This is a genomic window from bacterium (assembly GCA_014360495.1).
Taxonomy (GTDB): domain Bacteria; phylum Armatimonadota; class JACIXR01; order JACIXR01; family JACIXR01; genus JACIXR01.
Window position 1 is genome coordinate 1 of sequence record JACIXR010000007.1, and the last position, 57,671, is coordinate 57,671.

Annotated in this window: 39 protein-coding genes (1 of these 39 running past the window's edge); 22 read left to right on the forward strand and 17 right to left on the reverse strand. The window is 46.5% G+C overall.

Annotated features, from left to right (window positions below; translation table 11 throughout):
* Nucleotides 1-218 precede the first annotated feature (218 nt).
* Entirely contained in the window at nt 219-1,076 is an 858-nt protein-coding gene (locus H5T88_06925; protein ID MBC7330075.1) for a hypothetical protein, read from the reverse strand.
* A gap of 76 nt (nt 1,077-1,152) precedes the next feature.
* Entirely contained in the window at nt 1,153-3,009 is a 1,857-nt protein-coding gene (locus tag H5T88_06930) for a hypothetical protein (protein MBC7330076.1), read from the reverse strand.
* 45 nt (nt 3,010-3,054) lie between these two features.
* Here H5T88_06930 and nrdD point away from each other — a divergent pair, with 45 nt between their 5' ends.
* The 4 genes from nrdD (at nt 3,055) to H5T88_06950 (ending at nt 10,906) form a co-directional block, all read left to right on the forward strand.
* Nucleotides 3,055-5,145, forward strand: coding sequence for an anaerobic ribonucleoside-triphosphate reductase (gene nrdD / locus H5T88_06935; GenBank protein ID MBC7330077.1), 2,091 nt, complete (start codon nt 3,055-3,057; stop codon nt 5,143-5,145).
* 20 nt (nt 5,146-5,165) lie between these two features.
* Nucleotides 5,166-5,921 (forward strand): sugar phosphate isomerase/epimerase, encoded by a 756-nt coding sequence (locus H5T88_06940; GenBank protein MBC7330078.1) that lies wholly within the window; start codon nt 5,166-5,168, stop codon nt 5,919-5,921.
* A 70-nt stretch (nt 5,922-5,991) separates the two neighbouring features.
* Nucleotides 5,992-7,983, forward strand: a complete 1,992-nt coding sequence (locus H5T88_06945) for a hypothetical protein (GenBank protein MBC7330079.1) — start codon at nt 5,992-5,994, stop codon at nt 7,981-7,983.
* Entirely contained in the window at nt 7,967-10,906 is a 2,940-nt protein-coding gene (locus tag H5T88_06950) for a hypothetical protein (protein ID MBC7330080.1), read from the forward strand. The genes H5T88_06945 and H5T88_06950 overlap by 17 nt, the downstream gene beginning before the upstream one ends.
* 56 nt (nt 10,907-10,962) lie before the next feature.
* Here H5T88_06950 and H5T88_06955 read toward each other — a convergent pair whose 3' ends face one another.
* The 8 genes from H5T88_06955 to mutM are packed head-to-tail and all read right to left on the reverse strand — an operon-like array spanning nt 10,963 to nt 28,931.
* Complete coding sequence (locus H5T88_06955) at nt 10,963-14,820, reverse strand: hypothetical protein (protein MBC7330081.1); 3,858 nt, start codon at nt 14,818-14,820, stop codon at nt 10,963-10,965.
* A gap of 52 nt (nt 14,821-14,872) precedes the next feature.
* Nucleotides 14,873-16,147, reverse strand: a complete 1,275-nt coding sequence (locus H5T88_06960) for a hypothetical protein (GenBank protein ID MBC7330082.1) — start codon at nt 16,145-16,147, stop codon at nt 14,873-14,875.
* An 11-nt stretch (nt 16,148-16,158) separates the two neighbouring features.
* Nucleotides 16,159-21,831, reverse strand: a complete 5,673-nt coding sequence (locus H5T88_06965; GenBank protein MBC7330083.1) for a hypothetical protein — start codon at nt 21,829-21,831, stop codon at nt 16,159-16,161.
* A gap of 16 nt (nt 21,832-21,847) precedes the next feature.
* On the reverse strand, nt 21,848-24,325 hold the full coding sequence (locus H5T88_06970; GenBank protein MBC7330084.1) for a hypothetical protein: 2,478 nt from the start codon (nt 24,323-24,325) through the stop codon (nt 21,848-21,850).
* A 51-nt stretch (nt 24,326-24,376) separates the two neighbouring features.
* A complete protein-coding gene (locus H5T88_06975) occupies nt 24,377-26,170 on the reverse strand; it encodes a hypothetical protein (GenBank protein ID MBC7330085.1) in 1,794 nt (597 codons plus the stop codon).
* Between the two features lie 50 nt (nt 26,171-26,220).
* Entirely contained in the window at nt 26,221-26,871 is a 651-nt protein-coding gene (locus H5T88_06980; protein ID MBC7330086.1) for a dephospho-CoA kinase, read from the reverse strand.
* Nucleotides 26,864-28,165 carry a 30S ribosomal protein S1 gene (rpsA, locus tag H5T88_06985; protein ID MBC7330087.1) on the reverse strand — a complete coding sequence of 434 codons (1,302 nt, stop codon included), beginning with the start codon at nt 28,163-28,165 and terminating at the stop codon, nt 26,864-26,866. The genes H5T88_06980 and rpsA overlap by 8 nt, the downstream gene beginning before the upstream one ends.
* Complete coding sequence (mutM, locus tag H5T88_06990) at nt 28,134-28,931, reverse strand: DNA-formamidopyrimidine glycosylase (protein ID MBC7330088.1); 798 nt, start codon at nt 28,929-28,931, stop codon at nt 28,134-28,136. Before mutM ends, rpsA begins: the two co-directional genes overlap by 32 nt.
* A 186-nt stretch (nt 28,932-29,117) precedes the next feature.
* Between mutM and miaB the strand changes: the two genes are divergently transcribed.
* The 7 genes from miaB (at nt 29,118) to hisB (ending at nt 38,267) form a co-directional block, all read left to right on the forward strand.
* Nucleotides 29,118-30,431 (forward strand): tRNA (N6-isopentenyl adenosine(37)-C2)-methylthiotransferase MiaB, encoded by a 1,314-nt coding sequence (gene miaB, locus H5T88_06995; protein MBC7330089.1) that lies wholly within the window; start codon nt 29,118-29,120, stop codon nt 30,429-30,431.
* Nucleotides 30,412-32,991 carry a DNA mismatch repair protein MutS gene (mutS, locus tag H5T88_07000; GenBank protein ID MBC7330090.1) on the forward strand — a complete coding sequence of 860 codons (2,580 nt, stop codon included), beginning with the start codon at nt 30,412-30,414 and terminating at the stop codon, nt 32,989-32,991. Before miaB ends, mutS begins: the two co-directional genes overlap by 20 nt.
* Nucleotides 32,992-33,188: 197 nt before the next feature.
* Nucleotides 33,189-33,851, forward strand: a complete 663-nt coding sequence (locus tag H5T88_07005) for a helix-turn-helix domain-containing protein (protein ID MBC7330091.1) — start codon at nt 33,189-33,191, stop codon at nt 33,849-33,851.
* Nucleotides 33,852-33,854: 3 nt separating this feature from the next.
* A complete protein-coding gene (locus tag H5T88_07010) occupies nt 33,855-35,348 on the forward strand; it encodes a radical SAM protein (GenBank protein MBC7330092.1) in 1,494 nt (497 codons plus the stop codon).
* Nucleotides 35,349-35,368: 20 nt separating this feature from the next.
* Nucleotides 35,369-36,763: a radical SAM protein gene (locus H5T88_07015; GenBank protein ID MBC7330093.1), complete on the forward strand. Its 1,395-nt coding sequence runs from the start codon at nt 35,369-35,371 to the stop codon at nt 36,761-36,763.
* A complete protein-coding gene (locus tag H5T88_07020) occupies nt 36,709-37,692 on the forward strand; it encodes an HAD-IA family hydrolase (GenBank protein ID MBC7330094.1) in 984 nt (327 codons plus the stop codon). The genes H5T88_07015 and H5T88_07020 overlap by 55 nt, the downstream gene beginning before the upstream one ends.
* Nucleotides 37,689-38,267 (forward strand): imidazoleglycerol-phosphate dehydratase HisB, encoded by a 579-nt coding sequence (hisB, locus tag H5T88_07025; GenBank protein ID MBC7330095.1) that lies wholly within the window; start codon nt 37,689-37,691, stop codon nt 38,265-38,267. The genes H5T88_07020 and hisB overlap by 4 nt, the downstream gene beginning before the upstream one ends.
* Here hisB and H5T88_07030 read toward each other — a convergent pair.
* Nucleotides 38,251-40,155 carry a glycogen debranching enzyme family protein gene (locus H5T88_07030; protein ID MBC7330096.1) on the reverse strand — a complete coding sequence of 635 codons (1,905 nt, stop codon included), beginning with the start codon at nt 40,153-40,155 and terminating at the stop codon, nt 38,251-38,253. The two genes, hisB and H5T88_07030, sit on opposite strands and share 17 nt — an antisense overlap.
* Entirely contained in the window at nt 40,152-41,882 is a 1,731-nt protein-coding gene (locus H5T88_07035) for a GAF domain-containing protein (GenBank protein ID MBC7330097.1), read from the reverse strand. The genes H5T88_07030 and H5T88_07035 overlap by 4 nt, the downstream gene beginning before the upstream one ends.
* A gap of 142 nt (nt 41,883-42,024) precedes the next feature.
* On the opposite strand from H5T88_07035, the gene H5T88_07040 reads away from it, so the two are divergent.
* From H5T88_07040 to thiD, 4 genes are read left to right on the forward strand one after another with little or no spacing between them, the layout of a single operon-like run.
* Nucleotides 42,025-42,363: a hypothetical protein gene (locus H5T88_07040; protein ID MBC7330098.1), complete on the forward strand. Its 339-nt coding sequence runs from the start codon at nt 42,025-42,027 to the stop codon at nt 42,361-42,363.
* A 3-nt stretch (nt 42,364-42,366) separates the two neighbouring features.
* Entirely contained in the window at nt 42,367-43,233 is an 867-nt protein-coding gene (locus H5T88_07045) for a DUF89 family protein (GenBank protein ID MBC7330099.1), read from the forward strand.
* Nucleotides 43,221-44,006 carry a phosphoglycolate/pyridoxal phosphate family phosphatase gene (locus tag H5T88_07050; protein ID MBC7330100.1) on the forward strand — a complete coding sequence of 262 codons (786 nt, stop codon included), beginning with the start codon at nt 43,221-43,223 and terminating at the stop codon, nt 44,004-44,006. The genes H5T88_07045 and H5T88_07050 overlap by 13 nt, the downstream gene beginning before the upstream one ends.
* Nucleotides 44,003-44,770 carry a bifunctional hydroxymethylpyrimidine kinase/phosphomethylpyrimidine kinase gene (gene thiD / locus H5T88_07055; GenBank protein MBC7330101.1) on the forward strand — a complete coding sequence of 256 codons (768 nt, stop codon included), beginning with the start codon at nt 44,003-44,005 and terminating at the stop codon, nt 44,768-44,770. Before H5T88_07050 ends, thiD begins: the two co-directional genes overlap by 4 nt.
* Before the next feature lie 11 nt (nt 44,771-44,781).
* On the opposite strand, the gene H5T88_07060 is transcribed toward thiD, so the two are convergent.
* Genes H5T88_07060 through H5T88_07080 form a run of 5 tightly spaced genes read right to left on the reverse strand, consistent with a single transcriptional unit; the run spans nt 44,782 to nt 49,629 of the window.
* The gene (locus tag H5T88_07060; protein ID MBC7330102.1) at nt 44,782-45,480 is read right to left on the reverse strand and encodes a ComF family protein; all 699 of its coding nucleotides are present in this window, start codon (nt 45,478-45,480) and stop codon (nt 44,782-44,784) included.
* Nucleotides 45,477-46,220 (reverse strand): WecB/TagA/CpsF family glycosyltransferase, encoded by a 744-nt coding sequence (locus tag H5T88_07065; GenBank protein MBC7330103.1) that lies wholly within the window; start codon nt 46,218-46,220, stop codon nt 45,477-45,479. Before H5T88_07065 ends, H5T88_07060 begins: the two co-directional genes overlap by 4 nt.
* A complete protein-coding gene (locus H5T88_07070; GenBank protein MBC7330104.1) occupies nt 46,202-47,461 on the reverse strand; it encodes an adenosylhomocysteinase in 1,260 nt (419 codons plus the stop codon). The genes H5T88_07065 and H5T88_07070 overlap by 19 nt, the downstream gene beginning before the upstream one ends.
* Nucleotides 47,458-48,507 carry an NDP-sugar synthase gene (locus H5T88_07075; protein ID MBC7330105.1) on the reverse strand — a complete coding sequence of 350 codons (1,050 nt, stop codon included), beginning with the start codon at nt 48,505-48,507 and terminating at the stop codon, nt 47,458-47,460. The genes H5T88_07070 and H5T88_07075 overlap by 4 nt, the downstream gene beginning before the upstream one ends.
* Nucleotides 48,508-49,629 carry a DegT/DnrJ/EryC1/StrS family aminotransferase gene (locus tag H5T88_07080; GenBank protein MBC7330106.1) on the reverse strand — a complete coding sequence of 374 codons (1,122 nt, stop codon included), beginning with the start codon at nt 49,627-49,629 and terminating at the stop codon, nt 48,508-48,510. It lies immediately after the preceding gene.
* An 89-nt stretch (nt 49,630-49,718) separates the two neighbouring features.
* On the opposite strand from H5T88_07080, the gene H5T88_07085 reads away from it, so the two are divergent.
* The 7 genes from H5T88_07085 to H5T88_07115 form a co-directional block, all read left to right on the forward strand.
* Nucleotides 49,719-51,782 carry a hypothetical protein gene (locus tag H5T88_07085; GenBank protein MBC7330107.1) on the forward strand — a complete coding sequence of 688 codons (2,064 nt, stop codon included), beginning with the start codon at nt 49,719-49,721 and terminating at the stop codon, nt 51,780-51,782.
* 177 nt (nt 51,783-51,959) lie between these two features.
* The gene (locus H5T88_07090; protein MBC7330108.1) at nt 51,960-53,327 is read left to right on the forward strand and encodes a DUF2961 domain-containing protein; all 1,368 of its coding nucleotides are present in this window, start codon (nt 51,960-51,962) and stop codon (nt 53,325-53,327) included.
* Nucleotides 53,324-54,070, forward strand: a complete 747-nt coding sequence (locus H5T88_07095) for a 16S rRNA (uracil(1498)-N(3))-methyltransferase (protein MBC7330109.1) — start codon at nt 53,324-53,326, stop codon at nt 54,068-54,070. The genes H5T88_07090 and H5T88_07095 overlap by 4 nt, the downstream gene beginning before the upstream one ends.
* Nucleotides 54,071-54,090: 20 nt before the next feature.
* Nucleotides 54,091-54,876 carry a pyrroline-5-carboxylate reductase gene (gene proC, locus H5T88_07100; GenBank protein MBC7330110.1) on the forward strand — a complete coding sequence of 262 codons (786 nt, stop codon included), beginning with the start codon at nt 54,091-54,093 and terminating at the stop codon, nt 54,874-54,876.
* A gap of 3 nt (nt 54,877-54,879) precedes the next feature.
* Nucleotides 54,880-55,371 carry a DivIVA domain-containing protein gene (locus H5T88_07105; protein MBC7330111.1) on the forward strand — a complete coding sequence of 164 codons (492 nt, stop codon included), beginning with the start codon at nt 54,880-54,882 and terminating at the stop codon, nt 55,369-55,371.
* Complete coding sequence (locus H5T88_07110) at nt 55,323-56,642, forward strand: CPBP family intramembrane metalloprotease (protein MBC7330112.1); 1,320 nt, start codon at nt 55,323-55,325, stop codon at nt 56,640-56,642. The genes H5T88_07105 and H5T88_07110 overlap by 49 nt, the downstream gene beginning before the upstream one ends.
* Before the next feature lie 31 nt (nt 56,643-56,673).
* Nucleotides 56,674-57,671, forward strand: the 5' end (the start) of a protein-coding gene (locus H5T88_07115; protein MBC7330113.1) for a hypothetical protein. It continues 2,794 nt past the right edge of the window; only the first 998 of its 3,792 coding nucleotides appear in the window; its start codon is at nt 56,674-56,676; the stop codon falls past the right edge of the window.

Here is a 57,671-nt window from a genome sequence, read left to right on the forward strand (position 1 = left end):
GGCGGTGGTCAGTTTGGACCAGGCAGACAGTAGCGAGTTAATAAGAGGAGCATAATATGGGTGGGCAGATTGCCGATGTCGGCAATCTGCCCACCCAACTTTGATTTTAAAAATTAGGAAATGATAAAAAGCTTGGAAATAAGCCAGTTTCAAAAAGAAAAGACAGGGGAAAGGGTTTATCCTTCCCCCTGTCTTTTAATTCTTTATGATTTAAGTTTTTAGAAAGATGATGATAGGCTTATCAGATGAAGGTCGGCCCTTTCATGCCTGGCGATTAGCCAGCCATAATCTATTTTTATCATATTGTATTTTATCCCCAATCCAAGCGTAGCGTTTTTATGAAGCCAGCCAAACCTCACAGTTAGGTAGTCGTTGAGCTTCCTCTCTATTCCGCCTCTTATCTGCACTTTATCAGTGGGGAAATTCCCCTTTTCTCTTGTGATATTGAACAAGTCAATAGCTAATAGGGTTGCTTCATTGGGGCGTAGGGCAAATCCGATATTCATTGTGGGTTTAATTGGGAGCAAGGGGGAAGCACCGCCCGGGAGCTGGAGGGAAGGAGAAGTTACGTTGAGATATGATAGCCCGATAGTTAATTGGGGCGATACTTGGTTTATCAGACCGATATCAACCGCCCAGGCGTTATCACCGGTGCCAGCAATGTCCGCCCTTTTGCTTCTTATATTGCCGCCAAGATAGAAACCTTCCCCAAGCTTCTGGGACACGGTGTACACTATGTCGGTTTCTTCCTCCCGGGTATCGTCTCTTCTGCCATTCCAGTAGGAAAGAGCGCCAGCGAACTCGCTTGGACCTCTGCTCGGAGCGATAAAGGATAGCATATAAAGTTTCGCATCTTTCGCCTTTGCGGCAGTAGTGAAACTCGTCTGTGTCTCCGTAATAGCCCCAATAATAGCCGGGTTCCATATAGCGGCGCTTACATCATCAGTCACCGCTATTGAGGCACTGCCGATGCCGAGCAACCTGGCCGTACCGACATCAAAATAGACTGCCTGCTGGCTGTAGGCAATGCCAGCCATGAACAATACTACAAGCAACAAGAACATCAGCTTCTTCATAAATATCAGACCCCCTAATAAAAGTTTTTTAGAATTCTACATACATATTATTCAATGGTCAAGCAATTTTTTATTTTTAAAATCCACCTTGAGATATTTCCAAACCAAATTTTTTATCTCGTTTGGACCAATAAAGATATATCTCCCTTTCTCCAATGGACTTTGAAAGGATATATTGTAAATCTGAAAAGTCATAGGGACCAAGTTTATAAAAATAAGAACGAAGCTGAAGACCCCATTGATGAGAGAAAGAGTAAGATAAGTTTCCGTAGCTGAACTTGCTATTGTCTTCCAAACTGTTGTTTATGTAGAAATAACCTGACCATTTGCCTCTCCTGAAGAGTAGATTAAGCCCCAAATTCTCGCCTCCCTGACTTCCATACCTCGTAGCATTGAACTTTGAATAGGTAATGCTCAAGTTCCCCCACCCCTTGAGCTCCCTTCCTAAATAGGCGTTAAATGTATAAAGTCCCTTGTCCTCCTTCCCCCATTGATAACCTCCCTCCAGTGAAAGGTCCAACCTGTTTTTCCCAATCATAATTGAAGGAGAAAGCCATTGGACAAAGAGCTCCTTTCCCAACCAATCCCACTTATATACCCTCCCTACTATTCCAAGCGAAGACATCCCCAATTTCAACGGACGTATCCTAAGTGATATATCCTGCCCTTCTTTCTCGTAAATCCCGTATTTCCTTTGATAGATGTTGTAGATTAAGTTAGCGGAAGACCATTCTTTCCTTATGGAAACTCTGCTATACCTATCTCCTCTTGCGAGGTAATCAAGATAGAGGTTAGTAAAGAGCTTATCGGGGAAGATGTGCTGATGAGACCAGGTAGCTCCCCAATCTCCTCCCTCCCCCTGCTCAAAAACAATTCCTCCCCTTGCATTATTTAGTTCATATTGCTGGTCAAGCGCCAAATTCCATCCTTGCCGCCTCGTGTATACATCTATACCACTTGCATTCGCATACCGGAGATGAAGAGCACCTGTATAATTCTCTTTTAGGGCAAAATAAAAGGGAAAATCAAGAGCTATACCGCTCGTTCCCCAACTCAACATCTGCTGAGTATAATCACCATAAGTGGAAAACCTTATTAACTGATATGGGAGGGAAAAAACTTTACTGCCTCCTATGAAGGTAGAAGTTCCCTTTAGGTAGACCTTCTCCCCGGGAAATATCTCCGCCTCCTTTGCGAGAATCACGACGCGAGAATCGGCTGGGTCGTAGAAGTCAAAGGCATAGGAAGGAATATATCCTTCAAAAGGTTCCTCCACAAGGTTTATACCTTTTATCTTGACAGCCCTTACTTCTCCTTCTGCGATGAGCATAATTCCCTCATTGGAGGTGAAATCCCAAAACAGCCTATCTCCTTCAATCTTCTTATGCCCGTTGCTCACGCATATTTCCCCCAGCGCTTTTAAAGTAGCTGAAGTAGCATCTACCTGAAAGCTATCGCCCGTGAAGATAAGCCCCTTGTAGTAAACATTTACATTTCCCGTAGCGTCCAAGACTCCTCCATCGGCGCACCAAGCAAGATAATTTCCCGAGACTTTTACCACTCTTCCCTTTCGCTCATATGTTAGTTCTTTCTCGGAAACGAAGGTAACTTTAGCTTGAACAGTTGAGCCCAGACAGGAGATGGTGATTGTAGCGGTTCCTTCCTTTGTGCTCGTTATCTCTGCCCTTGCCACACCTCCTTCCGTATATACCCAAGGAGTTATAGTGCCGAGGGTAGTGGCGAAATCAACTCTCACGCTCTGAGAGACAAGCCCCTTTCCTTCCTCCCTTATCTGGGCTGTAATCACTGCGGTAGAAGTCCCATCAGCGGGGACAACCTGTGGGTTCACATCAACTTGAATGGTGTATATCGCTCCTCTCGCAAGGCTTAGAAATAAGATAATAGAGAGGAGAAAAAATTTTCGTCTTCCCATTTTTCAGTAATATGATATAATAGATTAGGAAAGGAGGCAAGGCTTATGATTGAGGAAAAGAAAGAGGTCACCGATGTTTCCCTCTTCGTCCGCACCTCTGGAGAACAATTAGAGCGTTGGAATAGGCAAAGGATAGTTGACGCCCTCGTCAGAGAGGCTCATATGGAGGTTGCCATCGCCCAACGTATAGCAAAGGAGGTAGAGGAGGAGATTTTCGCCTCCCATATCCAAGTTATAACCACCTCCTTAGTGAGGGAATTGGTTGATGCTAAATTGATAGAATATGGCTTTGAGAACGCCCGTAGGATGCATACCCGCATAGGCGTTCCCGTTTACGATGTGAAGAACATTATTTTTTATCCGAACAAGGAGAACGCGAATATCCCCCACAATCCCGAGGCAACTAATCTAACCCTCGCCGAGGCTATAAAGAGGGAATTCGCCCTCCTCCATGTCTTCTCTCAAGAGATATCCGATGCCCACATTAGCGGCATCATTCATCTCCACGACCTTGGCTTCATTGACCGCCCTTATTGTTCAGGACAATCGCTTGAATATGTGAAGAAGTTCGGCTTAGACCTACCCAATGCGCTCTCCATAGCCAAACCCGCAAGACATCCCGAGGTTCTTCTCGGTCAATTGATCAAATTCTCCGCCGCTTTACAGGGACATTTCGCGGGCGCAATAGGATGGGATGCTGTTAATCTCTTCTTCGCTCCCTATTTAGAGGGGCTTTCCGATAGGGAAATCCACCAGCTCGCCCAGATGCTGATTTTCGAATTCTCCCAGCAAGCAGTAGCGAGAGGTGGACAAGCTATCTTCAGCGATATTAACCTCTATTGGGAGGTTCCCGAACATTTCGCCGATGTACCCGCAATCGGTCCGGGAGGGGAATACACGGGAAAAACTTATAAGGAATATGAAAAGGAAGCGCAGAGATTCGTCAAAGCCATATTTGAGGTCTACCTGGAAGGAGATGGAACGGGTCGTCCCTTCTTCTTCCCCAAGCCCCTTGTCCATATGACGGAGAAATTCTTCCAAACCGAGGGATGGCAGGATTTTCTCAATTTTATCTGCGAGGTGGCAGCGGAAAAGGGTAATACCTATTTCGTATTTGATAGGGGAGGAACGGCGAAAATCTCTGAATGTTGTAGGCTGTCCTTTAAATTAGAGGAATCAGATATGGCTGACGCAGCTCAGCCCTGGAAGATGCGTTATGCGGCGATTCAAAATGTCACCATCAATTTACCCCGCATCGCTTACGAGGCCGAAGGAAGCGACGCCTTGCTCTTTCATCTTTTGAGGGAGAGAGTGGAGCTCGCTGTAAAGGCGCATCTTCAAAAGAGGCGCTTCTTGGAGGAATTGCTATCGCTCGGTTCAGAGGGACCCTTGGCTCTACTCGCAATGAGCAGGGATGGTCAGCCCTATCTCAGAATGCATAGGGCAACCTATCTCATAGGAATGGTCGGTTTAAATGAAATGGTGCAGGCACACCTGGGGAAAGAAATGCATGAATGCAACGAGGCGCTGAAATTCGGCTTGAAAGTGATTGCGTTTATGAAGCTTCTTTGTGAGGAATTCTCACGAAAATACAATATGCGCTTCGTTTTAGAGCAAACCCCCGCTGAATCCGCCGCCCATAGGCTCGCGAAATTGGATTTGTCCCACTATCCGGATAAAGCCGAACATATTGTAAAGGGAGATATCTCCAAGGGAGAGATTTACTATACCAATTCCACCTATTTGAATGTCTCTGTGCCCATAAATCCCATAGAGAGGGTGAAGAAAGAAGGTCTTTTCCACCCATTGATAGAAGCGGGCGCTCTCACTCATATTTGGCTGGGAGAAGCAAGACCCAATGCGGAATCGCTCGCCAATTTCGTGGTGAAAGTATTCCGCCAGACGGAAAACGCCCAAATCGCCTTCTCCCCCGAGTTCACTTTCTGCAACAGATGCAGCAGCCTATCACGAGGAATATTAAACGCTTGTCCGCGCTGTTCCTCGCAGGATGTTGAGGGTATAACGAGAGTAACAGGATATTTCTCCCGCGTTTCCGGCTGGAATAAGGGAAAGAGGGGCGAGCTAAAAGACCGCTTCCGAAGCGGTAAGTACTTCCTTGAGGAAAAAATAAAATAAAAAGGAGGTATCAGGAAAAGATGAAAGTCGGCGTCCAGCTTTACACATTGAGAGATTTCACGAAAACTGCGAAGCAAACAGCTGAAACCCTGAGGAAAGTGAAGGAGATGGGCTACAACATCGTCCAAGTATCCGCTGTTGATGAACCGAAAGATGTTAAGGAATTGAAGAAACTATTGGATGATAATGGGCTCATCGCCGTTTCAACACACACGGGATATGAGGAAATCGTTAAGGAAACTGATAAGGTAATTGAGGAACACAAGATACTCGGATGTGAAGCAATTATATGCCCTGGCTTGCCGATGGAGCTTCATAATAAGGAAGGATATATAAAGGTTGGGAAGGATTTCTCAAAGGTCATAGGGAAAATCAAGGAGAACGGGCTCGTCCTTGCCTATCACAATCATGGGATAGAGTTTGAGAGATATGAGGGTAAAACAGGATTGGAAATCTTGATGGAGAATTGCCCCGAGCTTGAGGCGGAAATTGACACTTATTGGGTTCAATATGGAGGAGGCGACCCCGCTTACTGGATTGAGAGATTCAAAAACAGGGTGAGCCAAGTCCATTTCAAGGATATGGGAATCATTCAAAATAGGCAGGTTATGCCTCCAATTGGGGAAGGAAATTTGAACTGGGAGAGAATAATTGAGGCTTGCAGAAACGCCAATGTAAAATATTGCCTTGTAGAGATGGACACCCCAACGATAGAACCATTTGAGGCACTAAGGATAAGCTTGGAGAATCTCAAGCGATTGGGCTTGGAAGCTTAGAAATCCTTATTAGGACGCAAATTTTCGGCATAAGCGACTTCTTTCCTGTAAAGGAAGGAGGTGGAGTGTAGTGGTTAAATTTCTCAGCATATCCTTGCTTTTGTTCCTCTTATTTGCTTTTCTCATCCCCGCCAAGGGTGAGGACTCGGGGTTATATAAGAGAATGGGGGAAAATATCGTCGTCAACGGTGGGTTCGAGGAGGAAGAGAATGGAGCCCCTGTTGGCTGGTCCATTCCCAAGGATATCACTTCCTTGGATTCCATCAATCCTCGCTCTGGGAAGTTCAGCTTAAAATATTCTCGCACGGATAAAAACGACTACCGCCTCATCACTCAGCAAATCCCCTGCGTTCCCGGAAAGCTTTACGAGGCATCGGTATGGGTTAAGGGAGAAAATGTCAAAAGCGAGGAATCCACTGATCAAGGGGCTGGTTTCTGCATTGAATGGTATGACCAGAATGGAAAGTGGTTGGGAGGAACTTATCCACACTGCATAGCGGGAACATTTGATTGGCAGAAGATAACAACTATCGTTCGGATACCCAAGGAAGCGAAGAAGGTGAATATCACTCTTTACCTTCGTCCCAAGAATATCGGCACAGCCTGGTTTGATGATGTTGAAGTAGTTCCAGTAGCATCTTCCCTCTTCTCGCTCGCACTGCTTTCCCCCGCTTATAGGGGAACCATTTTGACACCAACCAGGGGAAAACAAATCAAAGCGAAGATACTTATTGATAGAGAGGACTACGACTTAACGGGGATACCCCTGCGAATTTTGAGCGAGTTGAAGGATGGCAAGGGAAATACTCTTGCTAAATCGGAAATGGTTCTCAGTGAGGAGAAGGAGGCTATTATCTCTCTGCCCCTTCCTGACTTAAAGCAGGGAGAATACGATTTCATCTGCCATCTTTATTCAAAGGAGAAAGAATTGGGGAAGATATCGGAACGGATAAGCGTGATGCAGAGGATGAAAGCGAAAGTTTATATTGACGAAAAACAAAGGCTCAGAGTGGATGGCAAGCCATTCTTCCCAATCGGTCTCTATCTCGGTCCAACTGAAGACGAGCATTTGGAACGGATAAGCAAGGCCGGCTTCAATACCATCCTCTGCTACGGATACGGCGTTGGGCAAAATCCAGAGGCATATATGGAGAGGGCTTTAAAATACGGGTTAAAGGTGATTTATTCTGTTAAGGATTTCTATGAAGGAACGGCATATTTCCCTAAGATGGGGAAAAGCGGTCTGGAGTTGGCGAAAGAGTATGTTCTGAAGTTTCGCGACCATCCCGCCCTTCTCGCCTGGTATATAAACGATGAGCTCCCAATCACCTACATCCCAAAGTTAACTGAGATGTATAAGTTGATAAAGAGCCTTGACCCTAACCATCCTCAATTCCAAGTGCTATATCAAATTCCCGACCTTGAGTTCTATTATAATTGCACGGACATAATGGGAGTAGACCCCTACCCCATCCCCTCTCGTCCAATCAGTATGGTCTCCGAGTGGACTTCTTCCGCGGTTAAGGCAATGAGCAATGCCAAACCTGTTTGGGTTGTTCCACAAATCTTTGACTGGTCAGTTTATAATCCGGCGAACAAGCCGAGAGAGCCAACTTTTGAGGAGAAGAAAAATATGTTCTATCAGGCGCTCATCAACGGTGCAAAGGGATTGATAGCCTATTCCTACTTTGACCTCCTAAGGACAACTGGAGGCAAGGAAGCGCCCAAAGAGCTTTTTGAAAAGAGATGGCGTGAAGTTTGCGAGATAGTGGCGGAGATAAAGAAAATAGTGCCAGTTATTCTCGAAGGCGAGGACTTGGGTAAATTGAAAGGAATTCCCGAGAGCGAAAAGTTACAGGCAAGGGGAATCCTCTATAAGGGACAACTCTATATCCTAATCGCTAATACATCAGATGCGACATTATCAATAGACATTTCTTTACCTTTAAGAGGCTGGAAATCGGCAACTGGATTTAATGGCGAGCAAATAGTTATCAAAGATGATAAACTTCATATAGACCTTGAACCCTTGGAGGCTACGACCTATGTGTTATCTAAATAGGATTTTACCCGTCTTTCTCCTAACATTATCAAACATCTTCTGGGGTGATTCTATGCAACCTGTGAAGCTCGGCGATTTCCTTTGGCATATTGAGGCTGAAAGGCAAGATGACTTCTGGTTAGACCCGCAAGGTGGACCGGGAAATTCTCCCGCACTTGTCGGAAGGGCATTCCCCGGAAAATCGGGCAAATGGGTCTCAGAGCCAATTTCAGTTGAAGAGGACAAAGCTTATATCTTTTCCGCTTTCGTTTGCTCACAACTCAATAGCGCTCAGGGGAGATTGGAGTTGGTTTTCTTGGATTCGGAAGGGAAAGAGATATCCGTTTTTTCCAGCCGCACGATATTCTGGCATCACAATTGGGCAAGATATAAAGCGGTTGGAATCGCCCCAAAGGGCGCCAAGAAGGCAATCCTTCGCTTCAGTGTATGGGGACCAGAGGGAAATAGCTCGGGAAACGCTATGATTGCCCAAATCCATTACGGCAAGAGCGTGGATATAAAAGCCGAATTCAATGCCAAAGGGAATGTCATAATTTATCCAGCAAAGGGACAGGCTATGCTATACTTCCGCGGTGTCCCCGCGAATTTCCCATTGAAAATAAGATGGAAAATCCTTGACTTTAACTTAAACCAAGTAGCCGAAAAAGAAACCAACACATCTTCAAGGGAACTCTCAATCTCTATTCCTCCGTTGGAGCCGGGCTACTATATACTTCAAATTGAGGCAAGTGGGGAGGGAATCATCCCAAATGATGAGGAGGTCTCCTTTGGGGTAATAAACCCATTGCCTAAAGATTTCAATCGTAAAGAATCGCCCATCTGTTTGGATGCGGGAATGAGTTGGTCCTATGCTCCCGATGAGAAAAGGCTTGACCTTGCCTGCTATCTCTGCGAGATAGCAGGAATAGGGCTTTTAAGGGACCGCTTATGGTGGGGAGAGGTGGAAAAGGAGGAGGGCAAATACAATTGGGGTCGCTATGAACAATCCGCAAAGGCTCAAGCCCGCCACAACATAACGGTTTATCAAATCTTTCACGATTGCCCAGTATGGGCAAGCATAGACCTTACAGGTGGAAGGAAAGCAGGCAATCAACCGCCTAAAGACCCGATTTATGTTTATAGGATGGTCAATCGTCTGGTGAGGGATTTGGGGAAATATGTTCGCTACTTTGAGGTTTGGAATGAACCAAATATCGGCTTTTTCAATGGGCGTCCAGAGGATTACGCCGCCATTCTTAAAGCCGCTTACCTCGGAGCCAAGGACGCAGACCCTAATTTCGGAATCCTCATTGGCTCAGCAGCGGGAACACCTGGGGAATTCTACAAAAGGGTATATGAAAACGATGTAGGAGGCTATTTTGATATTTATAATCAACACTGGTACGGCTCTCCCGAGGATTTATTCAATTTCATACCGAGCTCGGTTATATCCCAGCTGAGTAAATTTGGATTGGAGGACAAGCCAATCTGGATGACGGAGATGGGGATGAGGGCTTACCCTGATGAAAACGGCGACTTCAAAGAGATTGAGCGTCAGCAGGCTTCCTATCTCGTTAGAGCTTATACCTGCTCATTCGCGAACGGGATTTCAAAGTTCTTTTATTTCTACCTATGCGAGTATTTGGAGGGGAGTGTTTCCCTCTGGGGAATAGTTCGCTCCGATTTAACCCCTAAGCCTACTTATATTGCCCTTGCCAACCTCATTCGCCAGCTTGGAGAGGCTAAATGCATTGGGTGGAAGAAGATTGATGATACTTATTTGATTGCCTTTAGAAGAAATAAAGACGAAAATGTAATTGTAGCTTGGGGCAAGGAAGGAAAGAACATCACCATCCCTGCAAAAGGACCAATTGTTGATATCGTTGGAAAGGTTATTCGTAAAGAGGAAAATAAGCCTGTTCCCCTCGCTATCCCCCTATCTAATATGCCGATTTACATAAGGGGGCTAACCAATAGGGAAATCTCCGAGCTCCAGCTGAAACCTCCCCTTCCCAAAAATGATTGGAGACCAACGCCGGATAAAGAATTGAATACTAAGAGAACTTGGCTTCAGCTCGAGGTTAATCCCGGGCAACCTCGTTCAGGTGATGAGAGCGAGAAATGGGGAGCATTCATAGAGCCAGGGAAACCTTTCGTCGTTCGGGCTTGGGTGCGAAATTACTCCGATAAGCCAGCTTTCGCAACTCTAACCTGCCAGCCAGACGATGTTTTCTCCCTTCAAGGTGAAAAAGAGGTGAAGATTAGAGTTAAGGGATGGGAAAGCGGGTATCACGATTTCGTTCTAATCGGACAAAACATTGTGCAGGGGCAGGAGATGGGTGTTTCAGTGCTAATGGAGACGAGCAATCACCTGGAGAAAGGGAGAGTTTATCTCCAATCAAGGACCTCGGATGTGAAGGCGAAAGAGGAATCACTCATAATGGATGGCGATTGTGATATCAACCAAATCATCCCGAATAACTCGCCCACTACAGAGGTTGAAATAAGGAAAGACGAGCAGGTTAAGCTTGGGGAAAAGGCGAGCATAAAGATAGGAGCGAAAATCGTTGGAAGGGGAGATGCCTGGGTATTCCCACACATCGTCCTTCCCGAAGATTTGGATTTGAGCAAGTTCAAGGGATTGGAGATTTGTAGTTATGTTCCGGAGGGGAAGGAGAGAAATGCAGGGCTATTAGTTCAGTTAATAGAGGAAGGTGGTGGGACTTGGATGATAGGAGGGATGCGTTCTTTGAGGGAGGATGGTTGGAAGAGGGATGTTGTGATATTCAGCTCTGCGAGACCGACGCAATGGGGTCCCGACCCGGATGGAAAATTGGAGTTGGAGAAGGTGAGGAAGATAATGATAGGATGGGGAGGTTATAGTGGGGAAATTGGTGAGAATATAGAGTTCTGGTTGGGGAAGGTATCGGCGATTAACTGGTAAAAAAGGGCGGCGTCGCCTTCGGCGACCCCGCCCTTGTAATTCTCTCTAATCCTCTCTTACCTCAAATTGAACATTGTTATTCCTCTAACGAAACTGCCGTCGGAGCTCCTCGCTATTACCTCCAAGAGATATACGCCAGCAGGCAACGGCTTCCCTTGGGCATCCTTGCCATCCCATACCACGCTGTTCAACCCAGCCACGCCTGAGCGTGTCATCTCTTTTATCAACCTCCCATCCACTCCCTTAACGCTCACCTTCACATCCGCACTATCGCTCAGGCTGAAGCTCACATTCACTCCTCCCCTCGTCGCCTTCGCCATCAACCCGCTTATCAATAGCGCTGATGCCCGCCTCTCGTATACCACCTTCAGCTCCTTGCGACCATCAGAGCTGAATACATAGCGGGAGCTCGTCAGCATGTTGATTCTCTTATCTCCATCTATCAGATACAACGCATAGCCCTTGGGAAGCTGGGAGAGATTTGGCCAGCTCAAGGTTATCTCACCAGCACCCTCTACCACTACATCCCATTCCGCCCTCTCAGCCTTCTCCCTCACATCCCAAGCCAACCTCTCTCCCTTCCTCAGGAAGTAAAGCTGAACTCCACTCAAAGCAGGCGGCTCCTCAACCCCAGATAGCAACCCGCTATCTCCCATACCCAGATAGTTGCAGGTATCCTTGCCAGTGGAGCTCTGTGCAACGAGCTGAACCTTCCAACCCTCGGGCTTCAAATCCCTCGCCTCAACGGACTTCGTTGCGGGCGTGAATACCAACTGCACGCCGTCCTGCATTGCCTTTATCCAGTAGCCCTTCCAACCCTTAATCGTCCTATTATCACCGCTTAGGGCAGGATGGATGAGGATGTAATCCCCAGTCGTTGTATCGTAGCCCCAGAGATAACCTCTTACCAATCCTTCCCTATCCGCCTCGCTTAAGCTCAATTGTTGTGTTCCATACATCACCGTTAGAGCGGAGAGGTCAAGGTCGGAAGTGTAAGGAGAACCTATTATGTTCCAACCCTTTGCGAGGGAGACCGTTGTTTCCCCATCGGGCAGAACGCCAGCGTAAAGATTGAGAGTGGGCGCTGAGCCATCTTTAGCCTTCATCCAGAAACCCTGTCCTGTATTTAGGACCGAGAGGTCAACATATTTTCCTTGAGCAGGGTCCCACCACTTGAGAGCGAGGTTGCTCAACTGGTCCTTCAGGATATCGCTGACTTTGGTATTGGTGAAAAGTAGGGGCAGTGCAACCATATCAATCACGGGGAATTTATTTGTGGTCTTTATGAGGAACGAGTCGGTTCCTTTGCTTTGACCGGTGGCTTTGTCCTCTGCCTCAATCGTCCAGGTCCCCAGGGTGTCCAAGGGGATTTGTGAAGTGGGCAAGGTGATTGAGGCGAGACCATTCTCCTCTGTATCCACTTCTATTGAGAAAACCTTCCCCAGCGGATTAGTAATACTTACGGACAATGTTTGGTTCGCCATATATGCGATGCTTATCTTGAGGGTTGCGCCTCTTTGAGCGATTATATCTAATTCCTCAGGCGAAGCTTGAACTGCTATAACTCCCACGCCTAAACTTCCTTTATCAGAGCGCACCTCCACATAACCGTCCTCCGCTTCGAAGACGAATGTATAAACGCCGATATCGTTCAACACCACATCTTTCGCTGTGAAGACGATTCCCTGTTTGGGATTATCGCCTTCTTGCTCAGGCGTTATAGGTGGTAACTCTTCGCCTTGGGGGTCGGTTATTATCAAGCGAACATTTTGAGGTTGGTCGCCGTCTACATCCTTGTAAGTCACGGAGAAGGTGAACTTTCCTCCAGCCTGCCCGTAAAGTGGGGAAGCTTGGGGATTGAGCAATTGGGGAGGATTGTTTACAATTGGACCCTCAACAGGTGTTGTGGAAGTCACGTCTATTCCGTCAGAGGCAGAAAACTTGTAGGAATATTTATAACCTGTAGCCTTATATAGATTGAGGGAATATGTCCAGAGTTTTCCATCCTTGCTTGTCATAGTGAAGGGAGAACCGGTTATTTCGGAGCCATCTTGAAGGATATGCAATTTAACATATTCTGCGGAATCCACATCTGGGTCGGAATATTCAACACTAAAGGAGAACTTCTCCCCTGGAGCTCCTAAGGTTGGCTCAACCTTCCCATTGCTTAAGAGAGGAGCAGTATTTACACTCGGACCCGTAAATTCGCCGACGCTGGGATATCTGTAATCAGTCGTTCCATCGGAAGCTGTATAGTAGAAATCGTATAATCCTCTCTCTAAATAAATCCTCGTCTTATAGCTCCTTCCGTCTGACGAGGTCATATCGGCCTCGTAGGTCTTTCCTGTGATGGTGTTTATAAGATGAAGCTTTAGGTATGTAAGGGGTTTATCGGGAATATTATAAAGCAAAGTGAAGGTAAAGAGAGTGGAAGGAGCTCCTTTGCTCGGTGTAAAGTTGGCGCCGCTGAATGCGGGCAGACCAGAGAACGCTTTGACGCAAACATTTGTATTATAGAAGTATGAAGTTATATCTTCCCAACTCACTCCGTCGCTACTGATAAAGCTCTCACCCGGGTTTGCTGTAGCCTTACTGCTGTAGCCAGCGACTGGAATCTCAACGGGAATGGGAGCGTCCCAACCCGGAGTATTCAGATAAACAACAACAGAGAATTTCTGTCCCTGAGCGACTTGGACAGGAACATCCAAGAGGATGGTATGGTACCCGGGAAGGGGCAGTGTTCCGCTCTTGCTTCCCGCCAAGGTTCCGCTTCTTGGCTGACCGGGAGCTACATTGGTGTAGACATAAACTGTATAGCTGGTGTTCACAACAGGAGTATAGAAGCTTACCGCACTGATGGGCTCGTCGCTAACAGCGGTGAAAATATTCGCGAACCAAGCTGTTGACCCACCATAGCCTGTGAAAGTTACTACTCCGAGAGGGTCATACTGATATATGTTGGTATAATTCGTCACATCCTCTCCCGCAGCGAATACTGCATTTTCTATTCCTATCGCTGTATCGTAATAAGAAATGTAAAAGTATCCTCCCTCGCCCCAACTTGAACCCCAGCTATTTCTCACTATAAAGGCTCCGTCGCCAGGTGGTTCTGTTGAGAAATTAGTTCTCGGGTAGTTATCATCCCATCCAACTATGCAGACGGAGTGATTGCCGTATTCCGAGCCACTATAATAATAAGCATTTGTTGAAGGATTGAAATAAGCGTCATCGTAATACATTGAAGTATAAACTGCTCCATATCGCATAACAGCGGATTTTATTATGTCATTATCTAGCGGCCCGGTTCTATCAGGTAATGAGTAGACTTTCTGAATATGTTGGCGAACGGTTAACTGCTGCCAGCTCCCAGGATTTGGATATGGGTCGTCAACTTCCTCCACTGGTCCAAACCATCCCGCAAGATAAGCAACTGAGGATAGAGCAAATCCTCCATTCCAACCGAAGGGTTCCCCGGGAGCAACAGGGTCATAGTTATCTGCTGCCCAATTGGTCAAATTATTTTCCGAGAAATCCCAAACCTTCCCCGTTTCGGTGAGGTCGCAGGATTCAAGAGAACCAAATGTGGCATGTGCCCAACAAGTCCCATAAACATCCTGGTCCTTTACTGGGGTTAACCTACCTTGTTGACGGAGGTCATAACGTGATGGAAGAGGCTGTCGCGATAAACTGACAATCCTTCCTCTATTGATAGCGGAGAAATTAAACGGAGAAGGTAATAGACCCAAAGGATGCCCGCTTTTGGTGAATAGAGGAGGGACAATCCCCTTGCCTACATTCTCACGAAACTCCAAAAACTTTGGATTAAGAGGTGCAAGGAAGGGCTGTGCATATGCTACCCCAACCCAAAGGAGCGATATCCCCAATATCAGTAGAATGCCTTTTCTTTTTAGCATATTTTTAGAACCTCCTCCTACGGGTTAATTTAACCCTCATCCTCACGCTTCCTTATGGTGGTGTGGGTGCAGGTGCTTCAGGAGTTGGTTGAATCGGCTTAGAAGCTAATCCTTCTGCCCCTTGAGAAGATAAAGCGGATACCTTATAGTAAACCGTCCCTGCGAGCGGATTAGCGTCTAACAATTGCGTTCCCGTGGTGGTTCCGATTAGCTCAAACGGCCCATCCTGGCTAACTCCCCGATATATCCTATAACTACTTGCCCCGACGACCGCCTGCCAATTTATCTCCACATAACTCTTCGTCTGGCTCGCTATCTTTATGGCGCTGACACCGCTGGGAACGGGAGGCGCTCCCACTATTATCAATGAACTATATGCCCGACCAAGCTCTTCTCCTCCCTTGCCTATTGCGATTACACAATAAGCATAAGCGTTCCCTATTCGGACATCCGTATCAGTGTAAGCGGTCTGAGGAGGATAAACCTCCCATAAATCCTCATAGGGAAGCGTCTTTACATCCTTTATAACTTGGATGTTCCAAGGCGCTCCCTGAGGCGTATTCTGTAGTGTAGCTCTCAATATTTTATATCTTGAAGCTCCAACTGCGGGATTCCAACTTATATCCACTGTCGCCCCATAAGATACCGCATCAACCCTAGGAACATAAGCTTCCGCCTTTGCTTCCTCCCTCGTTTGACTCCACACTATCCAGCCCAACAATATAGCCCCCAGTAGATAGTACTTGCTTCTTTCCTTTCTCTTTATCTCCGCTTGCTTCTTGGAAGGTGTAGGAGCACCTACTAACGCAGATACGAGAGAGCGAGCCGCCTCATCCAATGCTTCCTTTATCGCCGCTTCCCTTGATACTCCGTTGACCTTTCCCCTGCTCTTACCCGTCACAACCGCCTCCTTAACCTGCTTCCCCTCCGCAACACTCAGCATCCTCGCCCGCTCCATTACGCTTATTACGCCCTCTTCCTCCTTCAACTCCTCAACGCTTCCTATAAATACATAATTCGCCCCCAGTAGCCTTCCTATCTCCATCGCCCTATCATCATCGCCCGGCGCAAGTGTCACCTCCTCCTCCGTCAATGAGCCATCGGATATCAGCCTCTGGACCATTGGAGAGCGAAGATGATAGGGTATTACATCTCCCCTCCCAGTTGCGAAGAGGGCGATGTTTAAGGCGCTGCGGGCTTCTTCAGAGAGATTCTGCTCGGTCTTATCCTCAAAGGGGAAAACTAGGTAGGTATCCTTCCCCCAAAGGGGCAGGACACCTAAAATCACGACTAGCAACAGGACAGAATAGCTCGCTACTTTCTTCATTTTGGCTCACCTCACCTTAAATTGAACATTGTTATTCCTCTAACGAAACTGCCGTCGGAGCTCCTCGCTATTACCTCCAAGAGATATACGCCAGCAGGCAACGGCTTCCCTTGGGCATCCTTGCCATCCCATACCACGCTGTTCAACCCAGCCACGCCTGAGCGTGTCATCTCTTTTATCAACCTCCCATCCACTCCCTTAACGCTCACCTTCACATCCGCACTATCGCTCAGGCTGAAGCTCACATTCACTCCTCCCCTCGTTGCCTTCGCCATCAACCCGCTTATCAATAGCGCTGATGCCCGCCTCTCGTATACCACCTTCAGCTCCTTGCGACCATCAGAGCTGAATACATAGCGGGAGCTCGTCAGCATGTTGATTCTCTTATCTCCATCTATCAGATACAACGCATAGCCCTTGGGAAGCTGGGAGAGATTTGGCCAGCTCAAGGTTATCTCACCAGCACCCTCTACCACTACATCCCATTCCGCCCTCTCAGCCTTCTCCCTCACATCCCAAGCCAACCTCTCTCCCTTCCTCAGGAAGTAAAGCTGAACTCCACTCAAAGCAGGCGGCTCCTCAACCCCAGATAGCAACCCGCTATCTCCCATACCCAGATAGTTGCAGGTATCCTTGCCAGTGGAGCTCTGTGCAACGAGCTGAACCTTCCAGCCCTCGGGCTTCAAATCCCTCGCCTCAACGGACTTCCTTGCGGGCGTGAATACCAACTGCACGCCGTCCTGCATTGCCTTTATCCAGTAGCCCTTCCAACCCTTAATCGTTCTATTATCACCGCTTAGGGCAGGATGGATGAGGATGTAATCCCCAGTCGTTGTATCGTAGCCCCAGAGATAACCTCTTACCAATCCTTCCCTATCCGCCTCGCTTAAGCTCAATTGTTGTGTTCCATACATCACCGTTAGAGCGGAGAGGTCAAGGTCGGAAGTGTAAGGAGAACCTATTATGTTCCAACCTTTCTGAATGGTATAAGTGAAAGATGGTTCGGTGTATTTAGTTCCTTGATAGAGCTCAACAGCGGTTAGCCCTGCTACCTTCATCCAGAAGCCCTGCCCCGTGTTGAGGGTTGTGAGGTCTACATATTTCCCTTGGGCAGGATTCCACCACTTAAGTGTGAGATTACTCAGCTGGTTACCAAATATATCCTTTACGGCTGTATCCTTATATTCGAAGGGAAGAGCAACCATGTCAACGGCGGGGAACTGGCGGGTTATCTTGACGAGGAATGTAGCCTGTAGCGTCTCCAACACATTGCCTTTGCTGTCCTTCGTATTCACTTCAACGCTATATTGACCCAAAGTATCGGGAGATACCTGCTCGCTATAGCTTCCCGTTGTATCCGCTTGGAAATCTTTATCCGCTATCTTCACACCCTCGGGATTGGTCACCGTGATGTGCCCAGATTGTCCTGGGCGGGTTGAAATCTGAATGGTTACCACTCCTTTAGGGTCAGCGCCTAGGTCAAGCTCTTTAGGAGTAATTGTCATCAAGGACCCTATTCTGAATTGAGGATAATCCTCCTCTTTAAGTGGAGCTTTCACATAATTATTGAATTCACGACCATCATCAGCTTCCACAAAGAACCTGTATTCTCCGGTCTCTGTGAAAACAGGGTCAACTTTGTATTCAACGCCGCTCTTATAATCTGTGGCGGCGGGGTCGACCTGGGACATCGTCTCCGTGCGATAAGCCGCCCAACTGCCATCCGGCTGTTTCTTCTCAATGGTAGCTTTGACATATTTAGGCGCATCGTTGTTTGCATCTGAGTAAGTGGCGAAGAATGTCATAGCTATATTGGGCACGCCAACGCTTGAGCTCACAGCTATATCGGATAGTGCAGGCTTATCGTTGATATAAGGCAGTTGAACCTCGCCGTTGGCTATCAGCTTATATTCCTTGCCCGTGGGAAGCGTTATATTATAATTTGCCCCCGAGGTAGGATATCTAACGGAGTCTGTGCCATCTGACGCTTCAAGATGGAAGCTATGTAAACCTGCTCCAAGGTCGCTGCCCTTTATCTCCGCCTTATAGAGCTTACCATCGTCGGTTCTATCGTCATCCGGGTCAACAGGCTGCATATCTATAGCCTTCTTCAAATCTATGACCAGCTTTACATATGAGGGCATTTGGTTGTTGCCATCCACGAACTGAACTGTATATGTGAAGGTATCGTTTAGACCACCTATTGAAAGTCCACTACTGGGGTCAACGGGCGAGATGTATTCTGTGACCCTACTATCGTCTTGCGATTCGTCGGGATTTTGTTTTGGAGACAGCAACTTCGGAGGTATATTAGGTATTATACGGGGTCCGAGCAGGAAAGGAAAACCTCTCTTAGCCGGCTCAGCATCCTTGGGAAGGTATAGCTCTCCACCATTATAGGTAATGTGGAAGGTATATCTGTAGCTATTTGAATAGCTCGTTGGGTCATTGGGGTCAAAGGCAAGGAGAGGATAGTTCCTTACAGCAAACTGCCCTCCACCTTCGTCTTGCATAGATAGAATTGCCACCGCCTCCCAATCGGTATTTACCTTTCGTTCAATTAACAACTCCACGCTTGGATTCTGCCCAAGCAAAGCGGGGTCAACCTTATCCAGATGGATTACCCAGCTATTAGCCACCGTTCCATTAGCGGGGTCAACCGCTCCAAATGTATGCTCAATTGCTTCCACGGGTCTGTCATCGGTTTTGCCGTCGTTTGTGGTAAATTCTGCAGCGTAATATGTCTGAGGTCCGTAGACCAACTTGGCGGTATACCAGAAGACAGTTCCATCTCTATAAAGTGTATCGGATGGGTCTTCCTGGGTCATCTTTATTGTATCAAATACCGTCCAATTTGCTCCAGTGTCGTCCGTTTTCATTATGAACATCTTAATCCAAGCGGGAGCATCATCATCGCCATCGTAGTAAGTCACTCTCCAGGTAACTGGTATTTGAGGAGAAGGCACTCCACCTGTAGCACTTGTTAAATTGGGGTCAGCCAGGTAGGGAACCCTGTTTGTGGTTATCTCGGGTCCAGAAATATCGTAGGAGGCGGGATATCTTATCGTCGTTCCCGTTTCGGGATAATAGGGCTCGCCCCAGTCATCAGTGAACTCAAAGTGATAGCTATAAGAGCAGCGAGGGTCAAAGGGCTCCTGTGTCTCAGGGTTGAAGTATTTGGATTGGTATTGGAATGTAGCTCCCGCCGTCCAATCATTCGCTGACCCTAACCAGCTCACCCTTGCCATCTGACATCTACGAGTCTCCAATATCTGCCCGGTGCTTTTGTCTATCTTGTTTATCACCAAGAGAGCGAATCTCGGAGGGTCGTTGTCAGCATCCTTGTAGCTTACCGTCCAAGTGAAGGTCGTCCCCGAGGGTCCAGATGTTGGACTAAGGGATTCTCCCCAGAGAACGGGGTCGTTGTTTACCCATGGACCGGGCAGGAAATCACTTCCTACAGGATTATCCCAAGGGTCAGGGTTTACATCTAAATCTGGAGGATTAGGCGGTATGTCCCTCACCCAGTAGAGGGCTTTGTTGGGGTTAGAGGTTACAGGGTCGGAAGGGTCATCCTTAGGTCTCGCGGGGAACTTCGCCGTTCTCGCATAATCATTGGCATCAAAGAAGGTGGCATATTTGCCCGGTGGAAGCGTTGTTTCAAAGTAATACCACTCGCCGTTTCTGTAATCGCCATCATTCGGTGCTCCTTCATAGCGGAGCATCCAATATTCCATCCACATCCCTTTTTGATAATCATATATTAAAACCCTCACTCTGTATGGGTCTTTGTTCTTTGGCTGAGTATATTTTACCCAGAAGCGAATCTTGGAAGAAGAAGGAACACGGCGCCACTTATAGGGAGCTGGGCGAGGAATGGGGGAATATTCCACATATGAATTGCCATTGTTCACGCTGAGCAGAAGTTTGCCATCGGGGGCGTCGGCGGCTATCTTCTCGGGAACCCAAACCTCCAATGGATTAGTCGTTATTTGAACGAGGGGTGAATCAGTGATTGGTTCCAGAGGGTCATGGTCTTTATATTTCTCGCTTCCATATTTCCAGCCAGTGTATCCATAAGTGAATCCGCCCTGTGAAAGAATTGGATAATTCCAAAGGCGGAAGGGTTTCCAACCGGGAACTTGCTCCGGAACCTGAGCATTGGTGAATGCTGGAAAGAAGGGATAGAGTATGTAATTACAGGAGGTGGACGATTCAGGATAAAAACGAGTGTAGTCGTATCTATCATTTCCAACAAAGTCTACAGGAGTTGATGAACCCCAGGCCTGCCCTGTGTCGGGGTCAACCTGATGCCACCAGTAATAAGTTATATCGCCATCCCTGTCCATATTATAAGGTCTTAAATCAGCGGAGGCTTCAAAATAGTAGTTTATCTCCGACTGGCTGAAGGTGAAATCCCATCCGGCGCCTTGCCCCGCACCAAATCCTGTGTCACTTCTCGTTGTAGGATAGCCAGGATTGGAATGACCGTTCGGCTCCCTATAACCGGTCTTCCCCAAATTGCCGAAGGCAACATAGTGATTGCTGAATGTTATTCCATCGCCTGACATCCCTCTTAAAATCCTCTGGGGATAAACTATGTAAGATGTATTGCCTACTGTATTAACAACATACTGGGACCCACCGTTATAGAGAACAGGCCACAAGTTCCACTCCCTTCCCTGCCCAATATAGTAGCCCAAATATTCCGTTGGGCGAACAGTGTATTTGTAAATAACGCCGTTCATATAATCCTGCCCTGTCAGCTGGTCTATATCCTTGTTGGGGCTCTCCACTACCATAAAGTGGGGAATCCAGACGCCGGTTGCCTGCCCGGTTACAGGGTCGGAATCATCGGACCTTGCGGATATCTCGCTGTTAGACCTGTCCTTTATCCAAACTACCGGCGTGCCAAGCCTGTTGATGGAAAGAGTTTGTATTTTGGCATTGTAATCTCCTCCCTCATCTCGCCAGTTATCCTGCCCAGATGAATATCCACCCCCGTACCAGTTCGCTGCATCAGTGTTCACGAAGAAGCGGGGAGGCAATCCATCCAGATGGATGTATTTTACTCTAAATGTATATGTGCAGGAAGAAGAGCCAGCATCGGGATGCCCGGGGTCAAGCGGGTCTATGGTTAGTCCTTGTCCATATGCTCCTCCCTCAGGGAACAGCAACACCCGATTAACGCCCGTCACGACTATTTGGCGGTGTTCAGATTCCACGATGTCGGGAGGAGTGGTTGAAGTAGGAGAAGCCGAGGAGGCGATTACATACCACTCAAAGCTTTGAGGACCACCTGTTAGGGAAGCCCCAAAAGGAAGGGTGTTATGGGGGTCAGTGGGGTCATAGGAAACCCATGAGGGCAACCATGGATACGCAGTTGCACACCAAACCCCTTGCTCCCAGTTCCCACTAATCAACCACATTGGATACCTTCGTCCATTAACAATCAATGTTGGCCACTGCCAGAAAATCTCGCCACTACCTGTCTGAAGCTCTATGAGGAAAGTAAAGCAAGTGTTAGCAGTGCCATCGGCAGCAGCATCGGCAGGCACATAAGGTGGTTCAAGCCATCCCCTCCTGCTTGGACGAACCTCGTAATTGCCAGTGTAACTTACATTAGCTAAAATCAGTCCTGCTCCGAATATCGCTAATAAGCCGATTAATATTGCCTTTTTCATCCAGCTATCGCCTCCCTCATCTTAAATTAAACATCTGAATCGCTCGGGAGAATTCACCATCAGTTCCCCTCGCCAGAACCTCAATTATGTAAATGCCCGCAGGCAAGGGGTTGCCCCTCTCGTCCTTCCCATCCCAATAGAGGCTATTCGCCCCCTCTTTCAAGCTCCTCTGCCCCAACACTTTAACCACCTTCCCTGATGCCATTGCTACCCTCGCATTCACCACCGCCTCCGCTGAGAGGCTGAATGCTATGCTCACTCCACCCCTCTGGGGAACCACCCTCAATCCTGTTATCATCGCCTTTCTATTCCCCTCCACCGCCTCTATCTTCAATATCCTCTTCCCCTCCACTTTATATGAAGAAGTAGTGCCCATATATGTTCTATTGCCGTTTTCATCAATTATATACAATCTCAATCCCTTGGGGAGCTTCTCCATTCCCTTCCAGATTATCTCCCCGCCCTGCGGAGCATTTGCCTCTATCGTCCATACCTTCTGGGCGGTTGAAGAGCGGACATCACAAGCCAAGCTCTCTCCATCCCTAACTATATTGAGATATGTGCCAACTGGTGAGGGCGGCTTCTCAATCTTCAACTCCTTGCCAACGCCGATGTAATTCGCTTCATCCTTTACATTTCCGCTTAAGAGGACTAATTGGATTAGCCAATCAGCGCTTATATTGCGGGCAGTAGCAGTTATATCACCTACAGAAGCGCTTATTGAGCGGGCGGGGATGGATGGGAAGATTAGAGTGCAGGGAACAGCTACCTTTATAAAATACCCCTCCCAGGGCAGTAGAGAATAAGAGCTGGAAACACTCCACTCATAGGAGCTATCTTCGGGCTTCCAATGGAAGATATAGCTTCTCAGCCAGCCTGAATTTATCGCGTCCAGCCATCCCTTAACCTGACCACCGTAGTTAACTCTTACGCTTCCCCAATCAATAGGATATACGAAGGGATTGCCGATTTGATTCCATCCCGCATCAAGGCTTATGGAATATGGTGTTGTGCCCGATAACGGTGTGGGTGGCTGAGGTTGAGATTTGGAAACATCCACCTTAGTGGGAGTACCAACCTTCAGCCAGTAAGCCATTCCCAGTTTTATTGTCGCAAGCTGGGAATCCGTGGGATAGAAAAGATATCTATTGTCCTTTGGACTCCATCTTGCGACCTTATTCGTGATATCGCCGAGGTCGCTCAGCACTTTCTCCATGCGAGAATCCGAGAACAAATAGGGAGCGGAGAACATCATGACCCCCGAGGGAAGACGCCTCGTGAATCCAACGGGAATATCAATATACCTCGTTAAGGCTCTTCTCGGAAGTCCAGGGATATCTACAGATACTTTCAAAGGGAGTCTCCCGGACACATCAGCAGCGATATTTATTTGCCAGACAAGCTCCGCTTGAGGGTCAGGGGCTGTGGCTGACGCGCGAGGTGGGATATCTGGGAAGGTTTTCACTTGAGTTTCACCACTAGCAAGGCTCAACCCTTCAGGTAATTCAATACTCGCTTGAGCTCCGCTTATTGTGGAGTCAACCGGATTATATAAATCGCAGAGAAGGGTGACGGAAGTAGTGCCTGCTTGCAAGGTAGCAGGAGCATAGATTGCAACGCCAGCTGGGTAAGTATAATCATTAGTGGACCAGTCAACACCTAAATAGAAAACGAATTTACGGCTTTCACCTGGCTGAATCCAACGCGGAAACCACTTGAGAACCAACCCAGCGCTTGTTGTTATTCTCGCTCCCGTTACTTGGTAATCCCATGGGTCATCTGCTCCAGAAATGGACTCGGCATTGGCTATTATCACATTTGTTGGCTTTGTTGCATCCCATTCCCCAATCGTCGCCCTTAAAATCGCTGTGGGATTGGTGAAATCATCAGAAGCTCGGACATATGAAGGCACATCCAATTGGCTGATAAGCCTTTCCCTATCTATAATCCCCAAACTTGGAACAAGAAAAAGCGTCTGTGTGGCACCGCCCACCGGCACCTCTAAATTGAGAATCTGCATAAATCCGATATTATGCGCCGTTATATCCCCATTTTTTACCGTATATTCAACCCTTATCGCGTCCCTCACAACTGTGACTTTCTGCTTGACATTTATATTAATGGGGCGAGTATTGTCATTTCCGATTTCCGCATCTATCAGCCACTCACCCTCTATGTCGTTAGGGCTTATGACTTCGGGTGGGCTAACAGCTGTACCATCATCACCCACCTTGTATGAAACGCCGCTTGTCTCTTGGTCTGATGAAAGCAATTCCTCTACCCTCACAATAGCCAATGTATTATCGCCATTTAGGATTTGTATTGCATCATCTGTCGTCCTATTGGGGTCTCCACCAACGGTCTCAAGCGTTATATGATGGTCATCCCCTACGGTAACCGAGACATAGCTATTAGCCAATGTTCCCTCACCCCAGGCAAGCCCCCACCCTATCATCAATGCTGCTCCCAGTGTCAGCGCTATTTTAAATTTCATAAACCTCTACCTCCCATCTTCTTCTCTCCTTTCTCGCTTTCCTCATGTTAATTAAGGAGGGGAAGGAGGACCCGGCTCGATGTTTATCGTGAACCAATATCCCTTGCGGAAAACATAACCTCCTGGAGGTTTCTGGGTATCGTCTTTATTTATCGCTCCTACCCTCCAGTATAGCACCTTCGCATTTTTAAACCTTGATAGGTCAAGGGTCAACCCCGTCTCTGGCATCAGGTCTCCTGCATTGCCTATAAGATAAAGCGGCTTGCTGCGCAATGTCTTGCTACTGTCGGAGGGGAAGCTTGGGTCTGTGGAAACCTCCACAACATACTCATTGGCACCGTCCACAGCAAGCCATTGGAATGTAACGCTATTAAGCTGGTCAACGAGGAGGGTAGTTCCATTAGCCGGTGAGGCAGGAGTTGGAGGGACGATTGGTGTATAACGCCCAAGGGGAATAGGGTCCATATAATGATAGACTACGCGCGCCTCGCCATCGGGAGGAGCTGGAGGGCAATAAGCGTTTATCCCAATCACATAGTAATAATAGGAACGCCCAGGGATGAAGGGGGTCGTCGTGATGTCCTCTGTGTCCAAATCAGCGAGGTCATCGGAAGGGAGATATCTCGTGATTGTAGCGGGGAGCTGGAGCGAATCCTCGCAAGTGCTGGGAGGTGTCGTTCCGCCATAGAGGATGCCATTCTCAAAATAAAGGTTATTACGCCAGCTATAAATCAAGTATACATCGCTGTCAGCGGGAATAGCCCCAGGGGAAGATGGCATAGAGGGGTTGGGAGTTCTGTAGACCATCACCGCGGCGATGTTTGTGGGATTGGGTATCTTGCGATAATCCCAGGATAGGTGGATTATCGGACTTCCTCCGGATTCATCCGCATAACAAGTACTTGGACGAGGACCAGCGGTAGCGCTTGAGCTCTTCTGCATCAATTTATAAATGCCAAAGGCTAAAAGCAAAGCGGGAAGCGTCTTCTGCAAACTCGTCTTCGCCTTCGTCTTTATCTCCTGCTCCAAGGGAGCCTTGCCAATGGGAGGAAGCTCGTAAACAATCCGCACCTTGTCTCCTCCCTGAATACCCCGAGGGGCTTCCAATATCGTCGCCGTTGAGTCCGTTAAGGTTACCTCCTTCACCTTTATCCTTCCGACTTTCTCCCCTCCACGCAGAACCACCATCTCCATTCCCTCCTTAATTCCCTGTCGGGAGCCAGCATTAAGGAGAACCTCACTCCCCATCGTTGTGAGGATAGTGAATTCGGGAACACCTCTAACGGCAAAGGAAACGAACTGTTGGGCAATCTGGTAAGCAGCTTTATTTAGAGCTTCATCTACGAGAATATCAACATCTCCTGTATAATCGTATTTTGGCGAGCTCTTACCAGTCGCTACCGCTCCGGTTATCGGCTCCTCGGTGGAGATATCAAGCATCTGGCAGGCAACCTGAACAGCCGCCTGAGTGGCGCCATTGCTGCGGGAAATAGCCACCTGAATAACCGTCCCCGTGATTACGCCGTCCAATCCCAAAGCGCGCCCAAGCCTCACCATATCCACCTTATCAAGGGGATAGGAGAGCCCCTCAGCCTCCACTTCCCTCTCCAAATCCGCACGGGAAAGAATGGTGAAGTAATCCCCCGCGACGGTTGTCAAAGACATAGCTACAGCGTCGGCGGCACGCCTACCCACCATCTTCCCTTCGTACTTGCTCAAATTGTTGAAATCCAATATCGCCACCTCTAATATCCTTTTCTTCGCCTGCCCCTGAAGAGATGAAGTGCCCACCAACAAAGCCAAGCCAACAAACAACGCCAACAGCCAGGACTGTCTATGCCCCATTTTGCGACCCTCCTTTTTTACTATTGCGATATTTGTTTTCTTAGAATTGTCTAACAAGCTGGATGCACCTCCTGCTTGTCTTTTCTCTCTATTCTAAAACATCTCTCATTTTCTTGCAAGCAATTTTTTAAATATTTCCAAATTTTTTCTACCTCTTTTTTCGTCTCCTTGATATCTACATCCCCTCTAACAACAAAATCAGCAACCCGCAATCTCTCTTCCCAACTCGCCTGCGACCTTATCCTGGCTAATGCCTCTTCCTCGCTAAGTCCCCTTATGATTAGACGATTTAATTGGACAAAAGGTTCCGCATAAACAACAATAACCTTGTCAAACATCTTTTCACCACCACTCTCAACCAATAAAGGAACATCTACGATAACCACATCTTCTTTCATCCTCTTCATCCTTTCCTCCAATCTCTCATAAACCAAAGGATGAATGAGGGAATTCAACTTCTTCCTCTTTTCCTCATCAAAGAAGACAATCTGTGCCAGCTTTCTCCTGTCTATCCTTCCTTTATCATCTAATATTTCGGGTCCAAATTCTTTCACGATTCTTTTATACCCCCTATTCCCCTTCCTTGTCAAGGCTTTTGCAATCCTATCGCAGTCAAGCACCTTCGCCCCCAATTCCTTGAACATCTTCAGAACGGTTGATTTCCCGCTTGCTATCCCGCCCGTGAGCGCAACCTTAATCACTCTTCTCCTCCTCTTTCTTTTCCTCTTCCTTCTCCTCTTTTAGTTTCTTTAAAACATCACCCGCTATATCTCCTATTGTCATGGGTGTCCTCTTCTGCTGCTTCAAATACTCCTGCGCCTTTTGCTTCTCCCTTTGTCGTTCCCTTTCTCTCTTGAGCTCCTTTATGGATAAATGCATCCTGCGTGCTGACGGCTGAAAATCTATCACCTTTGCCTCAACCTTAGCGCCCTTCCTCACAGCATCCTCGGGCTTGCTCACCTTTCTATCGCTTATATGGGAGAGAGGAATAAACGCATCAATGCCCTCCTCCAAACGCACGAAAGCACCCGTGGGAACCAGCCTCACCACCCTGCCCTGCACAACATCCCCTTCCCTATACTTCTTCTCCGCTTCCCGCCATGGGTCAGGAAGAAGCTGTTTCAAACCCAATGATATCCTTTCCTTCTCCTTATCTGCCTTTAATATAACAACTTCTATCTTCTGCCCCTTCTTCAAAGCCTCCTTCGGATGCTTTATATATGACCAGGAGATATCGCTGATATGGAGTAGTCCCTCAATCCCCCCAATATCAACAAACGCTCCAAAGTCTGTCAACCTCTTGACCACGCCCTGCACTACCTTCCCCTCGCTCAAATTGGCAAATATCTCCTCCTTCCTCTTTTGCCTCTCCTCCTCCACCGCTATTTTATGTGATAATACCACCTTCCCTCTGCTTCTATCCAGCTCTATTATCTTAAGCGGGATGGACTGCCCAATTAGATAGCTGGGATTCTTTCTCCTGTATTGGGAAAAGTCAAGGTGAGAGTAGGGAACAAATCCCTGCACCCCGAGGTCCACCAAAACGCCGCCTTTCACCCTATCCACCACCATAGCGCTAAGAATCTCTCCCTTTCTATGGGCGTTCTCCAATTTCTGCCAAGTGAGCTCGAAATCCGCTCTCTTCTTGGAAACGATTATATCGCTTTCCTCAGCATCCGCCTTCAAAATGAAAACCCTCACCTCATCACCCACGGAGAGAACCTCCCTTGGCTCCACTCTTCCCTTCAGTGATATCTCATCCGCTGGCAGTAAACCTTCCGCCTTCCCACCAACATCCACCATTGCACCGTCTTCGTCAATCTGAACAACGGTGCCTTTGACAATCATCCCCCTCTGCAGGGGACGAATTGTCTCTCTCAGGTCTATCTCCATTTCGTTTTCGTTTTCGTTTTCCTTTTCCTTTTCTATTTCCTCTTGCTTCTCCACGAGCGGTGGACCTCCTTTATCTTTGACAATTAGGGCAGAAGTAGGCACTTCTGCCTCCTATTGTCTTACTCACTATAACTTCTCCACAGCGAATGCACTTCTCCCCTTCCCTTTGATATACCCTCGGCTGATATGTTCCCGCCTCCCCATAAATGTTTACATAATTTGAGAATGTCTCACCACCTGCCTCTAATGCCTCCTTTAAAATCTTCCTAATTGCGTTATATATATCCTCGATCTCCTTTGCCGTCAAGCTTTTTGCGGGTCTCTCCGGGTGAATTCCCGCCTCAAATAATATCTCATTAGCATATATGTTCCCAATCCCCGCTACCACCGCCTGGTCCATAAGAACTGCCTTTATCTTCCCTCCTTTCTTCTTTAAAACATCCATCAAATATGAGAGGGTGAACGCTTCGCTCAATGGTTCAGGTCCCATAGTCGCTAATCCCTCTAAATCATCATATCTGCCTTTTTTAACTATATGCATTTCCCCCATCCTTCGCAAGTCGGAAAAATATAACTTCAATCCGTCTATATAAAATATCAATCTGGTATATTCCCCCTCATTTAGGCGAAGCTGACCAGTCATCCTGAGGTGGATTATCAGCTCCTCGTTTCCGTCTAATCCGAAGATAAGATATTTCCCTCTCCTCCTCACTCCCTCAACTCTTTTCCCCTTAAGTTTTTCCCTGAACTCCTCGGGGGAGATAGAGAGCATATAAGGGTCCAAAACATCCACATCCACAATCGTCTTCCCGACGATTGTGGTTTCAAGCCCTCTTCTTATCGTTTCTACCTCGGGTAATTCGGGCATCTTCCTTCATTATAACACAAATCAAACGATTTGGAAATATTTATAAGAAAGATTATAAAAGTAAAGAAGAACATGTCAACCAGTAATCCTATGTACATCGGCTTAAGTGAAAAGCCCCTGTTCAAATATTTCTAAAGATTCGGGCAATTGATTTTCTCAACTCTGAAAGTTAAAATAAATTTAGAAATGCCAAAGGTATGGATTGAGACATTTGGTTGCCAGATGAATGAGTGGGACAGCCAAGCTATGCTGGGAATGCTTCGGAGAGAGGGATGGGAACCTACCAACTCTCCCGAGGAAGCCGACCTCCTCCTGATAAACACTTGTTCCGTAAGGAAGAAACCGGAGGAGAAAGCCCTCAGCATCATCGGCTACCTCAGTAAGTTGAAGAAGGAAAAACCCCATATCCTAATTGGTGTTGCTGGCTGTATGGCTCAAAGAATGGGAGAGGAACTTCTCCAGCGCTTTCCTCTATTGGATTTCGTCTTGGGAACTGGGCAGGTGAAAAATATCGTTTCAATCGTTGAGGAAGCGAAAAAAGGTAGAATCGTTGCCCTTGATATCAACGGCTGCGTCCCCATCCTCCCCACTCTAAGGGAGAAACGATTCCAAGCCTATATACCGATAATCTTCGGCTGCAACAATTTCTGTTCCTACTGCATTGTCCCTTTCGTTAGGGGAAGAGAGAGGAGCAGACCCCTTCAGGAAATCCTTGAGGAAGCAAAAAATCTTATAGATGAAGGAGTAATAGAGATAACTTTGCTTGGACAAAATGTCAATGCATATGGAAGGGATTTAAAGGAGGGATACACTTTTGTTGACCTTTTATATGCCTTGGGTGAATTGCCGATTAAAAGAATCAAGTTCACCACATCTCATCCAAGAGATTTCTCCCGAGAGCTCATAAAGGCAATTGCCTCTATACCAGCGGTCTGCCACTGGGTACATCTCCCTATACAATCGGGAGACGATAAAATCCTCAAGGCAATGCGGAGAGGTTATACCGTCTCCCAATATAAAGCCTTGGTTGAAGAGATAAGGGAAAATATACCAGATGTATCAATCACCACAGATGTTATGGTTGGCTTTCCGGGCGAGGGAGAGGAGGAGTTCAGAAATACCCTCAAAACATTTGATGAGATAAAGTTCGACCAAGCTTATATGTTCGCTTTCTCTCCTCGCCCGGGGACATTGGCAGAGCGAATGGATGGACAAGTGGAACAGGAGGAGAAAATTCGCCGCCTAAGGGAGTTGGTCTCGCTTCAAAACGAGATAAGCAGGAAAAAGAATCTCAAGATTTTGGGGAAAACATTGGAGGTTTTAGTTGAGGGTGAGGACCCGAAGGGGAAGGGTTTTCTCGTGGGTAAGTCAAGGGAACATAAAACCGTCGTCTTCCCCGGTGAAAGGGAGCTTATAGGGAAGTTAGTAAGGGTAAGGACTAAGGAAGCCTTTCTTTGGGGCTTCAAAGGAGAGATAGAAAATGAAGAAGGAGAAGGATAGCTTAACGCCTCTTTTTAGACAATATCACTCCATAAAATCGCAATATCCCGATGTCATTTTGATGTTCCGCCTGGGAGATTTCTACGAAATGTTCGGAAAGGACGCGGAGATTGCTTCCCGGGAACTTGACCTCGTTTTGACCTCAAGGGAAGCGGGAAAGGGGAAACGCATCCCTATGTGCGGTGTTCCCTATCACGCGGTGGAGAGATATATCGCTCGCCTTCTCTCCCGGGGCCACAAGGTAGCCATCTGCGAACAGATGGAGGACCCAGCGAAGGCAAAGGGATTAGTGAAGCGCGCGGTGACTCGTATCGTCACGCCTGGGACAGTTGTGGAAGAATCTATGTTAGAAGCGAGGAGGAGCAGTTTTTTAGCCGCTGTTGCGAGGGATGGAGACGAATACGGGCTCGCAATTGCGGATGTCTCAACTGGAGAGCTCATCAGCACTAATATAAAAGGGGAAAAGCTTCTTTGGGAAGAGCTTCAAAGGACATCGCCAGCCGAACTTCTTCTCCTCGCCAAAGACGATGAATTGGGGAAGAACGCTCCACCTGGCACGACAATCACTTACCTGGAGGATGACCCATTCCTTTTCCAATCGCCTCGTCAGATTCTCCTTGAGCATTTTCAAGTTTCCTCTCTGCGGGGGTTCGGAATAGAGGAGTATCCACTCGTTCAACAGGCTTGCTCTATGATTTTATCCTATCTCAGAAAGACACAACTCTCTTCTCTCCGTCATATAAATTCCATTTCAATATATTTCCCTCAGCAATATATGCTGGTGGATACAATCGCAAGGAGGACGCTTGAGATAACGGAATCCTTTGACGGGTCAAGGGAGCGGAGCTTGCTTGGGGTTCTGGACTCCACTCTCACGCCGATGGGAAGCAGGTTATTGAGAAAATGGATAGAACAGCCTCTACTCTCAAAGGAGGAGATAGAGAACAGGTTGGATGCAGTGGAGGAACTACATAATCAAGGGAGGATAAGGGCTTGGTTGAGAGAGGGTTTGAAGTCCATTGGGGATTTGGAGAGGATAGTTGGGAGGTGCGCTACGGGCGTTGCTTCTCCAAAGGATTTATTGATTTTAAAGAAGGGGCTGGGAAGCGTATCCGCTATCTCTCCTCATCTCTCCGAGATGAAAAGCGAACTATTAAGAGAGATAAATGAGCGCCTAAATCCCCTGCCCGACCTCTATTCCCTTTTAGATAGAGCTTTGAGAGAAGATGCCCCAGCAACTTTAAGAGAAGGAGGTATAATAAAAGAGGGTTTCAGCAAGGAACTTGACGAGTTGAGGGAGGCGGCAGCCCAGGGAAAGGAATGGATAGCGGAGATGGAGAACAAGGAGCGCCTTCGCACGGGTATAAAATCGCTTAAAATAGGATATAATGCGGTATTTGGCTACTATATAGAGGTCACGAAGCCTAATCTTCGCCTTGTCCCCAAGGATTACATAAGGAAGCAAACGCTAGTTAACGCGGAGAGGTTCATAACAGAGCCATTGAAGGAATTAGAGGCAAAGGTCCTGGGCGCGGAGGAGAGGATGGCGGAGCTGGAGTATGAAATCTTCGTATCCCTGAGGGATGAGGTCGTGAGAAGAGCTGAGGAGGTTCTGCAAGTGGCAAGGGCTGTGGCTGAGCTCGACGTCCTTCAATCCCTCGCTGAGGTGGCTGCACGCTATAACTACATTAGACCGATTATAGATGAAAGCGACGAAATCGTGATAAGGGATGGGAGGCATCCGGTTGTGGAGAGATTTATGGAGCCGGGACGCTTCGTTCCCAATGATGTTGAACTGAATTGCCGGGATAAACGCCTCCTCATAATAACCGGTCCAAATATGGCAGGGAAATCAACCTATCTGCGACAGGTAGCGCTCATAGTTTTGATGGCGCAAATAGGTTCTTTTATTCCCGCACGATATGGTAAAATCGGCTTGGTTGATAGAATTTTCACTCGCATTGGAGCGAGAGATGACCTCTCCTCAGGGCAATCAACATTTATGGTGGAAATGAACGAAGTGGCTAATATACTTAACAACGCTACACCGAGAAGCCTCATAGTTTTGGACGAGATAGGTAGAGGAACATCTACTTTTGACGGTTTATCAATAGCTTGGGCAGTTGCGGAGTACATATTGAGCGATAATATCGGTGCACGCACCCTCTTCGCCACCCATTACCACCAGCTGAACAAGTTAGCAAAAACAAACGAAGGCGTTAAAAACTTGAGGGCGGATGTAAAAGAGGAAGGAGGAAAAATCGTTTTCCTTTATAAGATACGCCCCGGGGCGACGGATAAATCATATGGAATACAGGTGGCGAGCTTGGCGGGAGTTCCTAAGGAGGTTTTAGAGAGGGCAAAGGAAGTGTTGGAGGAATTGGAGAAAAACGAGCAGCCATCCAAAAGGACACTACCCACAAGGAGGCAAAAGCTTCAGTTATCCCTTTTTGAGTTAGAGCATCCAGTATTGGAGGAAATTAAAAACCTTGATTTAACAAATCTAACCCCAATAGAAGCCCTCAACAAGCTGAAAGAGCTACAAGACAAGCTGTTGTAAAAACGCAAAACCCGTTCAGAACCTTTACAAATTTTCTGAAGTTTTTATTCTCCTCATAAGCTTATTAATCCTTGTCTTCTTATACACTCTACCTAAAAAGATCGCATTTGAATTTGTTTTTGCCAAAATTGGTTTTTGGTATTTTTGGGAAAAATATTGACGACAATGTAGACCCTGCTTATAATTATAATAGGTTTTTGGTATTTTTGGTGATTGATATGCTGACGAGAAGAAGAAGAGAAGCTTTGAAGACCCTCAAGAAATTAACGGAAGAAAGAGGACCTATAGGCTATGAAGAGCTGGCTCAGGCGCTCGGGATTAGCAAATGGTCCGCCTATGAGCTCCTCATTCAGCTTGAGGAGGGAGGATATGTCCAATCGGAGCTGAGAAAATGCAATGGCAAATCTGGTGGACGCCCTTCACTTCGCTTTTACCTTTCTCCCCAGGGGGAAGAAGTATTGGAAGGGGAAAGCGGTTTGGAGGCTTTGAGGGAAGAGATATCCCGTTATTTTCAGTTAGCGAAAAGGGATTTGAAAGCTGCCTCAGCAGCTCTTAAGGAGAAGTTGACCGCAAGGACAACCCCTCTATTACAATCCGCTCATAGCCTCACAATGCTCCTCTTTGAGCTTAAGAATTATTCCTCTGAGCTTTATTCGCGCATCAGAAGAATAATAAAAAGCGGAGAGGACCTTTCCCTCATCAGTGGAGCGGCTATGGTGGGGGATAGACACGGAAGGCTGGATAAAATAATAAGAATCTGTCAGCAGGCTCTCTCACGCTTAAGCAAGGCTCAGAAGGAAATCATCGCCTCCATATTAAAAGAGGAGGCTAAAATCTTGGATATAGGAAAGGAGGCGTAAAGAATGGGGCTGTTGGTAATGAAGAGAAGCCATATAAAGGCGCAGACAGATTACCTGAAGCTGCGGATGCTCTTCAACAACCCTTTGACGAAGGCTACATTAACCCACCTACTCACTAAATCCGACGGAGGAAAGACCCGCTTAGAAGAGTTAATGGATAGACTTGCAAGGGGAGAAAAACCTCGTGGACTCAGGGAACGTCCCATTTTTTCCCTGATGCATACTGTCGCAAGGGCAATTGGCATCCCTCAAGAGAAAATCCCAGAGTATATGGCGCATCCGAACATACGCAGAACCATCCTTAACGCCGCCTTCAGCATTCAAGAATATGGATTGAAACTACCTATGACCTTCTATGCCCCCTTGATGGTCGTCTGGAACATAACTTATACCTGCAATCTTCGCTGTAAACATTGCTATGAAAACGCCGGGACTCTACGCCCCAAAGAGCTATCCACGGGCGAACTCTCAAAGGAAGAAAAGCTCGCTTTGGTAGATGAAATAGCCGATTCCCAGATACCCACCCTTTCTTTCTCCGGTGGGGAACCCCTTCTCTGCAAGGATTTCTGGGATGTCGTGGAAAAGGCAAGAGAAAGAGGGCTCTACCTTTCAATGAACACGAACGGCACAGCTATTACGCCAGAGGTAGCGAAGAAATTAAAGGAATACGATTTCGCTTATGTGGCGGTGAGCATTGATAGCGCTAATCCGGAAAAACATGATTTCTTCCGAGGGGTTAAAGGGGCTTGGGAGAGGTCTATCAAAGGAATTAAGAATGTTATTGAAGCAGGAGGCAATGCTATTCTCTCCGTCACCGTGACGAGATACAATTACGATGAGTTTCAGGATATCCTGGAATTGGGACGGAAATTGGGAGTTTACAAGGTTATGGTCTACAACTTCATACCAACAGGAAGGGGTAGGGAAATCTGGAATAGGGATTTAAACCCTGATGAAAAGGAGTCAATCCTTCAGCAGATGTATGATTTTCTCCTTGAAGGTGGTTCTCTCTGCACCACATCGCCTCAGCTCGGCAGATTCTGTTTGGAGAAGGACAAGCCAGAGTTCGCCCCCATCGCTCATTTAGGCGTCGGAAAGGCTAAGGACCTCTCCCTTCTCGCCGAGCTAATCGGTGGATGTGGCGTGGCAAGAGCATATATGGCTGTTCAGCCGGATGGCACCTACACTCCCTGTGTTTATATGCCCGATGTCCATCTTGGTCATTTCAGAACGGATAGAATTCTTGATGTATGGCATAATCATCCCTTCCTCAATAAATTAAGGGACAGGAGCAAATTATGGGGCGCTTGCGGCAACTGTGAATACAACAGGGCTTGTGGTGGTTGCCGGGCAAGGGCACTCGCCTACTTCGGCGACCCAATGGCTCCCGACCCAGGATGTATAAAGAACAGAGATTATTTTGAGGAGTTCGTAAACAAACACCCAGAGATTTATTCTTATTCTGAAACTGAAGAAATTCCCTCTGCAAGCGAGTAAAAAGAAAGGAGGAATTGAAGATGTCTCTAAGAAAAAAGGCAATTGGGATAGCAGCTAGCCAAGCAATGAGAATCATCGCTCCACTACTCAATCGTTTTTCCGACGATAACTTGATCCGCTTGACATATGTTTTGGAGAAGGTGGCGCGCCTTGATTATCATAAACAGCAGATAAGGGAGCTTCGCGCCCTCTTCGAGAGGCGACATCCAGCAATAGAGTTCGCACGCCGAGTGCTAAGGGACACAAATCCAACCGTGAGGAAAAAACTCTTCAACAATCTCGGTTTGAATTGCGTTTATTTAACAATTGATAAGAGAAAAGAGCTTGAGGCTCAGGGACTTGCCGCGCCCTTCCTCATAGTCATAAGCCCCACGATGCGCTGCAACCTTAACTGTATCGGCTGCTACGCTGGCTCCTATCGCAAAGAAAGCGACCTCCCCTTTGATGTCTTTGATAGAGTCATAAGCGAAGCTAAAGAGATGGGGACCTATTTCTTCACGATATCCGGTGGAGAGCCATTTATCTACGAGGGGCTACTGGATATATTCAAGAAACACAACGATGCCAGCTTTTTGGTTTATACCAATGGAACGCTCATAGATGAGGAAATGGCGAAGAAGTTGGGGAAATTGGGAAATGTTGCTCCCGCTATCAGCATAGAAGGCTATAAAGAGGAAACAGATTATAGGCGAGGAAAAGGAGTTTATGAGAAGGTGCTAAAGGCTATGGATAACCTCAAAAAGGAAGGGGTCTTCTTCGGGTTCTCCGCCACCTATACAAGCCTGAATTATGATACCATCTCAAGCGAAGAATTTGTGGATTTCCTCATAGATAAAGGTTGCTTCTTCGGTTGGTATTTTATGTATGTGCCAGTTGGCAAGAATCCCGATACCTCCCTTATGGTTACCCCAGAGCAAAGACAATATGTTAGGGAGAGAATCTGGAAGGTAAGGGATACAAAGCCCATCTTCGTCGCAGATTTCTGGAACGATGGGCATCTCACTTCCGGTTGTATGGCTGGAGGAAGGTTGTATGCACATATAAACAATAAGGGCGAGGTCGAGCCCTGCGTATTCTCCCACTTCGCTGTTGACAATGTGAAAGAGAAGTCGCTTTTTGAATGCCTCAATTCGCCCTTCTTCAAAGCTATAAGGCGCCGGTTCCCCTGGACGGATAATTATTTCAAGCCTTGTATGATTGTTGACAACCCCTGGGTATTAAGGGAATCTGCCCAAGAGGGTGGCGCTTATCCAACCCATCCCGGGGCTGATAGTCTATTTACTGAATTGAAGGATTTTTTGGATGAATACTCCCGAAAGATGGAAGAGGTAACACGCCCCGTTATGGAGGAATACAAGGCTTGGTTGGAGAAGAAAAAGCAAAAAGTAACAAGCGGAGAGGAGAGCAAGGGATAACCCTTCAAGAAGTGAAAACCAAATTCGTCCAACCTCGGGTCAAACCTCTATTAAAAGAGGTCAATGCTTTAATTTTCGATGTAGATGGTGTGCTCTTGGATGTCCATCAATCCTTCTGGGATGTTATCTTACTTACAACCAAAAAATATCTTGAGCTCCTTTCCATAAAAAGCCCGTTTGTCCCCCGCAAATCCCATATTAAGCTCTTGAAAATGGCAGGAGGATTCAACAACGACTGGGATGTAACCTCTGCCCTCATACTCATATCACTCTCCTATGCATTCAATCATCCCTTGAATCTAAGGGAAATCGGAGAAGAAATCTACAAACGAGGCGGTGGCTTAACCCAATTAGAGGCTCTGCTTAGGGAAAAAATTCCCGTTGATTTCCCAAAAATCAGTTCCCTTTTGGATAAATCCTTGGTTGAACGCCTATTCAAGGAGATTTACGCGGGGAAAGATACACCCATTGTGTATGGGTTCCAGCCAAAGTTTATATCTCCCGAGCAGGAAGGGTTATATAAGAACGAAATCCCCCTTTTAAAGCCCGAAGATATCCCTCCCTTCATTGAAAAAATCGCCCTCTTCACAGGGAGGACAGCTGGGGAAACTCTTCTCGCCCTCAAAATGACGGGTTTCGCCTCCCTTATCCCACAAGAGCACATACTAACAGCTGATGACGGATTGAACAAACCCGACGAGGAAAAGCTCAAACAGTTGGCAAACAAACTCGGGGCTAAAGTAGCAATATATGTGGGAGATGCAATTGATGACCTCCGCTCCGTCCCTAAAGGAGATTCCTCTCTTTTATCTTGTATTGTTCAAAAAAGAAATAAAAAGATATTCAGGAAAGAAGGAGCGGATATAATAGTCCCTGATACGATTTCCCTCATTCAACTTCTCAAGGAGGAAAGGAGCGAGGAAAAATGAGGATGGCGGAGATTAAACGCCAGACGAAGGAAACTGATATAGAAGTGAAGCTAATAGTTGATGGAGAGGGGAAAGCAGATGTTTCAACGGGTATTGGTTTTTTAGACCATATGCTCGTAACACTGGCGAGATTTTCTCTACTTGACATCTTTTTAAAAGCCAAAGGAGACCTTCATGTTGACCAACATCATCTCGTTGAAGATATAGGCATATGTCTCGGGCAGGCTCTTGATAAGGCACTAAGTGAAAGAAAGGGTATAAAAAGATTCGGCTTTGCCATTGCTCCAATGGATGAAGCTCTTGTTCTTTCCTCAATTGATATATCGGGAAGAGGCGGGTTTTGGAAGGATTTTTCCCTCAAGAAAACCAAGGTTGGTGGTTTTGAGACAGAAACGGTTGAGGAATTCTTCCGCCAGCTCGCTTTCAACGCCAAAATCACTCTTCACTTGAAACTTCTCAGCGGTGATAACCTACATCATATAATAGAAGCTATGTTTAAATCCTTCGCATTAGCCTTGCGAGAAGCCGTTAAAATAGAGGGAGAAGAAATCCCTTCAACTAAGGGGATGCTTTAATCCTTTCCATCTCCCACAAAATCCTCAAAACCTCGCCAACGCTCCAGGCTTGGCTTATACATCCCCTCGGCGTCCAGGGATAATCACCATCAAAGATTTCCGAGATTGTTCCCAAGCCAGCCTCCCGTAGGTGCCCATAAAATGGCTCAACTAACCACTCAAACTTTTTTTCTCCAAGTCCCCGCAGAAGTTCCCAAAGGAAGCCAATTAGGTAAGCCCAGGCAGTCCCCTGATGATAGGCGCTATCCCTTTCTGCAACTCCACCCTCATATCTTCCCCTGTATCCTGGTTCTCTTTTCCCCAGACTGCGTAAACCCAAGGGTGTATAAAGCTCCTTAAATGCGAGGTTGGCAATTTCCCTTTTCTTATTTATTGTCAAAGGGACAAACGGAAGCGCTCCAGCGATGACTTGGTTTGGACGCAAGGAGGCAACTTTTTCATCCCCTCTTATGACATCATATAAGCCTAAAGGGGCTATAAATTCTTTCAAAAAGCTCCTTCTCGCCCTTTCAAGTAAGTCGGAAAATAAAAAATCCTTTCCCAATCTCTGGGAAAGGATTCCCAGAAAAGATAGGGAAAAAAGCCAAAGGGCGTTCACTTCCACTGCCTTCCCGTAGCGAGGGACAACCGGCTTCCCATCTATTTTAGCATCCATCCAATCCATACAAATATTTTCATTCCCTGCCCATACCAAACCATCCTCATCTATCCTAACATATTCCCCCTCCCCTCTAATTAAATCCTCAATTATTTTCTCCAAATATGGATAGATCTCCATTGCGAAGCTCTTATCCCACTTAGCTTCTAAGAATTTATAGACAGTCCAGAAAAGCCAAAATGTCGCATCAATGCTGTTGTAAAGGGTTTCACCCTCCATAAAGGAATTCGGTATCAACCCACCATTTAGATATGTTAAAAAGGAAAATATTATTTCCTTACCTTCCTCAATCCTTCCCAGAGACAGACACAAGCCAGGGAGGGATATCATAGTATCCCTGCCCCAATCGGTAAACCAGTGATAGCCTGCTATTATGCTCTTCCTTCCAAACCATTCCACGAAAAAAGAATCAGCAGAGAGAAGAAGCGATTTTATATCTTCGCCTTCTCCTATCTCGCTCTTAGCCAAAATCCTTTCCGCCCTTTTACCCTCTTCCTTAAAAAGCTCCCTTGAGGATTCCTTCAGCAATTCCGAAGAACAAATAAAGCCAACATCCTCTCCACTTTTGAGTTCAACTTCAAAAGCACCGATATTGAAATGGTCCTCCTTATAATCCAATCCTCGCTCCCTTTCCTTCGGATAAGTCATATCGTAATACCAATCACTACCTTTTCGGAAGCTTCCCTTTTCACATTTTATGAAGAACCTATATGGTTTTATAATCTCTACAAAATTCCCTCCGCTTCTGAACTGCCATTCCTCCCTGCTTCTTTTTAGAGAGTGGTAGGAGCGGAAGTTCAGCAAGGGAAGAAGGCGAAGTTTAAAGGGGGTCTCTGCTCTTAAAACCTCGTAAATGACAACCAGTGCGTTCCTTCCCTTGGGCAGGATTAGGCTCTTCTTCAGCAAAATCCCCTCAGCATCATAAACCCAGTTCACAGACCAGCCTGTGAAGGAAAAACTCAAAATCCTTTTATGCCCATCTGGATGAACCACTTCATTGTAAATATTTGATGAAAGGGGGATTCTTTCATCCTCTTTCACTACTTCTTCCTCTATCTTTGATAATATTAACTTTCTATCCTCTGAGGGAGCGAGGAAGAAACCGTGATAGCGGCGAGTATTGATGCCCAAGACCGAAGATGATACGAATCCACCTTTCCCGTTTGCCAGAAGCCACTCTCTATCAAGCGCGGAAGGAAAGGCGATTTGCTCTCCGCTAAGATGAATCACTCTTCCTTAGGAGGTGGAGCGGGTGGAAGTGTGAAGTAAAAGGTTGAACCCTTTCCCTCCTCGCTCTCCACCCATATCTTTCCGCCGTGAGCCTCAACGAGGTGCCTTGTGAGGTAGAGTCCAAGACCAGTTCCCGAAATCTTTCTTCCCTCCACTCGGACAAACCTTTGAAAGAGACGAGGAAGCACATCCTTCGGAATCCCCAATCCCTGGTCCTTAACAGCAACCAATACGCCTCCGGTTTCGGGGTCCTCCTTTATCGTTATCCTTACCTCTCCGCCATTAGGAGAATATTTCACCGCGTTGCTCACAAGGTTAGTTATTATTTGGTCCACCTTATCTTCATCTGCGATAACCGTGGGCACTGGCTCTTGGACATCTAAAACGAATTCATGCTTTGATGTGTAATTCTTTTGTATTTCTACTATCTTCTTTGCGATGTCTACAACATCCACGGGCTTTAGAACCAATTCCAATGCCCTTCCCGACTCAATACGAGAGAGGTTAAGGAGGTCATTAATCAGCCTCGTTAATCTATCACATTCCTGGTCTATTATCTGTAGGAATTCTCTCCGTGTCTCAAGGTCGTAGTAGCCTTCAGTGTCCGACAGCAATGTAGCGACAAAACCCTTTATTGAGGTAAGGGGCGTTCTAAGCTCGTGGGATACATGGGAAACGAAATCGGTCTTCATTTGGTCAAGACGCTTCAACTCGGTTATATCAGATAAGATGGTTACCTCACCCAAAGTTTCATTGTTTTCACCAGTTATAGGCGCTGTTTGTGCCTGGAAATAACGCTCGCTTGTGCCCACCGTGAAAGTGAGTTCCTCCACCACTTCCTCTCCATTCTCCAGTGTCCTCCTTATTATCTCCCTTACTCTTTCATCTTTTATAACTTCTTGATAATCAGCTCCCACGCTGTTATTTGGAGGTATCTCCAATAGCTGTCTCGCAACATGGTTAAGAACAGTTATTCTCCCTTTATTATTAACCGCAAGCACACCCACAAGCATGCTCTCAAGAGTGGCTTCCAGTTGTCTCTTCTCCTCCAATGCCTCAAGATAGAGCTTTGCCTGAGCAATAACGGAAGCTGCCGAGCGGGCAAGAACCATAGCAAGACGCACATCTTCATCCGTAAACTGCCCACCAAAGCGCTTGTTAAAGACCTTTAACACACCTACCCTAATTCTATCAACTACTTTTCCATCTTCATCCCTTCTCTCCACTATAAGAGGGACGGTAAGGGAATTCCTTATCCCAAAAAGGCTGGCGAACTCCTTAGCAGTGCGTGGGTCGGACAAGGAATCATTAACTATGATGGGCTGCCCGGTCATAAACGCCTCCCCACTCACTCCTTGCGTTGCCCTTGTGCGATAAAGTTTCACCTCCTCATCGGTCATACCAAAGGCTGGAGGTTGAGCAACTAGCTCACCAGTATCCTTGTCGTAGAGCTTTATTACACATTTCTCCGCTTGAAGAATCATGGCTATCTTCGTGACCAGACGTTTAAGGGTATCCCTCAGCTCCTCGGTAGTGGTAATAGGAGCGGCGGGTTCCTCAACGGTGGTCGGCGCTTCACTTACAGGAGTAGTCCTACCCGTTCTCCTCTCCAACTGCCCCCTCAGATGCTCTATTTCCTCTTTTAGCGCCTTGTTTTCCGCCAAGAGCTTCTCATATTCCGCCTCTAAAGCTTGATACTTCGCTTTCCAGTCAATGCTCGCCTTCATAGTTCAATAGAACACCTCCTATTATCATTTTACATACCATATATTCCTTTGTCAATACTCCTTAAGAGCGTCCGAAGGTTGAATATTCGCTCTTTAAATAATATAATAAATTTCAAAGAAAATTGGAAGGAGGAGTGACTCTATGGAAGAATCTCAAGCGAAGAAAATAGGCGATGTTTTCCGGAAAATCGGGAAAACAGTGCAGGCACAAGCGGAGATAGCTAGCCTTCGCCTCCAAATAAGGAAAAAAGAAGGACAAAAGAGAGAGATTTATCAGAAAATAGGCGAGAAGGTTTATTCGCTCTATCCTAAGGGATTGGTTAAGAATTCCACACTCATCTCGATGTGCGAAGAGCTTAAAAAACTTGATGAGGAGATAAAGGAAATTGAGGAAAAGATAGCCTCTCTATTGGAGGAGCCGAAAGAGGAAAAACAAGAAGAGACAGACGAGGAAGGTATAGAGGAAGAAATAGAAGAGTAAGAGATGAGGATAAGACCAGATTGCCTCGCCTGCGTCTTCAGGCAGTGCTTGGAAGCGACGAAATTATCAAACTCCGACGAGAATAAAGCTTTTTCCGCCTTAAAAGCAGCGGCTAACCTCATACCATCTTTCAATAATTCCGATACCCCGATGAGCATCACTATGGCTATGCATAGGATGGTGCGGGAAAGGCTTGGTATTGATGACCCCTATAAGGAGGTTAAGAGGAGTTTCAACGAGAAAGGGGCAAGAGCCTATCCTCTCCTCGTTCAACTAATGAGAAGCTCACACGAGCCTCTTGAAACTGCGATAAAGATTGCCATAGCGGGAAACATCGTAGACTATGCCCTACCGATTGAGAAAGACCTTGATAAATCCCTTAGGTTAGCCCTTGAGTCCCCTTTGCCGATGAGGGATTGGGAGATATTCCGTAAAGAGCTGGAAAAGAGCAAAAACATTCTCTATTTGCTTGATAACGCAGGGGAAATATTCTACGACAAAATTTTAATTGAGCACCTCGTTGAAAGGGGATATGAGGTCGCCGCGGTTGTGAGAGGTGGTCCAGCGATAAACGATGCTCTACTCGAGGATGCTCGCTTCGCGGGAATAGATAAGTTAGCGAGAGTCTTAACAACGGGCTTGGATACAGTGGGATTTATATTGAACCAGGCCTCCAAAGAATTTCTTAGGGCGCTTGACCAAGCGGATTTAATCATCGCTAAAGGGCAGGCGAACCTTGAATCGTTGGACGAAACCGATTATCCAGCTTTCTTTCTCCTCAAGGCGAAATGTCCCATCATTGCTGAATTGACAGGAGTAGAGGTGGGTGGCATAGTTTTTCAAGCGAATCGCAGGCGATGGAGAAGATAAAGCTCGTTATCTTCGATTTAGACGGAGTTATTTATAGAGGAAACTCCCTTTTGCCCGGCGCCAAGGAAACGATAGAGGAGCTTCGTAAGAGGGGTAAATCCATCGCATTCCTAACGAATAATTCTACCAGAACCCGGTATCAATATATAAGGAAATTATCCCGTTTGGGGATTAAATCGCAAGTAAAGGAGATTTTCACCTCCGCCTGGGGAACAGCCAATTTCTTGAAAACTAAAGGAACAAGAAAAGCTTTGGTCATCGGCGAGGAAGGCTTGAAAAAAGAACTTAAATGGGCTGGAATAGAGGTCACTTCCCTCCCCCAAAACGATGTAGATTACGTAGTGGTTGGTTTAGACCGTCGGTTTAATTATAAGAAGCTTTGCAACGCTTTTGAAGCAGTGAAAAAAGGAGCCACGTTCGTAGCTACAAATATGGATTATACATTCCCTTTAGAGGATAAAATCGTCCCTGGAGGGGGGTCTATCGTGGCCTCGCTCCGCTGGGCTCTAAACATGGAACCTATCGTTATAGGAAAGCCCTCTCCCTTCCTTTTGGAATCCATAATGAATCACTACGGCGTGGTTAAGGAACAGGCGGTTATCGTTGGTGATAGATTGGATACGGATATAGAAATGGGAAAGAAAGCAGGAATGAGAACAGTGCTTGTCTTAACGGGCGTGACGAGCAGGGAAGAAGCGGAGAGACAAGCTATAAAGCCGGACGAGATAATAGAGAAATTGGACGATTTAATGGATTTAGAATGGTTGAAATGAGGAGAGTTCTCACAATAGGTGGCTCCGACCCCACGGGTGGAGCGGGAATCCAAATGGACTTGAAAGTTTTCCAAACACTTGGAGTATGGGGGCTCTCTTGTGTAACAACGGTTACAGTTCAAACAACCTTCGGTGTAGAAAAGATAACCAAGATTCCCCCTCACATTGTTGCTCGGCAGATAGATGCGGCAGTTTTGGATATCGGGATAGACGCCTGCAAGATTGGAATGCTCTACGCACCACGAATTGTGAGCGTAGTGGCTGAAAGAATAAAACGCAGACGTATACAAAATGTCGTCCTTGACCCCATCATAAAGGCAAAGGGCGGGCGTGTGCTTCTCACCCCAAAAGCCTTTAAACGGCTAAAACAAGAACTCATCCCCCTATCTCTTATAATCACCCCAAACTTAGAAGAGGCAGAGGCAATATGCGGATTTTCAGTTCGTTCCCCTGAGGATATGGAGCTCGCTGCCCAAAAGTTATACGAGATGGGAGCGAGATTCGTTCTCATTAAAGGAGGTCATCTCCCCTCCGACCCCATTGATGTTCTATTCGATGGAAAAAACTTCCACCGCTTTTCCTCACCCCGCATAAAGAAGACCGTTCACGGCACAGGGTGCATTCTATCCTCCGCTATAGCGAGCTATTTAGCGAAAGGGGAAAGCCTTTTTGATAGCGTGAGGTCTGCCATAGAGTTCACTCATTCAGCGATAGAACGGGCGGTCCTTTTGGGTAAAGGACCACATTATTTAGTGCCTTTCTGACGCCTCCCTTTTTAACCCAATGTTATGTCCCTTGCAACGGTGAGAACCCACACCCTCTCTGCTTTCGCTCTCTTTAAGACAAGCGAACAAGCGGAGGCGGTTGCTCCTGTTGTCATAACATCATCCACTAAAAGCACCCGTTTCCCTTTAACTTCTTCTTTTGCTGTAAGCCCAATTGCCCCTCTAACATTTGAAAATCTCTCCTGCCTACCCAATCCCACTTGCCTCCTTACCTCCCTTCTCCATTCTAAAAGAGAAGGGTAAAAAGGAAGAGAAAGCAAATCAGCTACTCCAGCTCCTAATATAAGAGCCGTGCTATATCCTCTCTCTTTCAAACTCCTCTTGTGAGGTGGAACAGGGATGACGCAGTCAATTTTCCAATAAGGCGGTATCGCCTTAACCATCAAATCCGTTAGAACCTTCTCCATTTCCACGATACCCCTAAATTTGAAGGTAAGAAGCATTTCCCTGAGAACTCCCTCGTATAAACCTCCAGCCCTTGCCCCGTCGAAGTGAAGGTTTAAATCTTTGCAGAAATAACAAATCGGACCCTCCTGAGGAGCACCGCAGAGTTGACAAGGGTTTTTTATTTTTTTAACTTCCCGAAGGCAATCATCACATATGACAACTCCCCTCTTTCCATATCCGAGGCAGAAATGGGGAAATATCAATTCTAAAAGATTCTTGATAATTTCCTTCACACACTTCATTTAGACTTGGGGAAAAACCTTGACTGAAAAATTAGCCAATAGAAGTAAGGTAGCTTTGCCACTTTCTCAATTTTAGACGGCTGGCATATGAGCCTGTATAACCATTCCAGCCCAAGCCGGCGCAAAAGGCGAGGCGCCCTTTTAACCCTTCCCGAGAGGACATCAAGAGTCCCACCTACGCCAATTGCAACTTTTACACCCAGCTTCTCCCTGTTCCTCCAAATGAACTTCTCCTGAAGGGGAATCCCCATTCCCACCAATAAGATATCTGCTCCACTTTCCCTGACCATCTTAACTATTGTTTCTTCTTCTTTAAAATATCCATGATAACAACCCACAATTTTAATATCAGGGTACAGTTCTTTAACCTTTTGCCTTGCCTCCTCAGCCACTCCCTTCTTACCACCCAAAAAGAAAAACTTCCAACCTCTTTTCTCGGCTATGGGGAAAAGGGCGTTAACTATATCGGCTCCCGCTACCCTTCCTTTAACAGGAATTCCCAACATCTTCGCTCCCAGCACAACCCCCATACCATCCGGCGTCACAAGGTGAGCGGAGCGCAAGATGGAAGCAAATTCCTCATCTTCCCAAGCTACAACACAGGAATAGGCATCACAGGTGACAATAAGATGAAATCCACCCTCCTCTATAAATTGGCAGATTTTGCAGATTACCTCCCCTTCACTTAATGCTGATAACTTTCCCTTGAGAAATGGATAAATTATGTCCCTTCCGCCCACGATTTAAGATATATTTCCTGTTCAGGAGTAAGCTTATCAATCTCAACTCCCAAAGAGGCGAGTTTTAAGCGAGCTATCGTTTCCTCTATTTCCTGGGGAACATTGTGAACAGCTGGCTTTAAGGAACTCGCATTTTTGGCAAGGTATTCCAGGCAGAGGGCTTGGGTAGCGAATGACATATCCATAACCGCTGAAGGGTGACCCTCGGCAGCGGAGAGATTCACAAGCCTGCCTTCCGCTAAAAGGTACAGTCTCCTATCATTCTCAAGGACGTATTCTGTAACGACGGGGCGGATTTGTCTCTTTTCCCTCGCCATTCCCTCTAAAGCCTCAATGTCTATCTCCACATTGAAATGACCAGAGTTCGCCAATATGGCACCATCTTTCATGAGCTTGAAATGTTCTTCCCGCAAGACGCTTTTATTGCCCGTAACCGTTACGAAAATATCCCCTATTTTAGCTGCCTCCAGGGAATGCATCACTTGAAAACCATCCATCACCGCTTCCAGCGCCTTTAATGGGTCAACCTCACAGATAATTACTTGAGCTCCCATTCCCTTCGCTCTCATAGCCACCCCTCTTCCACACCAGCCGTAGCCGAAGACAACGAACTTTTTGCCAGCAAGGAGGATGTTGGTAGCCCGAAAAATTCCATCTATAGTTGATTGACCTGTTCCATAGCGATTATCAAAGAGATATTTGGAGCGAGCATCGTTTACGGCGATTATTGGGTACTTGAGGACTTCATCTCTTGCCATACTCCTCAATCTAATGACGCCTGTGGTCGTCTCCTCAGTTCCTCCCATCGTTTCTCCAATTAAATCCTCCCTTCTCGTGTGAAGGGTCGTTACAAGGTCGGCACCATCGTCTACAGTAAGGTTTGGTCTTTCCTCCAAAACAGAAATTATATGACTGTAATATGTCTCCTTATCCTCTCCTTTAATGGCAAAAACGGGGATTTGGAAAAATTTAACGAGCGCTGCCGCTACCTCGTCTTGTGTGCTGAGTGGATTGGAGGCACAGAGGAAAACTTGCGCCCCACCTCTTTTGAGGGCAAGGGCGAGATTAGCGGTTTCCGAGGTTATATGTAAACAACAGCCTATCCTTAACCCAGAAAGGGGTTTTTCTTTCTCAAACCTTTCCCCTATCATCCTCAAAACCGGCATCTCCCTTCCCGCCCATTCTATCTTCTTCATCCCCTCCTCAGCTAATGAAATGTCCTTTATATGATATTTCTTCATCTTCCTCCTCCTTCCTTGCGAAATGGACTTACGATTATTCCATCAAAGATGGCAGCGTTGGATGATACCTCACACTCCTCTCCCACTATGCACCCTTCTATCATTGTCTTCTTCCCCACTTTCGCTCCACGCCAAAGAATGCTCCCCTTAACCACAGCCTCTTCCTCAATAATACACTCATCAGCTAAAACGGTCCCCTCCAAAATTTTTGCCCCCTTCTTTATGCGACATCTATTACCAATCACCACCGGATATTCAATGTATGAGGAAGGTTCAATCTCAACATCGTCTCCTTGCCAGAAGAACGGCTTCACTTCTTTTAAAGGAATCTTGAAATTTACCTTTTTGTATAAAACATCTCTATGTGTTTCCTTGTATTGCTTTATGTTTCCCACATCCTTCCAATAGCCCAGAGCCAAATAGCCATAGAAGGGAATTTTCTTGTTTATGAGAAGGGGAAATAAATCTCGCCCAAAATCAAAGAACTGCCCCTTGGGAATTAGCTCCAATACCTCTGGTTCCAATATATATATTCCCGTGTTAACCGTGTTGGAAGGTATCCTCTCCCCTCTCGGTTTCTCTATGAAAGCTATCACCTTCCCCCTTTCGTTTGTTAGGACAACTCCGTATTCGCTCGGGTCGTCAACTAAGGAAAGAGCTATTGTAACCATCGCTTTTTTCTCCTTGTGATAGGCCAGCACACGCCGCAGGTCAATATCGCAGAGGTCATCCGCGCCCACGACTAAAAAAGTGCCATCAAAGAAATCCTCGCTTTTCTTTACTCCTCCCGCCGTTCCAAGAGGCTCCTCCTCATAGGAGTAGGTTATTGAAACACCCAATCTTTCTCCGTTTCCCAACCAATTAGTTATCTTCTCCGCGAGATAATGGACATTTATTACTATATCCCTGAAGCCGTGTTCCCGGAGAAACTCTATAATATGCTCAATAACAGGTTTGTTTGCTATGGGAACCATGGGCTTAGGCACATTGCGAGTCAATGGGTCTAATCTTGAGCCCACTCCGGCAGCCAGAATCATCGCCTTCACTTAAACCTCTCTCCTCCCATAGAACCTCCTAATCGCATTTGCTACACGAATTATTTGCTCCTCCCTCAAGTGGGGGTGGACTGGCAAGGATATCACCTCTCTTGCCGCTCTCTCTGCCTCGGGAAAATCTCCCTCCTTGTAGCCTAAATAGGAGAAAGCGGGCTGGAGATGAAGCGGTAAGGGATAATAAATCATCGTCTGAATTCCTTCACCCAAAAGATGCTTCCTGAGCTCGTCTCTATTCTTTGCCCTTATCGTGAATTGATGATAGGTATGATAATTTCCTTCCACCTCTTCGGGAAGGATTATCTCCTCTACATCGTTTAATAGTTGTTTGTAGAGTTTGGCGTTTTCCCTTCTCTTTTCCGTCCATTCGCTGAGATATTTCAGCTTTACAAGCAAAACAGCCGCCTGCAGCTCGTCAAGCCTGCTGTTGGTTCCGAGGAAGTTAAATAGGTAATCCTTTCCCCCATGACAACGCAAGAGCTTTAACTTCTCGTAAATCTCTACATTTGATGTCAAAATCATCCCTCCATCGCCTATAGCCCCGAGGTTCTTCGTGGGATAAAAACTAAGACAACCAACATCTCCAAATGAGGAAACAGGCTTCCCTCTATGAAGGGCACCTATAGCCTGTGCAGAATCTTCAATTATGTATAGGGACTTTTCTTTGGCGATTTGAGTGAAGGATGTCATATCGCAAGCCTGTCCAAATAAGTGAACAGGCATTATCGCCTTTGTCCTCCTCCTTATTCTATTTCCCACCTCCTCAGGAGAGATATTGAAGGTTAGAGGGTCAATATCGGCGAATACAGGACGAGCACCCACTATTACTATACTCTCTGCGGAAGCGACAAATGAAAAGGGAGAGGTTATGACCTCGTCTCCTTTGTTTATGCTCAGGGCGTGAAGGGAAAGGGTGAGGGCATCAGTTCCCGAGTTTACACCCACTCCAAATCGTGTTCCGCAGAGGGAAGCTATTTCTCTCTCAAGTTGAGCTACATTCTCTCCCAGAACATATCGTCCTGAGAGAATGACCTCCTCAATAGCGGGTAAAATTTGAGGCAGTAAAATCTTATGCTGGTAGGCCAGGTCGTTTATGTGAATAGTTTCTTTTTCCATCTTGGAAATTATACCTTCCATTTATTAAAAGCGTCAAATACAAATTGCGTTTTTAAGTCACATCGTTCATCATATTTTTGGTGATTAAAATGAGAAAGTTTTCTCTGATGTTTTTCCTATTGCCTTTAATATTTCAACTTAAAGCAGATGAACTTTATTTTAGAAATGGAACGGTTCTAAAAGACTGCTTCATAAGAGACGAGGGAGTGGAAATCCTCGTGTGGAGGAACATGGAAGAAGTCGGAGGTCCTGCTCTCGTCTATCCAAGAAGCGCTATTAAAAGCTTCAAGATAGAGAGGGACGACAAATGGGATATCCATCCACCCTTACCCGACCTAAGCGTTACCTTCATAGAGATTGAACCGAAGCTTGCAGGCTTACATGGGAGGGTAAACTACGATATCTATGGCAGACCAATAATTGGGGGTGGAAAACTACCCAAGCTTCCTCCAGATGAGGCAGCGCTTCATCCAGAAAAAATAGTGAAAAACTTAAAGCTGAATTATGAAAAGGGAGAACCCTTAATGCTCACAGCCCATATAAAGAATGTTGGCTTCGCCCCCTCAAAACCTTTCAAGTATCAATGGTTGATAGACGGAAAGGTAGTCAAGGAAGGGGAATACGGCAAGCAACTGTCGGAAATGGAGGAAACAACTGTGTCTTTAAAATGGAACTGGCAAGAAGGATTTCATTATGTCACTTTCAAGGTAATCAGCGAGCAGAAGGAAATAGCGAGTATAAATAATGAAGCGACGGACCCATTATGGGGGTGGGGACTTGTCTACATCGTGAACAAAAATAGAGTTGAAGCCTGGCACCAAGTGAGAAGCGCCTATGGTACCTTCTCCTTTGAAGATTACTACCGCTGGCATATATCCATTATGAATAAGCTCTTTGAGAAGAGCGTCTTTCCCTCGGCTCCCCAAGGAATCAAGGCAAGGGTGAGGCTTGACAGGATTATCTATTGCGATGATGTGGAAAAAGCTCATCAATCGCTTGTGGCTCCCGATGGTATTGCCTACCACCAGGGTTGTTGGATATGGACAGATAGCGAGGAGGAGAAAAAGGGAAACTGGCAACCTCCGAATAAAGAGTGGCGTATTCAAACGGAATGGTCTCTACCCCACGAGTTAGGACATCAACTGGGCTTAACCGACTGGTATTTTCTTGACTACCACGGCGATGAAAATCACAAAATGGAGGATAACGGAGAGAAGATAACCCATTTTATGACTCACCCAATCACGATGATGCACTGGCACGGTCCCCATATCTTCTCTGAGGCTGACGCTGGCTATCTAAATATGACTTATGATAAACCGAGAGGTCATTTCGGCGACCACTATTTCGCCATTCCTCGGGAAAATTTTCTCAAAATCGTGGATATCAATGGCATAGGCGTCCCGAATGCTAAGGTTGAAATATTTCAGAGAGGAGTGGTTTTAGACCCTAAGGGAAAGCCAACAAAACAGGGAAACGCTTGGTTCTATCCAGTGATAGAGAACGGGGATTTCTCCCATCCCGTCTCCAAAGAACCGGTAATTGTAGGCTTTACAGATGAGGAAGGGGTTCTCCGCCTTCCAAACCGCCCGGTTAAAGAAGTAAAGACATTGAATGGATTTCACCGTCGCCCCAACCCCTTCGGGAACATAAATGTTGTGGGGGAGAGAGGACTTCTCTTAGTAAAAGTGACAAAATACAACAGACCTTGCTATTTCTGGCTGGAAATATACGACTTCATAGTCGCTTGGTTCAGAGGGCACAAGGATAAATTCACAATCGTTTTGAAAACTCCCTATCGCTCAGTAGATTCCCCTCTGCCACCGAGAGATGTGAATGCAATTCTCATAGATGAAAATCACGCTAAGGTCATCTGGTCAGCTCCTAAAGTCCTTAGAGAGCAAAATTATCTTGACCGCCCTATAGGATTTAGGGTTTATCGTCGCATCTCAAATGACGGATTGAACGACCGTCCATGGTTCCCCGTAGGGACGGTGTCCTTCAATGAGGAAAAACAAACTTATGAGTTTACAGTCGACCTTAGGGAGTATCCTCAAGATATTTACTGGTTTTCAAGGGTTAACCGCTTCGCAGTTTCAACGATAGGCGAATGCGGAAAGGAAAGCGAACTCGTGGAAACAATCCTCAAATAGCCTTTTTCCCTTGCTTAATTTTTTAAATCTGTTTTACTATTATTGGAGGTGATTAAAGTGATAAAAGCAAGGTTATTTCTTGTTGTCCTGCTCTGTCTATTCGCTATTTCCTCAAGACCTGCCTTACTTGAGACCCTCCTTTTGGGCGATGGCTCCTTCCTTAAAGACGCTACGCCTATGCGTGCCTCCAGCGCCGACCCCAACTGGGAAAACGGAAACGGAGATGCTCGCTACATCGCCCCAAAACAAACCTTCACCCTTGCAGAGCTGAAAGGCCCAGGTATCATCACCCATATATGGTTCACTATTTGGGCTGAGGATAAATATTTCCCTCGCTCTCTCGTCCTTCGTATCTACTGGGATGACGAAAAAGAACCATCGGTAGAATCCCCTTTAGGGGATTTCTTCGCCGTCGGACACGGTCTCTTAACGAACCTCAACTCTATACCTGTCCAGATTTCCTCGGAAGGTAGAGCCTACAACTGCTACTGGCTTATGCCCTTCCGCAAATCAGCGAAAATCACCATTACGAACGATTCACCTGATAAAGCCGTAGGGGCTCTCTATTATATGATAGATTGGCTGAAACTCAAATCCCTTCCCCCCGATATACCCTACTTCCACGCCCAATATAGACAGGAATATCCCTGCCAAATGGGAAAGGATTATCTCATATTGAAAACGGTGGGTAAAGGCTTCTATGTCGGAACAGTCCTCTCCGTCCAAATGAACCAGCCGGGTTGGTTTGGTGAAGGAGACGACCGCTTTTATATAGACGGTGAGAAAATCCCTTCCATTCAAGGCACGGGAACGGAGGATTATTTCAACGATGCTTGGGGCTTCCGCCCCTTTAATCAACCCTATCATGGAGTGAGCATCTGGGAAGGATTTGATATAGATGATAGAGGAACAGCCTACCGCTGGCACATTCAAGACCCCATTCCCTTCAAGAAATCGCTCATGGTTACAATAGAGCATAAAGGTGCCGAATTTGATTTTGAGAACAATAGATATACCTCCGGCTTCGCCGAGAGGGACGATTTCTTCTCCTCCGTTGCGTTTTGGTATCAAACAGGAAAAGCTCCCAGATTCGCCAAAATTCCTCCCCTTGAGGATAGGTTTGTCCCCCATACCTACATTGAGGCAGAATCCCTCCTCCAAACCGCAAAGGCAAGTCCACAAGATGCCCTCCAAACGCAAGACGGAAATTGGAGCGGAGGAAAACAAATCTTCTTCACTCCTCCTAGCCAAGATGCTTCCCTTGAGCTCAGATTCTTCGTTCCCACAGATGGACTCTATGTGCTGAAGGCTGATATCACCCACTCCTGGGATTACGGGGTTTATCAAGCATATCTTGACGATAAGCCTGTGGGCGGTGCCTACGATTTGTATAACCCAACAGTCCAAACGAAGAGATTGAAGCTGGGAGTCATCAAACTCACCTCAGGAGAACATACCCTGCGTTTCGTATGCCAAGGGAAAAGTGAAAGCTCAAAAGGTTTCTTTTTCGGCATTGATGGAATCTATCTCCGTAAAATCAAATGACCGTTCCACATTTATTCCTCCCGCCTAAATCCCTACAAGAAGAGGAAATCGTTATCCAGGGAGAGCGGGCATTCTATCTCCTTGATGTTCTCCGGTTAAAGAGGGGGGAAAAGCTCTATTTAATGGATGGAGAAGGGGCATATTTCCTTGCCGAGCTTGTCTCCGCGAGCAAGGGGAAGGCTGTCTTGAAAATCATAGAGAGGGAATGGAGGGAGAGAAAGCCACCTTTCATCATCTCCGTAATTCCGATTCTAAAAGGGGATAAAACCGAAACGGCAATTCGGGCTTTATCCCAAATGGGCATAACTACATTTTTACCTTTCACAAGCGAACGAACTATTGTGAAATTGGACGAGAAAAGAAAGAGACAGAAAGAGGAAAGATGGCAAAAGCTGGCAATGGAAGAGGCAGAGCTCTCCTGTTCACCTTTTTATCCCCATATCAAAGACATTCGGGGCTTCAAAGATGTATTTGATGAACTTTCAGATGTTCCAATTCTTTTAGCCTATGAAGAAGCGACGAGGGAAGACAAGGGTTTTCTATATTCTCTTCCCGAGAGGATTGCCTTAATCACAGGACCCGAGGGAGGGTTCAGCGAGGGGGAGATAGAATTCGCGAAGGGGAAAGGAGCATTTATCGTCTCCTTGGGCGAGAACGTAATAAGCGCGGAGTTCGCACCCATAGTATTCGCGACCTTGGTTTTGTTCTTCCATCGCTTTGACATCCCTTTGAGGGTATTATAGAATAAAGGAAAAAGGAGGCGATGAACCCTTTGGTTATCTCCCTAATTGGCGTTGGAAAAATGGGCTCCGCTTTGCTCAAAGGATGGATTAGAGGGGGAATGAAAAAAGAGGAAATCATCATATATGATAAAATGACAACCGTTCTGGAACAATTTGCCCAGCAAGCCGAGATCGCCCCGAATTGTATAAAAGCCGTTGAGAAGGGAAATGTAATCGTTATAGCGGTAAAGCCAAAGGATTTAACTCCCTTATTAGAGGAAATTGGAGAACATTTAAAGGACAAAATATCCATAAGCATAGTGGCGGGAATTGGATTGGAGGAATTGAGGAAAAAAGCTCCGTCCAAATGGGTGAGGGCAATGCCAAATATCGCCTGTGAGATTGGAGAGGGCTTTATCGCCATTTGTGGAGACGGGGAAGGGTTAGCGATAGCAGAGAAAATATTTGGTTTAACTGGAAAGGTCGTGAAGGTTGAGGAAAGTCTGATGGACGCAATAACGGCTTTGGGAGGAAGCGGTCCGGGCTTCGTTTCCCTTTTCTTAGATGCCTTAGCCGATGGTGGTGTAAAGATTGGGCTTCCCAAGGAGCTCGCTCTCCAAATAGCAGCACAGGTCTTCAAGGGGACAGCTGGTCTCATTATGAACTCTCAAAGGCATCCGATGGAGTTGAAAGACTCCGTCTGCTCGCCAGGAGGAACCACCATAGCGGGAATTAGCAGAATGGAGAAAGCTGGTGTGAGAGGTATACTGATTGATGGAATAGAGGAAGCCTTTAGAAGGGCGAAGGAATTGCAAAAGGGAGGATGAAAGATGAGACTTCTGCCGATTGACATCTTAGAAAAGCGGTTCAACAAAAAGCTCAGGGGCTACAATCCGAGGGAGGTAGACGAATTCCTCAATGAAGTATCAAAGAGTATGGGAGAGATACTGATGGAGAACGCCTCCCTTAAGGAGGAGCTGGAGAAGGCTAAAGAGAAGCTATCCTACTTTGAGAAAATGGAGGAAACCCTTAGAAATGCCATCGTTCTTGCCCAGAAGACGGCAGATGAGGCAGTAGTAACCGCTCATAAGAGGGCGGAGGTGATATTGGAGGAAGCAAACAATAAGGCAAGGGAGATAATAGAGAAGGCTTATTTGGAGAAGCAGGAAATTCAGCGGGAGATAGAGGAGTTAAAAGAAAAGAAACATAGCTTGAAAGCCCAAATCCTGGGCATCATCAATACAATCGCTCAACTGCTTGAAGAGGAGGAGGAATGCGAAAAGGACTCCCAATCGCCGTCATCACAATCCTCTCCCTCTTAATCCTAATCCTAACAAACTTTTCAACGAAAAGCCTCCACCCTCGGGTGCCGATTGAGGACCTGCGAGCTATTTCAAAACTTCTTTCCCCACTTGCCCAATGGGATTGGGGATTGGAAACTCTTAAGAGCTATTCAGAACGCAACGATAACCCACTCCTTCTCATCCTTGTCGCAATAGCCCTGGGAGAAAGAGGAGACTATAATAACGCCGTATCCCTTTTAAAAAGAGCTGAATCACTCCTTCCCTCTGATTCCCTGCCTCCTCTCCTACAAAAACTATATGACCGAAAGGAAAATCTAGATAAGGAAACCGTTTCCCTTCTTGCCCTGGAGCTGAAAAACAGGCTAAGAGGATGGTTTAGGGATAAGCCTCTCGCTCGCCTTTACCGGCTTTCCGGCAACATCACTTCAGCGGAGAAATTGGAAGCCGCTTTAGAAAGACACAATCGCCCAATGATTTTGCGAATCGCCTTCCTCACATTTTATACCCTTCTTGTTTTCCTCGCAGGCATATTCCTCCTCATTTTTTACTTATCAACAGCATCTAAAAGACTATCCTCCCACCCTGAACCACCACCTTCAATAAGTTGGGGATGGGCGATAGCCATCATCTTCATATTCATCATCACACAAACGGCTATCGCCGTCATCCCTCTTTTCCTCGCTGCTCTCCCAATATACTCTACCCCTTTCTGGAGAAATTCCGTTCCCTTTTTCTACCTCCTATCCGAAATCACAGGTGGTCTTCTTATTTTACATCTAACCCTTAAACTCTTGTCCCAGAACCAGCTCAGCCTCAAGGATATCGGCTTTAAGATAGAAGGGCTGGGTAATTTCCTCTGGGGATTGGGTGGATTTTTATCCGCCTTTCCCCTCGTCGTGTCCACCTTTGCACTCTCCTATCTCCTACGCCTTTCCTCAATTAAAGGAAGAGAGGATATCCCCCTCCTTTTCCTAACCTCCTCCACTGGAGGCAAAATAGCTCTGTTTTTCCTCGTCTTTGCCCTCGCCCCAATTTTTGAGGAACTAATGTTTAGGGGAATTCTCTATCCTTCCCTCCGCCGAGAGCTCGGCGTCACCCCAGCTATCGCTTTGAGCTCCTTCTTCTTCGCTTCAATTCACGCCAATGTCTCCCAGATTCTTCCCCTTATGGCTTTGGGAGCGCTCTTTAGCTTCCTCTATGAAAAGAAACGCTCCCTCATCCCATCCATCATTGCCCACGCCCTTTGGAATGCCCAAAATGCCCTTTTCCTCTTCCTTCTATATACCTGATATGTTAAACTTTTTTAGGAGAGTGATTTTTATGAAAAAATCTTGCCATCTAATATATCTTCTACTTTTGCCTATATTTTCCCTTTCCCAACCCCTTTTCACCATCCCCTTTACCTCCCAACCGCCAAAAATAGATGGCAAACTCTCTCTCAATGAATGGCAGAATTCAGGCGCTGTAGGAATTCTTACCCCATTGGGCACAAAGAATCTCTCCCCTATCCCAACCATCTTTTACCTTTCTTACGATGACAGCAATATCTACATCGCTTTCTCCTGCCAATCACCAAGTAAGCCTAAGGCTCTATTGAGGGAAAGGGATGGAAATGTCTGGGAAGATGACGCTGTGGAGGTTTTCCTCTCCCCCGCTTTCCCAAAATATTTACAGTTCATAGTGAACGCGGAAAACTGCATCTGGGATAGCGAGGGAAAGGATGGGAGATGGAATGGGGAATGGCAACACGCAGTGCAAATAACTGAAAACGGCTGGGAAGGCGAGATAGCGATTCCCTTCTCCACTCTCGGAGCATACCCCAAAGCAGGCGATAAATGGCGCTTCAATCTGGCGAGAGATTTCTCCGAACCCAAAACAAACCCCCTCACCTTCTCGCCCTGCCAGTTCTCCTTACACGAACCCAATAATTTCGCGATACTGTCCTTTGGAACCGAAGCAGAGGCTATCCGCATCTACCCATTGGATTTGGGCAATCTTTTCCTTCCTCCATCTGCTCCAAGCTCCGGCAATATATCTATAAGAGGTGAGAGCTCGGAAAATCTTCAGCTATATGTGGCAGTTAAGAAGGACGGGGAAAGTAGAGATTTTGAATTGAGTTTATCCCCAAACAAGGAACGGGAAATCTTGTCTCTTCATTTAGAGCCGAAGGAAAGAGCTTCAATTCGGCTCATAGGGAAAAATCCTCAAGGTAAGGAGTTGGTAAATATGCAAATGGAAACCGAAAGACCACCTCTTCTCAGTGTTTCCTTGACGAGGAGATTCCTCACCAAGGGCACTATAGAGGTCTCCCTCTCATC

Excerpts from the sequence above, each read along its gene's own strand:
- H5T88_06950 (MBC7330080.1), top strand. The coding sequence starts at position 7,967 with ATGTGTTATCTAAATAGGATTTTACCCGTCTTTCTCCTAACATTATCA.
- H5T88_07105 (MBC7330111.1), top strand. The coding sequence starts at position 54,880 with ATGAGACTTCTGCCGATTGACATCTTAGAAAAGCGGTTCAACAAAAAG.
- H5T88_07050 (MBC7330100.1), top strand. The coding sequence starts at position 43,221 with ATGGAGAAGATAAAGCTCGTTATCTTCGATTTAGACGGAGTTATTTAT.
- H5T88_07090 (MBC7330108.1), top strand. The coding sequence starts at position 51,960 with ATGCGTGCCTCCAGCGCCGACCCCAACTGGGAAAACGGAAACGGAGAT.
- H5T88_07080 (MBC7330106.1), bottom strand. The coding sequence starts at position 49,629 with ATGGAAAAAGAAACTATTCACATAAACGACCTGGCCTACCAGCATAAG.
- H5T88_06960 (MBC7330082.1), bottom strand. The coding sequence starts at position 16,147 with ATGAAGAAAGTAGCGAGCTATTCTGTCCTGTTGCTAGTCGTGATTTTA.
- H5T88_06965 (MBC7330083.1), bottom strand. The coding sequence starts at position 21,831 with ATGAAAAAGGCAATATTAATCGGCTTATTAGCGATATTCGGAGCAGGA.
- H5T88_06975 (MBC7330085.1), bottom strand. The coding sequence starts at position 26,170 with ATGGGGCATAGACAGTCCTGGCTGTTGGCGTTGTTTGTTGGCTTGGCT.
- H5T88_07060 (MBC7330102.1), bottom strand. The coding sequence starts at position 45,480 with ATGAAGTGTGTGAAGGAAATTATCAAGAATCTTTTAGAATTGATATTT.
- H5T88_07045 (MBC7330099.1), top strand. The coding sequence starts at position 42,367 with ATGAGGATAAGACCAGATTGCCTCGCCTGCGTCTTCAGGCAGTGCTTG.
- proC (MBC7330110.1), top strand. The coding sequence starts at position 54,091 with ATGAACCCTTTGGTTATCTCCCTAATTGGCGTTGGAAAAATGGGCTCC.
- H5T88_07070 (MBC7330104.1), bottom strand. The coding sequence starts at position 47,461 with ATGAAGAAATATCATATAAAGGACATTTCATTAGCTGAGGAGGGGATG.
- miaB (MBC7330089.1), top strand. The coding sequence starts at position 29,118 with ATGCCAAAGGTATGGATTGAGACATTTGGTTGCCAGATGAATGAGTGG.
- H5T88_06930 (MBC7330076.1), bottom strand. The coding sequence starts at position 3,009 with ATGGGAAGACGAAAATTTTTTCTCCTCTCTATTATCTTATTTCTAAGC.
- mutM (MBC7330088.1), bottom strand. The coding sequence starts at position 28,931 with ATGCCCGAATTACCCGAGGTAGAAACGATAAGAAGAGGGCTTGAAACC.
- H5T88_07010 (MBC7330092.1), top strand. The coding sequence starts at position 33,855 with ATGGGGCTGTTGGTAATGAAGAGAAGCCATATAAAGGCGCAGACAGAT.
- thiD (MBC7330101.1), top strand. The coding sequence starts at position 44,003 with ATGAGGAGAGTTCTCACAATAGGTGGCTCCGACCCCACGGGTGGAGCG.
- H5T88_06970 (MBC7330084.1), bottom strand. The coding sequence starts at position 24,325 with ATGAAATTTAAAATAGCGCTGACACTGGGAGCAGCATTGATGATAGGG.
- H5T88_06955 (MBC7330081.1), bottom strand. The coding sequence starts at position 14,820 with ATGCTAAAAAGAAAAGGCATTCTACTGATATTGGGGATATCGCTCCTT.
- H5T88_06940 (MBC7330078.1), top strand. The coding sequence starts at position 5,166 with ATGAAAGTCGGCGTCCAGCTTTACACATTGAGAGATTTCACGAAAACT.
- mutS (MBC7330090.1), top strand. The coding sequence starts at position 30,412 with ATGAAGAAGGAGAAGGATAGCTTAACGCCTCTTTTTAGACAATATCAC.
- H5T88_07040 (MBC7330098.1), top strand. The coding sequence starts at position 42,025 with ATGGAAGAATCTCAAGCGAAGAAAATAGGCGATGTTTTCCGGAAAATC.
- H5T88_07095 (MBC7330109.1), top strand. The coding sequence starts at position 53,324 with ATGACCGTTCCACATTTATTCCTCCCGCCTAAATCCCTACAAGAAGAG.
- H5T88_07110 (MBC7330112.1), top strand. The coding sequence starts at position 55,323 with ATGCGAAAAGGACTCCCAATCGCCGTCATCACAATCCTCTCCCTCTTA.
- H5T88_07015 (MBC7330093.1), top strand. The coding sequence starts at position 35,369 with ATGTCTCTAAGAAAAAAGGCAATTGGGATAGCAGCTAGCCAAGCAATG.
- H5T88_06925 (MBC7330075.1), bottom strand. The coding sequence starts at position 1,076 with ATGAAGAAGCTGATGTTCTTGTTGCTTGTAGTATTGTTCATGGCTGGC.
- H5T88_07035 (MBC7330097.1), bottom strand. The coding sequence starts at position 41,882 with ATGAAGGCGAGCATTGACTGGAAAGCGAAGTATCAAGCTTTAGAGGCG.
- H5T88_07085 (MBC7330107.1), top strand. The coding sequence starts at position 49,719 with ATGAGAAAGTTTTCTCTGATGTTTTTCCTATTGCCTTTAATATTTCAA.
- nrdD (MBC7330077.1), top strand. The coding sequence starts at position 3,055 with ATGATTGAGGAAAAGAAAGAGGTCACCGATGTTTCCCTCTTCGTCCGC.
- hisB (MBC7330095.1), top strand. The coding sequence starts at position 37,689 with ATGAGGATGGCGGAGATTAAACGCCAGACGAAGGAAACTGATATAGAA.